Source organism: Pseudonocardia sp. (assembly GCF_029263155.1).
Taxonomy (GTDB): domain Bacteria; phylum Actinomycetota; class Actinomycetes; order Mycobacteriales; family Pseudonocardiaceae; genus Pseudonocardia.
Genome location: NZ_JAJCYB010000120.1, coordinates 1 through 56,758, shown reverse-complemented (window position 1 = coordinate 56,758; position 56,758 = coordinate 1). Strand labels below are relative to the sequence as shown.

Annotated in this window: 51 protein-coding genes and 1 pseudogene (1 of these 52 cut by a window edge); 23 read left to right on the top strand and 29 right to left on the bottom strand. The window is 74.2% G+C overall.

Features of this window, described 5'->3' with window-relative positions; translation table 11 throughout:
* The 4 genes in view from Q1K26_RS25250 to Q1K26_RS25235 are tightly spaced (at most 33 nt apart) and all read left to right on the top strand, a layout consistent with a single transcriptional unit that may run on beyond the window.
* Window positions 1-988 carry the 3' portion of a dipeptidase gene (locus tag Q1K26_RS25250; RefSeq protein WP_300018093.1) on the top strand. Its footprint begins 368 nt before the window's first position, so the window shows 988 of its 1,356 coding nt (coding positions 369-1,356); its start codon lies beyond the left edge, outside the window; the stop codon is at window positions 986-988.
* A gap of 4 nt (window positions 989-992) precedes the next feature.
* Complete coding sequence (locus tag Q1K26_RS25245) at window positions 993-1,571, top strand: PadR family transcriptional regulator (RefSeq protein WP_300018090.1); 579 nt, start codon at window positions 993-995, stop codon at window positions 1,569-1,571.
* A 33-nt stretch (window positions 1,572-1,604) separates the two neighbouring features.
* On the top strand, window positions 1,605-2,588 hold the full coding sequence (locus tag Q1K26_RS25240; RefSeq protein ID WP_300018087.1) for an ATP-binding cassette domain-containing protein: 984 nt from the start codon (window positions 1,605-1,607) through the stop codon (window positions 2,586-2,588).
* Window positions 2,585-3,349: an ABC transporter permease gene (locus Q1K26_RS25235; RefSeq protein ID WP_300018084.1), complete on the top strand. Its 765-nt coding sequence runs from the start codon at window positions 2,585-2,587 to the stop codon at window positions 3,347-3,349. The genes Q1K26_RS25240 and Q1K26_RS25235 overlap by 4 nt, the downstream gene beginning before the upstream one ends.
* 25 nt (window positions 3,350-3,374) lie before the next feature.
* Here Q1K26_RS25235 and Q1K26_RS25230 read toward each other — a convergent pair whose 3' ends face one another.
* From Q1K26_RS25230 to metG, 7 genes are all read right to left on the bottom strand, one after another.
* Window positions 3,375-5,171, bottom strand: coding sequence for an ABC-F family ATP-binding cassette domain-containing protein (locus Q1K26_RS25230; protein ID WP_300018081.1), 1,797 nt, complete (start codon window positions 5,169-5,171; stop codon window positions 3,375-3,377).
* The gene (locus Q1K26_RS25225; protein ID WP_300018078.1) at window positions 5,171-6,133 is read right to left on the bottom strand and encodes a 4-(cytidine 5'-diphospho)-2-C-methyl-D-erythritol kinase; all 963 of its coding nucleotides are present in this window, start codon (window positions 6,131-6,133) and stop codon (window positions 5,171-5,173) included. The genes Q1K26_RS25230 and Q1K26_RS25225 overlap by 1 nt, the downstream gene beginning before the upstream one ends.
* 36 nt (window positions 6,134-6,169) lie before the next feature.
* Window positions 6,170-6,709, bottom strand: a complete 540-nt coding sequence (locus tag Q1K26_RS25220) for a hypothetical protein (protein ID WP_300018075.1) — start codon at window positions 6,707-6,709, stop codon at window positions 6,170-6,172.
* A gap of 62 nt (window positions 6,710-6,771) precedes the next feature.
* Window positions 6,772-7,620, bottom strand: coding sequence for a 16S rRNA (adenine(1518)-N(6)/adenine(1519)-N(6))-dimethyltransferase RsmA (gene rsmA / locus Q1K26_RS25215; protein WP_300018072.1), 849 nt, complete (start codon window positions 7,618-7,620; stop codon window positions 6,772-6,774).
* Window positions 7,621-7,672: 52 nt separating this feature from the next.
* Window positions 7,673-9,229, bottom strand: a complete 1,557-nt coding sequence (locus Q1K26_RS25210) for a resuscitation-promoting factor (protein ID WP_300018069.1) — start codon at window positions 9,227-9,229, stop codon at window positions 7,673-7,675.
* A gap of 211 nt (window positions 9,230-9,440) precedes the next feature.
* Window positions 9,441-10,322, bottom strand: a complete 882-nt coding sequence (locus tag Q1K26_RS25205) for a TatD family hydrolase (protein ID WP_300018066.1) — start codon at window positions 10,320-10,322, stop codon at window positions 9,441-9,443.
* A 70-nt stretch (window positions 10,323-10,392) separates the two neighbouring features.
* Window positions 10,393-12,183 carry a methionine--tRNA ligase gene (metG, locus tag Q1K26_RS25200; RefSeq protein ID WP_300018063.1) on the bottom strand — a complete coding sequence of 597 codons (1,791 nt, stop codon included), beginning with the start codon at window positions 12,181-12,183 and terminating at the stop codon, window positions 10,393-10,395.
* A 91-nt stretch (window positions 12,184-12,274) separates the two neighbouring features.
* Here metG and Q1K26_RS25195 point away from each other — a divergent pair, with 91 nt between their 5' ends.
* The 3 genes from Q1K26_RS25195 (at window position 12,275) to Q1K26_RS25185 (ending at window position 16,176) form a co-directional block, all read left to right on the top strand.
* The gene (locus Q1K26_RS25195; RefSeq protein ID WP_300018060.1) at window positions 12,275-13,093 is read left to right on the top strand and encodes an ABC transporter ATP-binding protein; all 819 of its coding nucleotides are present in this window, start codon (window positions 12,275-12,277) and stop codon (window positions 13,091-13,093) included.
* 229 nt (window positions 13,094-13,322) lie between these two features.
* Window positions 13,323-14,078 carry an ABC transporter substrate-binding protein gene (locus tag Q1K26_RS25190; RefSeq protein ID WP_300018058.1) on the top strand — a complete coding sequence of 252 codons (756 nt, stop codon included), beginning with the start codon at window positions 13,323-13,325 and terminating at the stop codon, window positions 14,076-14,078.
* Between the two features lies 1 nt (window position 14,079).
* The gene (locus tag Q1K26_RS25185; RefSeq protein ID WP_300018055.1) at window positions 14,080-16,176 is read left to right on the top strand and encodes an iron ABC transporter permease; all 2,097 of its coding nucleotides are present in this window, start codon (window positions 14,080-14,082) and stop codon (window positions 16,174-16,176) included.
* 42 nt (window positions 16,177-16,218) lie between these two features.
* Here Q1K26_RS25185 and Q1K26_RS25180 read toward each other — a convergent pair whose 3' ends face one another.
* Complete coding sequence (locus Q1K26_RS25180; protein WP_300018052.1) at window positions 16,219-18,396, bottom strand: glutamine synthetase III; 2,178 nt, start codon at window positions 18,394-18,396, stop codon at window positions 16,219-16,221.
* Window positions 18,397-18,663: 267 nt separating this feature from the next.
* Between Q1K26_RS25180 and Q1K26_RS25175 the strand changes: the two genes are divergently transcribed.
* Both Q1K26_RS25175 and Q1K26_RS25170 read left to right on the top strand, forming a co-directional pair.
* Window positions 18,664-19,299, top strand: coding sequence for a maleylpyruvate isomerase family mycothiol-dependent enzyme (locus Q1K26_RS25175; RefSeq protein ID WP_300018049.1), 636 nt, complete (start codon window positions 18,664-18,666; stop codon window positions 19,297-19,299).
* Window positions 19,227-20,423, top strand: coding sequence for a cation:proton antiporter (locus tag Q1K26_RS25170; RefSeq protein WP_300018046.1), 1,197 nt, complete (start codon window positions 19,227-19,229; stop codon window positions 20,421-20,423). The genes Q1K26_RS25175 and Q1K26_RS25170 overlap by 73 nt, the downstream gene beginning before the upstream one ends.
* A gap of 96 nt (window positions 20,424-20,519) precedes the next feature.
* Here Q1K26_RS25170 and rsmI read toward each other — a convergent pair whose 3' ends face one another.
* Window positions 20,520-21,380 (bottom strand): 16S rRNA (cytidine(1402)-2'-O)-methyltransferase, encoded by an 861-nt coding sequence (gene rsmI, locus Q1K26_RS25165; protein ID WP_300018043.1) that lies wholly within the window; start codon window positions 21,378-21,380, stop codon window positions 20,520-20,522.
* A gap of 128 nt (window positions 21,381-21,508) precedes the next feature.
* Here rsmI and Q1K26_RS25160 point away from each other — a divergent pair, with 128 nt between their 5' ends.
* Window positions 21,509-23,011 carry a phospholipid carrier-dependent glycosyltransferase gene (locus Q1K26_RS25160; protein WP_300018435.1) on the top strand — a complete coding sequence of 501 codons (1,503 nt, stop codon included), beginning with the start codon at window positions 21,509-21,511 and terminating at the stop codon, window positions 23,009-23,011.
* Here the strand turns inward: Q1K26_RS25160 and Q1K26_RS25155 are convergent.
* On the bottom strand, window positions 23,008-23,835 hold the full coding sequence (locus tag Q1K26_RS25155; RefSeq protein ID WP_300018040.1) for a DMT family transporter: 828 nt from the start codon (window positions 23,833-23,835) through the stop codon (window positions 23,008-23,010). The two genes, Q1K26_RS25160 and Q1K26_RS25155, sit on opposite strands and share 4 nt — an antisense overlap.
* 95 nt (window positions 23,836-23,930) lie before the next feature.
* Here Q1K26_RS25155 and Q1K26_RS25150 point away from each other — a divergent pair, with 95 nt between their 5' ends.
* Window positions 23,931-24,551, top strand: a complete 621-nt coding sequence (locus Q1K26_RS25150; RefSeq protein WP_300018037.1) for an XRE family transcriptional regulator — start codon at window positions 23,931-23,933, stop codon at window positions 24,549-24,551.
* Between the two features lie 127 nt (window positions 24,552-24,678).
* Here the strand turns inward: Q1K26_RS25150 and Q1K26_RS25145 are convergent, their stop codons facing one another.
* From Q1K26_RS25145 to Q1K26_RS25095, 11 genes and pseudogenes are all read right to left on the bottom strand, one after another.
* Window positions 24,679-24,882 carry a DUF2283 domain-containing protein gene (locus tag Q1K26_RS25145; RefSeq protein WP_300018034.1) on the bottom strand — a complete coding sequence of 68 codons (204 nt, stop codon included), beginning with the start codon at window positions 24,880-24,882 and terminating at the stop codon, window positions 24,679-24,681.
* Window positions 24,883-25,041: 159 nt separating this feature from the next.
* Window positions 25,042-25,290, bottom strand: a pseudogene (locus Q1K26_RS25140) (dihydrofolate reductase family protein); the annotation flags it as partial.
* 56 nt (window positions 25,291-25,346) lie between these two features.
* A complete protein-coding gene (locus Q1K26_RS25135; protein WP_300018031.1) occupies window positions 25,347-25,967 on the bottom strand; it encodes a dihydrofolate reductase family protein in 621 nt (206 codons plus the stop codon).
* Window positions 25,964-26,458, bottom strand: a complete 495-nt coding sequence (locus Q1K26_RS25130) for an SRPBCC family protein (protein WP_300018028.1) — start codon at window positions 26,456-26,458, stop codon at window positions 25,964-25,966. Before Q1K26_RS25130 ends, Q1K26_RS25135 begins: the two co-directional genes overlap by 4 nt.
* A 24-nt stretch (window positions 26,459-26,482) precedes the next feature.
* Entirely contained in the window at window positions 26,483-26,824 is a 342-nt protein-coding gene (locus Q1K26_RS25125; protein ID WP_300018025.1) for a metalloregulator ArsR/SmtB family transcription factor, read from the bottom strand.
* 136 nt (window positions 26,825-26,960) lie between these two features.
* Entirely contained in the window at window positions 26,961-28,535 is a 1,575-nt protein-coding gene (locus Q1K26_RS25120; RefSeq protein WP_300018022.1) for an AMP-binding protein, read from the bottom strand.
* 337 nt (window positions 28,536-28,872) lie between these two features.
* Window positions 28,873-29,820 carry a DUF4349 domain-containing protein gene (locus Q1K26_RS25115; RefSeq protein ID WP_300018019.1) on the bottom strand — a complete coding sequence of 316 codons (948 nt, stop codon included), beginning with the start codon at window positions 29,818-29,820 and terminating at the stop codon, window positions 28,873-28,875.
* A 104-nt stretch (window positions 29,821-29,924) separates the two neighbouring features.
* Window positions 29,925-30,401 carry a YbjN domain-containing protein gene (locus tag Q1K26_RS25110; RefSeq protein WP_300018016.1) on the bottom strand — a complete coding sequence of 159 codons (477 nt, stop codon included), beginning with the start codon at window positions 30,399-30,401 and terminating at the stop codon, window positions 29,925-29,927.
* Complete coding sequence (gene mshA, locus Q1K26_RS25105) at window positions 30,398-31,702, bottom strand: D-inositol-3-phosphate glycosyltransferase (RefSeq protein WP_300018013.1); 1,305 nt, start codon at window positions 31,700-31,702, stop codon at window positions 30,398-30,400. The genes Q1K26_RS25110 and mshA overlap by 4 nt, the downstream gene beginning before the upstream one ends.
* A 43-nt stretch (window positions 31,703-31,745) precedes the next feature.
* Window positions 31,746-34,616, bottom strand: coding sequence for a hypothetical protein (locus Q1K26_RS25100; RefSeq protein WP_300018010.1), 2,871 nt, complete (start codon window positions 34,614-34,616; stop codon window positions 31,746-31,748).
* Window positions 34,617-34,739: 123 nt separating this feature from the next.
* A complete protein-coding gene (locus tag Q1K26_RS25095; protein ID WP_300018007.1) occupies window positions 34,740-35,522 on the bottom strand; it encodes a DUF3027 domain-containing protein in 783 nt (260 codons plus the stop codon).
* Window positions 35,523-35,540: 18 nt separating this feature from the next.
* Here Q1K26_RS25095 and Q1K26_RS25090 point away from each other — a divergent pair, with 18 nt between their 5' ends.
* Genes Q1K26_RS25090 through Q1K26_RS25080 form a run of 3 tightly spaced genes read left to right on the top strand, consistent with a single transcriptional unit; the run spans window position 35,541 to window position 38,532 of the window.
* The gene (locus Q1K26_RS25090; RefSeq protein WP_300018004.1) at window positions 35,541-36,308 is read left to right on the top strand and encodes a glutaminyl-peptide cyclotransferase; all 768 of its coding nucleotides are present in this window, start codon (window positions 35,541-35,543) and stop codon (window positions 36,306-36,308) included.
* Between the two features lie 48 nt (window positions 36,309-36,356).
* The gene (locus Q1K26_RS25085) at window positions 36,357-38,054 is read left to right on the top strand and encodes an MFS transporter (RefSeq protein ID WP_300018001.1); all 1,698 of its coding nucleotides are present in this window, start codon (window positions 36,357-36,359) and stop codon (window positions 38,052-38,054) included.
* A 10-nt stretch (window positions 38,055-38,064) separates the two neighbouring features.
* Window positions 38,065-38,532 (top strand): DUF2771 family protein, encoded by a 468-nt coding sequence (locus Q1K26_RS25080; protein ID WP_300017998.1) that lies wholly within the window; start codon window positions 38,065-38,067, stop codon window positions 38,530-38,532.
* A gap of 174 nt (window positions 38,533-38,706) precedes the next feature.
* Here Q1K26_RS25080 and Q1K26_RS25075 read toward each other — a convergent pair whose 3' ends face one another.
* Window positions 38,707-39,093 (bottom strand): cold-shock protein, encoded by a 387-nt coding sequence (locus Q1K26_RS25075; RefSeq protein WP_300018432.1) that lies wholly within the window; start codon window positions 39,091-39,093, stop codon window positions 38,707-38,709.
* 196 nt (window positions 39,094-39,289) lie between these two features.
* On the opposite strand from Q1K26_RS25075, the gene Q1K26_RS25070 reads away from it, so the two are divergent.
* The gene (locus Q1K26_RS25070; RefSeq protein ID WP_300017995.1) at window positions 39,290-40,501 is read left to right on the top strand and encodes a cytochrome P450; all 1,212 of its coding nucleotides are present in this window, start codon (window positions 39,290-39,292) and stop codon (window positions 40,499-40,501) included.
* A 101-nt stretch (window positions 40,502-40,602) separates the two neighbouring features.
* On the opposite strand, the gene Q1K26_RS25065 is transcribed toward Q1K26_RS25070, so the two are convergent.
* A complete protein-coding gene (locus Q1K26_RS25065) occupies window positions 40,603-42,261 on the bottom strand; it encodes an AMP-binding protein (RefSeq protein ID WP_300017991.1) in 1,659 nt (552 codons plus the stop codon).
* Between the two features lie 126 nt (window positions 42,262-42,387).
* Here Q1K26_RS25065 and serS point away from each other — a divergent pair, with 126 nt between their 5' ends.
* Complete coding sequence (gene serS / locus Q1K26_RS25060; RefSeq protein WP_300017988.1) at window positions 42,388-43,653, top strand: serine--tRNA ligase; 1,266 nt, start codon at window positions 42,388-42,390, stop codon at window positions 43,651-43,653.
* Window positions 43,654-43,734: 81 nt separating this feature from the next.
* On the opposite strand, the gene Q1K26_RS25055 is transcribed toward serS, so the two are convergent.
* The 5 genes from Q1K26_RS25055 to modA all read right to left on the bottom strand — a co-directional run bounded on the left by Q1K26_RS25055 (window position 43,735) and on the right by modA (window position 48,759).
* On the bottom strand, window positions 43,735-44,709 hold the full coding sequence (locus Q1K26_RS25055; protein ID WP_300017986.1) for an NAD(P)-dependent oxidoreductase: 975 nt from the start codon (window positions 44,707-44,709) through the stop codon (window positions 43,735-43,737).
* A 41-nt stretch (window positions 44,710-44,750) separates the two neighbouring features.
* Entirely contained in the window at window positions 44,751-45,929 is a 1,179-nt protein-coding gene (locus Q1K26_RS25050) for a S8 family peptidase (protein ID WP_300017983.1), read from the bottom strand.
* Window positions 45,930-46,055: 126 nt separating this feature from the next.
* Entirely contained in the window at window positions 46,056-47,174 is a 1,119-nt protein-coding gene (locus Q1K26_RS25045) for an ATP-binding cassette domain-containing protein (RefSeq protein ID WP_300017980.1), read from the bottom strand.
* A complete protein-coding gene (locus Q1K26_RS25040; RefSeq protein ID WP_300018430.1) occupies window positions 47,171-47,950 on the bottom strand; it encodes an ABC transporter permease in 780 nt (259 codons plus the stop codon). The genes Q1K26_RS25045 and Q1K26_RS25040 overlap by 4 nt, the downstream gene beginning before the upstream one ends.
* A gap of 56 nt (window positions 47,951-48,006) precedes the next feature.
* Window positions 48,007-48,759: a molybdate ABC transporter substrate-binding protein gene (gene modA / locus Q1K26_RS25035; protein WP_300017977.1), complete on the bottom strand. Its 753-nt coding sequence runs from the start codon at window positions 48,757-48,759 to the stop codon at window positions 48,007-48,009.
* Window positions 48,760-49,129: 370 nt separating this feature from the next.
* Here modA and Q1K26_RS25030 point away from each other — a divergent pair, with 370 nt between their 5' ends.
* The 3 genes from Q1K26_RS25030 to Q1K26_RS25020 all read left to right on the top strand — a co-directional run bounded on the left by Q1K26_RS25030 (window position 49,130) and on the right by Q1K26_RS25020 (window position 51,935).
* Window positions 49,130-50,335: an acyl-CoA dehydrogenase family protein gene (locus Q1K26_RS25030; protein WP_300017974.1), complete on the top strand. Its 1,206-nt coding sequence runs from the start codon at window positions 49,130-49,132 to the stop codon at window positions 50,333-50,335.
* A 281-nt stretch (window positions 50,336-50,616) separates the two neighbouring features.
* Window positions 50,617-51,648, top strand: a complete 1,032-nt coding sequence (moaA, locus tag Q1K26_RS25025; RefSeq protein WP_300018427.1) for a GTP 3',8-cyclase MoaA — start codon at window positions 50,617-50,619, stop codon at window positions 51,646-51,648.
* A 5-nt stretch (window positions 51,649-51,653) separates the two neighbouring features.
* Window positions 51,654-51,935 (top strand): MoaD/ThiS family protein, encoded by a 282-nt coding sequence (locus Q1K26_RS25020; RefSeq protein WP_300017971.1) that lies wholly within the window; start codon window positions 51,654-51,656, stop codon window positions 51,933-51,935.
* A 280-nt stretch (window positions 51,936-52,215) separates the two neighbouring features.
* On the opposite strand, the gene Q1K26_RS25015 is transcribed toward Q1K26_RS25020, so the two are convergent.
* Window positions 52,216-53,214 carry a P1 family peptidase gene (locus Q1K26_RS25015; RefSeq protein WP_300017968.1) on the bottom strand — a complete coding sequence of 333 codons (999 nt, stop codon included), beginning with the start codon at window positions 53,212-53,214 and terminating at the stop codon, window positions 52,216-52,218.
* Between the two features lie 62 nt (window positions 53,215-53,276).
* Between Q1K26_RS25015 and Q1K26_RS25010 the strand changes: the two genes are divergently transcribed.
* From Q1K26_RS25010 to Q1K26_RS24995, 4 genes are all read left to right on the top strand, one after another.
* Window positions 53,277-53,990 (top strand): 2OG-Fe(II) oxygenase, encoded by a 714-nt coding sequence (locus tag Q1K26_RS25010; protein WP_300017965.1) that lies wholly within the window; start codon window positions 53,277-53,279, stop codon window positions 53,988-53,990.
* A gap of 128 nt (window positions 53,991-54,118) precedes the next feature.
* A complete protein-coding gene (locus Q1K26_RS25005) occupies window positions 54,119-54,532 on the top strand; it encodes a DUF3151 domain-containing protein (protein WP_300017962.1) in 414 nt (137 codons plus the stop codon).
* A gap of 3 nt (window positions 54,533-54,535) precedes the next feature.
* Window positions 54,536-55,630, top strand: coding sequence for an FUSC family protein (locus Q1K26_RS25000; RefSeq protein ID WP_300017959.1), 1,095 nt, complete (start codon window positions 54,536-54,538; stop codon window positions 55,628-55,630).
* Window positions 55,631-55,686: 56 nt separating this feature from the next.
* On the top strand, window positions 55,687-56,697 hold the full coding sequence (locus tag Q1K26_RS24995; protein ID WP_300017956.1) for a 5'-3' exonuclease H3TH domain-containing protein: 1,011 nt from the start codon (window positions 55,687-55,689) through the stop codon (window positions 56,695-56,697).
* Window positions 56,698-56,758 lie beyond the last annotated feature (61 nt).

Below are 56,758 nucleotides of genomic sequence, written 5' to 3'. Positions count from 1 at the left end.
CGGCGCCGCCGACGACAAGGCCGGCGTGATGACCCACCTCGCGGTGCTCCGCGCCTACGACGGCCGGCCGCCGGTGGGGGTCACGCTGTTCGTGGAGGGCGAGGAGGAGTCCGGCTCGCCGACGCTGCCCGCCCTGCTGCGCGAGCACCACGCCGCGCTGGCCTGCGACGTCATCGTCATCGCCGACGCCGCCAACCCCGCCGTCGACGTCCCCGCGCTCACCACGAGCCTGCGCGGCCTGGTCGATGTGATCATCGAGGTGTCGATGCTGGAGCGGCCGGTGCACTCGGGGGTGTACGGCGGCCCGGTCGGCGACGCGCTCACCGCGCTGTGCCGCACGCTGGGGAGCCTGCACGACGAGCACGGCGAGGTCGCCGTGCCGGGGCTGGTGCACGGCACGTCCGGGGCCCCCGAGTTCGACGAGGCCACGTTCCGCTCCGACGTCGGCCTGCTCGACGGCGTCGAGCTGATCGGCTGCGGCACGATCCCCGAGCGCTCCTGGAACAAGCCCGCCGCCGCGGTGTTGGGCATCGACGCGCCGCGCGTGGACGAGTCGTCCAACGTGCTGCTGCCCCGCGCCCGCGCCGCGGTCAGCCTGCGCCTGGCCCCGGGAGACGACGCCGGCAAGGCCCGCGACGCGCTCACCGAGCACCTGCGCGCCCACGTGCCGTGGGGGGCGCACGTCGACATCCACCCCCACCACGGCGCAGCCGAGCCGTTCAGCATCGAGGCCACCGGCGCCGCCTACGACGCCGCCCGCCGCAGCTTCGCCCACGCGTACGGCAACGACGCCGTCGAGACCGGGATCGGCGGGTCGATCCCGTTCATCGCGGAGTTCGCGCGCACCTTCCCGGGCGCCGCGGTTCTGGTCACCGGCGTCGGCGACCCGGCCAGCCGGTGGCACGGCATCGACGAGAGCCTCGACCTGGGCATGTTCGGGCGTGGCGTGCTCGCCGAGGCGCTGCTGCTCGCCGACCTCGCGCCCTAGCGCGGTGTCGGCGATCCGCATGCTGGTGCTCGGGGTGGTGCACCAGGCCGGTCAGGCCCACGGGTACCAGGTTCGCCGCGAGCTGCTGAGCTGGCGGGCCGACGACTGGGCCAAGGTCGCGCCGGGCTCGATCTACCAGGCCCTGCGGACGCTGACCAAGCACGGCCTCCTGGAGCCGGTGGCGACGGAGGCGGGCGACGGCGGGCCGGAGCGCACCGTCTACACCCTGACCCCGGACGGCGAGACCGAGCTGCTGCACCTGGTCCGCTCGACGATCACGGACGCGGTGCGCGATCCCGAGTCGCTCAACGCCGCCTTCGCGTTCCTGCATCTGCTACGGCGCCCCGAGGTCGTGGACCTGTTCCACCACCGCGTCCGTGCCCTGTGGGCCCGGCTGGTGCAGGTGGAGCCCCCGCAGGAGGCCCCGCCGCAGCCCGACGACGGGACCCCACCACAGGTGACGGCCCTGATGCGCCTCTACGCCGCGCAGATCCGCGCCGAGATCGACTGGGCGCTCGACGTCGCCGGGCGGGTCCGCGACGGTGAGTACGCGTTCGCCGACGACGTAACTAATCAAGCTTGACTAGCTGGGACGGCCGGGTCCAGGGTGGGGCGCGTGATACACGCACGCGGGCTCGCCCGCACCTTCCGCACGCGCAAGGGCACGGTGGAGGCCGTGTCCGGCGTCGACATCGACGTGTCGGCGGGCGAGCTGGTCGGCTTCCTCGGCCCCAACGGCGCCGGCAAGACCACCACCCTCCGGATGCTCACCACGCTGCTCGTCCCCACCGCCGGCACCGCCTCGGTGGCGGGCCACGACCTGCTCGCCGACCCCGTCGGCGTCCGCCGCAAGATCGGCTACGTCGGCCAGAGCGGCGGCGCGGGCCCGGACTGCCTCGTCGCCGACGAGCTGATCCTGCAGGGCCGGTTCTACGGCATGGGCTCCGCCGACGCCCGCGCCCGGGCGGGCTCGCTGATGGCGGACCTCGACCTCACCGGCCTGGAGACCCGCGTCGTCTCGACGCTGTCCGGCGGCCAGCGCCGCCGCCTCGACATCGCCATGGGCCTGATGCACCTGCCCGGCCTGCTGTTCCTCGACGAGCCCTCCACCGGGTTGGACCCGCAGAGCCGCGCCAACCTGTGGGGCCACATCCGCGGCCTGCACGCCGAGCGCGGCACCACCCTGTTCCTCACCACGCACTACCTCGACGAGGCCGACGCCCTCTGCGACCGCATCCTCGTGATCGACCGGGGCCGGATCGTCGCCGAGGGCTCGCCGGATGCGCTGAAGCGGCGGGTCTCGGGCGATCTCGTCCTGGTCGGCAGCACCGACCCCGCCCGCACCGCCGAGCTCGCCGCGGCGCTCGAGGGCGGCACCGAGCTCGTCGTCGACGGCCCGACCGTGCGTGTCCGCGTGCCCGACGGCGCGGCGGTGCTGCCCTCGCTGCTGCGCGGGCTCGACGCTGCGGGGGTCACGATGACCTCGGTGGAGGTCCGACGGCCCAGCCTCGACGACGTGTTCCTGACGCTGACCGGCCGCTCGTTGCGGGACGCCGAGCAGGGCGAGCAGGTCCCGGAACCGGCCGAGGTGACGTCGTGACCGTCCTCACCGAGACCTGGCTGATCTTCCAGCGGTCGATGAAGCAGTCGCTGCGCAACCCGTTCTGGGTGGTCATCGGGATCGTGCAGCCGTTCCTGTACCTGGCGCTGTTCGGGCCGCTGCTGATCCCGATCGTGCAGAACACCCCGGGCTTCCCGCCCGGTGACGCCTGGCAGGTCCTGGTTCCGGCGCTGCTCATCCAGCTCGGCCTGTTCGGCGGGCTGTTCGTCGGCTTCGCCATCCTCACCGAGTTCAAGGCCGGCGTGGTCGAGCGGATGCAGGTCACGCCGGTGAGCCGCACCGCGCTGCTGCTGGGCCGCGCGCTCAAGGAAACCGCGGTGCTGCTCACGCAGGGCGTCCTGCTGACGGTGCTGGCGATCCCGTTCGGCCTGCGGGCCCCGATCTCCGGCGTGCTGGTGGGGCTGGCCCTGGTCGCCGTGCTCGGGTTCGCGGCGGCGTGCGGGTCCTACGCGCTGGCGATGCAGGTCAAGAGCGAGGAGGCCTTCCTGCCGATCGTGCAGGCGGTCTTCCTACCGATCCTGCTGCTCTCGGGCATCCTGCTGCCGATGACCGTCGCCCCGCCGTGGCTGTTCGCGCTCTCGCGGGCCAACCCGTTCGTCTACGTCGTGGACGCGGCGCGGGCGGTCTTCCAGGGCGACCTGTTCACCACCACCGCGGTCGTCGGCATCGCGGTGGCCGTGGTCCTGGCGGCCGGCGCCCTGTTCTGGGGTGTGCGCGTCTTCCAACGCGAGAACGCCTGACCCACCCCCGCCCGTCGGTCGGGCTTCAGCCCTCGGCGAGCTCGGCGGCGGCCAGCCAGTCCAGCTCCACCTGCTCCATCTCGGCGTCCACGTCGTGCAGTTCCTTACCGAGGACGGCCAGCCGATCCGGGTCGGTGGCCGCCTCGGCCAGCGCCGCGTGCAGCTTCTCCTGGGCTTTCGTGAGCGCCGTCATCCGCCGCTCGATGCGCTGCAGGTCCTTGCGGGCTGCGCGCTGGTCGGCGGCGCTGGAGGCCGGTCGTGGTGTCGCGGCCGACGGTGTCGCGGCCGTGAGGCCGTTGACCTGTTCGCCCGCACGGGCCCGCCGTCGCAGGTACTCCTCGATACCGCCGGGCAGGTGCGTGATCTTCCCGTCGCCGAACAGCGCGACGACCGTGTCGGTGGCCCGTTCCAGCAGGTAGCGGTCGTGGCTGACGACGACGAGCGTGCCCGCCCAGCCGTCGAGCAGGTCCTCCAGCCGGGCCAGGGTGTCCACGTCGAGGTCGTTGGTGGGCTCGTCGAGCAGCAGCACGTTGGGCTCGGCCATCAGCAGCCGGGTGAGCTGCAGGCGCCTGCGCTCCCCGCCGGAGAGGTCGCCGACCGGGGTCCACTGCCGCGACGCCGGGAACCCGAGCCGCTCCAGCACCGAGCTGGCCGTGAGCTCCAGCTTCCCGAGCTTGACGTACTTGGCCACCTGCTCGGTGGCCTCCAGCACCCGCATGCCGGTGGGCAGGTCCACGAGCTCCTGGCTCAGCTCGGCGAGCTGCACGGTGGTGCCGGTGATCAGGCGCCCGCTCTCCAGCGGACGTTCCCCGGTCAGCGTGCGCAGCAACGTGGTCTTGCCCGAGCCGTTGACGCCGACGATCCCGATCCGGTCGCCGGGGCCCAGCCGCCACGTGACGTCGTCGAGCAGCGTGCGCCCGGCGACCCGCGCCGTCGCGTCCTCCAGCTCCAGCACGGTCTTCCCGAGCCGGTTGGTGGCGAACCCGAGCAGCTCCACGGTGTTGCGCGGCGGCGGCACGTCGGCGATCAGTGCCTCGGCGGCCTCGATCCGGTACCGCGGCTTGGACGTGCGCGCGGGCGGGCCGCGACGCAGCCACGCCAGCTCCTTGCGGGCCAGGTTCTGCCGCTTGGCCTCGGCGGAGTCGGCCTGCCGGGTGCGCTCGGCGCGGGCGTAGATCCAGTCGGCATAGCCGCCGAGGTAGCTCTCGACCCTGCCGCCCGCCACCTCCCACGTGCGGGTGCAGACCGCGTCGAGGAACCACCGGTCGTGCGTGACGACCACGACACCGCAGCGCCGGGACAGCAGGTGCTCGGCGAGCCAGGTGATGCCCTCGACGTCGAGGTGGTTGGTCGGTTCGTCGAGGACGACGAGGTCCGGGTCGCCGACGAGCGCCGCGGCCAGCGCCACGCGGCGCTTCTCCCCGCCGGACAGGCCGTCGGTCGTCCGGTCGAGATCGCCGATGCCCAGCCCGTCGAGGACGTCGCGCACCTTGGCGTCGGCGGCCCACTCGTGGTCCGCGGCGCCCTCCCAGTGGGCCAGCACGACGTCGCGGACGCGGGCGCCCGGCGCGAGCCGGTCGCCCTGGGCGAGGTGCGCCAGGTTGAGCCCGCCCACGCGGCTCACGCGGCCGCCGTCGGGGGCGCGCTCGCCGGTGATGATGTCGAGCAGCGTGGTCTTGCCGCCGCCGTTGAGCCCGACGACGCCCACGCGCTCACCGCGCTCCACGCCGAGTGACACGGCGTCGAGCAGCACGCGCGAGGCGTCACCGGGGACGTGGGCGGTGACGGCCTCGAGGTTGACGAGGTTCTGTGGGCGGGCCATCAGGCACGCACCGGGGGCCAGCTCGTGGGCGGTGCGCCGGGCGGTTCCTGGTGCTCGACGACCCGGGCTCCCGGCACCGGGCCGTGTGCCACCCGCACCGTGCGGCACACGCCCAGCCCGGCCAGCTCGGTGGCCACCTCGATCGCCGCGTCCCCGCTGGTGCACAGGAACGCGCAGGTGGGCCCGGACCCGGAGACGATGCCGGCCAGCGCGCCTGCGTCCACCCCGGCCCGCAGGGTGCGCCGCAGGTCGGGGGCCATGCTGACAGCCGCGGCCTGCAGGTCGTTGCCCAGCGACAGCGCGAGCTGGCGGGGGTCGCCGCCGGAGACGGCCTCCAGGACCGGTTCGACCGGGCGCGCCGCGGGCTCGGCGTCGCCCCGCAGGCGGTCCAGCTCGGCGAACACCTTCGGGGTGGACAGCCCGCCGCGATGCAGCGCGATCACCCAGTGCTGGGGGTGCCGCGACAGTATCGGGATGATCTGCTCACCCCGGCCGGTGCCGAGCGCCGTGCCGCCGTAGAGCGCGAACGTGACGTCGCTGCCCAGGTCGGCGGCCAGCGGGGCCAGCTCGTCGCGGGTGAGGTCCAGCTTCCACAGTGCGGAGAGCCCCACCAACGCGGCCGCGGCGTCGGCGCTGCCGCCCGCCATGCCGCCCGCGACGGGGATCCCCTTGCGCAGCATCAGCCGGACGTCGGGGTCGCGCGCGGCGTGCTCGGCGAGGCGCTGCACCGCGCGCCAGGCGAGGTTCGTCTCGTCCGCGGGGACCTCGGTGACGCCCTCCCCGAACACCTCGATCCCCGGTTCCTCGCCGGCCGCGACCGTCACCTCGTCGAACAGGCTCACCGCGTGGAAGACCGTGACGAGGTCGTGGAAGCCGTCGACACGCTGCGGCCCCACGGCCAGATGCAGGTTGATCTTGGCGGGTACCCGGACGGTGACCGGGGGCGGGGCGGCGGACAGCACCGCTCAACCCTACGTGCGTGTGCCCCCGGTGCCCCGTCAGCCCGGGGGTTCGGCGTCGTTGGGGCGGTTGAGCAGCGACAGGATCTCGGCCTGGCCGACGGCGAGCATGGAGAACCCGCGCCGCATCTCCGACTCCATCGAATCCATCCGATGCCCCTGCTCCACCTGGGTCTCGCGCAGCGACTCCAGCAACGACTTGTGCACGTCGAGCTTGGCGGTGTGCGTGTCGAGCGTGGCGGTGTGGTCGCGGAGCATTGCGGTGTGCTCACGGAGCGTGGCGGTGTGGCTGTCGAGCGTGGTGGTGTGGTCGCGGAGCATTGCGGTGTGCTCACGGAGCATGGCGGTGTGGCTGTCGAGCGTCGCCGTGTGGCTGTCGAGCGTCGCGGTGTGGCTGTCGAGCGTCGCGGTGTGGCTGTCGAGCTTGGCGGTGTGTTCCCGCAGGGTGGCCTCCATGGCCGAGACATCGCGGTCGGCGCCACCGGCCAGCACGCGGGCGGCCGCAGCGTCCTGCCGGATGGCGCGGACCTCGCCCTCCAGTGCCGTGACCCGGGCGTCCAGCTCGTCCATCGACGTCATGGACGAAGAATACTGTCCACCGCGTGTGCCGTGGGCCCGAACCGACGATCTCGGGGGCATGCTCAGGTGCGGGGGCGGGCGGAGGCGACGCGGGCAAAATCCTCGATGCCCAACCGCTCCGCGCGGGTCATCGGATCGACGCCCGCGGCGCGCAGTGCGGCCTCGGCCGCCGCCGGGGAGCCGGCCCAGCCGGCGAGGGCGCTGCGCAGGGACTTGCGACGCTGTGCGAAAGCCGCGTCGACCAGCTCGAAGACCGCGACCCGGTCGCCGGGCGGCGGGTCGCGGCGGTCGAACGCCAGCAACCCGGAGTCGACGCCGGGCACCGGCCAGAACACCGCCCGCGGCACCGGCCCGACGCGCCGGGCCGCGGCGAACCAGGCCAGCTTGGCACTCGGCACACCATAGGCCCTGCTGCCGGGCGGGGCGGCGAGCCGCTCCGCCACCTCGGCCTGCACCATCACCAGCCCACGGCGCAACCCCGGCAGCTCGGCGAGCAGGTTCAGCACCACGGGCACTCCGACGTTGTAGGGCAGGTTCGCGACCAGCGCGGTCGCCCCGGGCAGCGCAGCGGCCCGCACGCGCAGGGCGTCGCCGGTCACCACCGTGAGCCGGCCGACCAGGGACGGGGCCCGGTCGGCGACGGTGTGGGGCAGTCGTGCGGCGAGGACCGGGTCGATCTCCACGGCGTGTACGGCGGCGACGGCGGGCAGTAGCGCGAGGGTGAGCGAGCCGAGTCCGGGACCCACCTCGACGACCACGTCGTCGGCGGCGAGTTCGGCCGCGCGGACGATGCGGCGCACGGTGTTCGGGTCGTGCACGAAGTTCTGCCCGAGCTTCTTCGTGGGCCGGATCCCCAGCTCCTCGGCGAGCGCGCGGACCTCCGCGGGGCCGAGCAGGCGTGCGTCCGTCACCCGGGAAGCCTGCCCGCCCCGGCAGGACCGGTTCCCACCGGGTCGCGGTTGCCTACCGGGGCAGGCCGAGCTTGCGCGAGCAGGCCGGCCAGGCGCCGTAGCCGCCACGGTCGTCGCGGACGCGGGTGGCCACCGCGATCTGCTCCTCGCGGCTGGCCTGGTGCGGCAGGTCGGCGTACTGGTCGCCGCCGTAGGCGTTCCACGTGGAGCGGTCGAACTGCAGGCCGCCGTAGTAGCCGTTGCCGGTGTTGATCGACCAGTTGCCGGTGGCCTCACACGTGGCGAGCCGGTCCCAGACGCCCCCGTCGCCCACGGCGGGTGCCCGCACCTCGGGCTCCACGTCGTCGTTCGTGCCGACCCTGACGATCCGCGGTGTCGGTGGTGTCGTCGAGCCGGCGCGCACCTGCTCGCGACGCACCTCCTGGCCGTTCTGGACGTAGACGCGCACCACCGTCGTCTGCTCGCCGGGGCGGCCCGGGTCGACGACCTCGCGCTCGCCGCGCGGCAGCTCCGGATCTTCGATGATCTCCTCCGGTGGCTCGATGGCCCGGGTCTCGATCACCTCGCCCTCGCCGTTGCGCACGATCTGCACGGCGGTGCCGTCGGTGAGCACGGTGTCCGGGCTGGGGACGGTGATGTCCTCCGGGCCCAGCGCGAGTCCCTGCTCGGCGAGCAACCCGGCGACGGTGCCGGCCGTGGTGGTCAGCGGCACCTGCGCCGCGGGCCCGTCGGTGAGGGTGACGGCGCGGGGCACGCTGAGCTCCAGTGCGAAGCCGGCCAGCGGGATGACCGCGTCGGGGGACGCCGACATCTGGATCGGCTCGGCGGTCATGCCGAGGCCGGCGAGCGCCTCCTGCACGGATGCGGCGGTGGTCCACACCTGCCGCTCGGAGCCGCCCTCGACCAGGGTGAGCGGGCGGGCCCGGTTGAGGATGACGTGGTCGCCGTCGGCGAGGTCGGTGGGCAGCGCCGGTTCGACGCGGTCCTGGGGGCCCGGGGTCAACCCGGCCGCGGCGAGCGCTCCCGCGACGTCGTTCGCGAACGTGTGGACCGTGCGGTCCTCGCCGTCGACGGTGACCAGCACCGACTTGTCCATCGCCAGCGCGCTCGCCCCGCCGCCGACGAGGGCGAGCAGCACGGCGAGGACGGTGGCACGCACGGCCAGCCGGTGACGCCCGCCCGAGCGCTGCTCGGGGACCGCGGCGGGGGACGGGGCCGCGGCGGGTGCCGGGGCCGGCGGGGCCCCCGCGGGCACGGCGGCGAACGGCGCGGTCAGCGGCTCGTCGCCCGGCTCCGCCGCCGCGGGAACCACCGGGACCGGCCCGGTACGGAGGCCATCGGGCTCGACGCGCGGGATCGGGCGGGTGAGGTCGTCGATGTCGGGCAGGTCGGGGAACTCGGACAGGTCCTGGATCCGGGGCGGTTCGACCAGCCGCATCCGCGCGGCCCGTCCGACCGCCCACCCCTGATCGGCCTCGGGCGGGCTCGACGGTCCGGGGAACGTGTCGGCGGATCCGAACCAGAGGTCGGCTCCGGACCCGGCGGGGGTGATATCCCCGACCCGGGCGAGCGCGGCCCTACGGCGCGCGCGCGCGGAAACGTCGACCACACCGATCCTGACTGACGACGGACCCGGGCAGGGGAGGAATCACCGGTCGCGGTGGCCCGAGGGCGGGGGAGCAGGGGGAGCGCCCCGTGCCACCGCGACCGCTGTGCTGGGGAGCGTTCCCCACCCCGGCTTCAGCGATCACGGAACCGTAACGGGACGTGAGTGAAGTTGCCGAGCTGCGACACACCGTGAGCGCCGAGCGGCGGGTTCGCTACGCCGAACGTGCCCCGCCCTCGGCGGGCGTGTCGCCCGGCGCGATCGACGGCAGCTCGTCGAGCCTGAAGACGCGCTCGGCGTTACGCCGAGCGGCGTCTGCGACGCGTTCGGCGGACACGCCACGCAACATCGCGATGCCCCGCACGGTCCAGGGCAGGCAGTAGGGCTCGTTGGCCCGCCCGCGGTGCGGGTGCGGGGTGAGGAAGGGTGCGTCGGTCTCCACGAGGAACGCGTCCTCGGGCACGAGCCGGGCGGCCTCGTGCAGGTCGCGGGCGTTGGTGAAGGTGACCGGCCCGGCGAACGAGAGCACGTAGCCGGCGTCGAGACACTCGCGCGCCATCGCCGCGTCGCCGGAGAAGCAGTGGAAGACCACCGTCCCCGGCGCACCCTCCTCGCGCAGGATGCGCAGCACGTCGGCATGGGCGTCCCGGTCGTGGATCATCAGTGGCTTGCCCAGCCGCTTCGCGAGGTCGACGTGCCAGCGGAACTCGCGTTGCTGGGCGTCGTGCGGGGAGTACTCCCAGTGGTAGTCCAGCCCGGTCTCGCCGACGGCGACCACCCGCGGATCCGTGGCGAGGCGTTCGATCTCCGCGCGCTCGTCGTCGGTGACGGAGGCGGTCCGCGTGGGGTGCAGCGCCACCGCGGCGGCGACGCGGGGGTCCCAGTGCGCGGCCCGCACGGCGAACCGGGCGCCGTCGAGGTCGTCGGCGATCGTGACGGCCCGCGCGACGTTGACCGCCTCGGCCCGGTCCATCGCCGCGCGCACCGACTCCGCGTCGTCGAAACCGCACGCGTCCAGATGGGTGTGGGAGTCGACGGTCGGCACCCCGAGCGCCGGAGGCGGCTCGGGTGCCGCCCGCCGCCCGTGCGCCGTCATCCCGCACCGCCGTCGGACGAGTGGGACTCTCGTACGAACCGATGGGACGAGCGTCCCGCTCGTCGGGTCGTCACGGCGCGATCGGGGCCCAGTCCGGGCCCGTCTCGCCCAGTTCCGGGGCCAGCTTCCGGAAGATCGGACTGGGCTTCTGCAGGGGGCGGCCGATCTCGACCGGGGTGCTCGCCCACCTCGCCTGCTCGCCGGCGTAGTCGCCAGTCAGGACCGGGTACGCGGGGCCCTCGCCGAGCTCGGCGACCTCCCGGACCTCCGGCTGCGCCGCCCACACCCCGGTGCCGCCCAGCGCCTCGTGCACCTGCTGCGCGGAGTGCGGCAGGAACGGCGTGAGCAGCGTGTTGGCGTCCTGCACGACCTGCAGCGCGGTGTGCAGGATCGTGTCGCGGCGGTCGGGATCGTCCTTGCGCTTCCACGGCTCCTGGTCGCTCAGGTACCGGTTGGCCAGCGTGACGATCCGCATCGCCTCGCTCGACGCCTGCTTGAACCGGTTGCGCGCCAGCAGCTCTCCCACCGAGTCGAAACCCGCCTTCGACGCGGCGAGCAGCTCGGCGTCGGCGTCGGTGGGCGCGGTCGGCTTCGGGATGGCGCCCACGTTCTTGTGGGCCATCGAGATCGAGCGGTTGACGAGGTTGCCCCACTCGTTGGCCAGCTCGAAGTTCGTGCGCCGGACGAACTCGTCCCAGGTGAAGTCGGTGTCCTGGTTCTCCGGGCCCGCCACCGAGATGAAGTAGCGCAGCGCGTCCGGGCCGAACTCCTCGAGGAAGTCCGTCACGTAGATGACGGTGCCGCGGCTGGTGGAGAACTTGGAGCCGCTCATCGTCAGGAACTCGCTGGAGACGATCTCGTCGGGCAGGTTCAGCGTGCCGAACGCGCCCGGCGACCCGCCCCGGTCGCCCGCGCCGTTCTGGCCCAGCAGCAGCGCGGGCCAGATCACCGAGTGGAAGACGATGTTGTCCTTGCCCATGAAGTAGTAGGCCTGGGCCGACGGGTCGGTCCACCACTGCTTCCAGGCCTCCGGGTCCGGGCCCCGCCGCGCCCACTCCACCGACGCGGACAGGTAGCCGATCACGGCGTCGAACCACACGTAGAGCCGCTTCATCGGCTGGTCGCTCCAGCCGTCGAGCGGGATCGGCACGCCCCAGTCGAGGTCGCGGGTGATCGCGCGCGGCTTGAGGTCGGCGGCCAGGTTGGCCGAGAACTTCAGCACGTTGGGGCGCCAGTCGGTACGGGTGGACAGCCACGAGCCCAGCGACTCGGCGAAGGCGGGCAGGTCGAGGAAGAAGTGCTCGGTCTCGACGAACTCCGGCGTCTCACCGTTGATCTTCGAACGCGGGTTCTTGAGGTCGGCCGGGTCGAGCTGGTTGCCGCAGTTGTCGCACTGGTCGCCGCGGGCGTGCTCGTAGCCGCAGATCGGGCAGGTGCCCTCGACGTAGCGGTCGGGCAGCGTCCGGCCGGTCGACGGGCTGATCGCGCCCATCGCCTTCTTCGTGAACACGTACCCGTTGCGGTGCAGCGCGAGGAACAGCTGCTGGACGACCTCGTAGTGGTTGCTCGTGGTCGTGCGCGTGAACAGGTCGTAGGACAGCCCCAGCCCCTGCAGGTCCTCCACGATCACGCGGTTGTACTTGTCGGCGAGCTGGCGCGGGGTGAGCCCCTCGGCGTCGGCCTGCACCTGGATCGGGGTGCCGTGCTCGTCGGTGCCCGAGACCATGAGCACCCGGTCGCCGACCATCCGCCGGTAGCGGGAGAAGACGTCGGAGGGCACACCGAAGCCGGAGACGTGGCCGATGTGCCGGGGACCGTTGGCGTAGGGCCACGCCACGGCGGTCAGCACGGGGGTACTCATGGTGACCAGCGTATGCCCGTGGGGTGACCGACTTTCGGCCGCGCTCCCGTCAGGGTTTCCTTCACTCATATAGGTGTGGCTATCCTGAGCCGTGCACACCGACAGGTCCACCCTGCAGGGCCTCGACCTCCATCTGGGCTACCACGGCGTCCCGGTCGTGCACGGCGCCAGCGTGCGGCTGGCCCCCGGCCGGATCAGCGCGCTCGTCGGGCCGAACGGCAGTGGCAAGTCCACGCTCCTTCGTGCGCTCGCCCGGCTGCACCGCCCCTCCGGCGGGACGATCCGGCTCGACGACGACACCGACGCCCTCGCGCTCACCCGCCGCGACTTCGCCCGCCGGGTCACGCTGCTCGCCCAGAGCCGCCCCGTGCCCACCGGCCTGTCGGTGCGCGACGTCGTCGGCTTCGGTCGTCACCCCTACCGAGGCCGCTGGCGTGGGGCCGACCCGACCGGCACCGCCGCGGTCGATCGCGCGATGACGGTCACCCGGATCCTCGACCTCGCCGAGCGGCCCGTCGACGAGCTGTCGGGTGGGCAGCTCCAGCGCGTCTGGCTGGCCGGCTGCCTGGCCCAGGACACCGGCGTCCTGCTCCTGGACGAGCCCACCAACCACCTCGATCTGCGCTACCAGGTGGAGATCCTCGACCTGCTGCGCGACCTCGCCGACGACGACGGCGTGGCGGTCGGGGTGGTCCTGCACGACCTCGACCACGCCGCGGCCGTCGCCGACGAGATCGCGCTGCTCGCCGAGGGCCGCGTGCGCGCCGCCGGCTCGCCAGCGGACGTCCTCACCACCGAGCTGCTGTCGGAGGCCTACGGCATCCGCGTGGAGATCGACCACGACCCCGCCACCGGGGCCCTGCGCACCCGGCCGATCGGCCGGCACACGGAACGAAAGGCGATGCGATGAGACGCACCACCCGGAACTGGTCCTGGCCGCTGCTCGCGGCGGCGGCGGCGCTGGCGCTGGCCGCCTGCGGCACGACCGAGCAAGCCGCGGCCCCCGATGCCGCGACCCGGCGGGCGAGCAGGTCACGGTCACCGACGCCCGCGGGCAGGAGGTCGTACTGGAGGGTCCGGCCGAGCGCACCGTCGGGCTGGAGTGGAACGTCGTCGAGCACCTGGTCTCGCTCGGCGTGATGCCGGTCGGTGTCGCCGACGTCGAGGGCTACGGGAACTGGGTGCAGTCCGCGCCGCTGACCGGCGACGTCACCGACGTGGGGGTGCGCGGGGAGCCCAGCGTGGAGTCGATCGCCGCGCTGGATCCCGATCTCGTGGTCGGCACCACCGACCTGCCCGACTCCGCGATCGCGCAGTTGGAGACTATCGCGCCGGTGCTCATCGTGCGCTCGGCGGACGCCTCGGACCCGATCGGGCAGATGCGCACCAACGTCGACCTGGTCGCGCAGGCCACCGGCACGCAGGACGCCGCGACGGCCGTGCTGGCCGACTTCGACGCCGCTCTCACCGCGGGCGCCGACGCGATCGCGGCCGCCGGGCTGGCCGGGCGGCCGATGGCGTTCTCCGACGCCTACATCGTCGACGGCCGGCTGACGATCCGGCCGTTCACCGGTGACTCGCTGGCCGGGGCGGTGGCCGCGGAGATCGGGCTGCCCAGCGCGTGGACGATCGAGGGCGACCCCGACTACGGCCTGGCCTCCACCGACGTCGAGGGGCTGACCGCGCTGGGCGACGTGGAGTACCTCTATTACGACAACGCCGCGGTCACTCCCGATCCGATCAGCGAGGCGCTCACCGGCAACGCGGTATGGGAGTCGCTGCCCTTCGTCCAGGCGGGCAACGTCACGCGGCTGCCCGACGGCATCTGGATGTTCGGCGGGCCGGTGTCGATGCAGGCCTACGTCGACGCCGTCGTCGCCGCGGTGACCGGCTGACGTGACGCTCTCCCCGCCGGCCCCCGCGACGGCGGTCCCCGCCGCCGCACCGGCCCGCCCGTTGCGGGTCACCGGTGCCGCCGTCGGGGGCACGGCCCTGGTCGTCGCGCTCGCGGCGGCGCACCTCACCCAGGGCACGGCCGCGGTGGCGGCGGGAGACCTGTGGGCGCTGCTCACCGGCGGCGGCACCGACCAGGCCGCGGCCGTGGTCGTCGCCTCGCGGATGCCGCGGCTGCTGGCCGGGCTCGTCGTCGGGGCGGCGCTGGGGGCGGCCGGGGCGGCACTGCAGTCGATCGCGCGCAACTCCCTGGCCGCGCCGGACACGCTGGGGGTCAACGCCGGCGCGCACCTGGCGGTGGTCGTGGTGGCGGCGGCGGGGGTGAGCCTGCCGTTCTACGCCTCCGGGCTGCTGGCGTTCGCCGGTGGGCTGGCCGCGGCCGGCCTGGTACTGGCCCTGTCCGCGGGCGGCGGCTCGGCGCCGACCCGGCTGGTGCTGGCCGGGTCGGCGGTCTCGCTGGCCCTCTACTCGCTGACCACCGTGCTGCTGCTGCTGTTCGCGCAGGAGACCACCGGGCTCTACGCCTGGGGCAGCGGGTCGCTGGCCCAGACCGGGCTGTCCGCGGTCGGGCAGGCCGCGCCGGTGGTGGCGCTCGGGATCGGGGCGCTGGTCCTGCTCGGGCGGCGCCTGGACGTGCTCGGCCTGGGCGACGACACCGCCGCCGTGCTCGGCGTGCCGGTGCGCCGCACCCGGGCGGTCGTCGTGGTGCTGGCGGTGCTGCTGGCCGCCGCCGCGGTCACCGTGACCGGCCCGATCGGTTTCGTCGGGCTGTGCGCGCCCGCGGTCGTGCGGATCGTCGCGCCGCTGGTGCCGGGGATGCACCGGCACCGGGTGCTCGTGCCGTTCTCGGCGCTGGCCGGCGTCGCGGTCGTGCTCGGCGCCGACGTCGTCGTGCGCGCCGCCCTCGGCGGACAGGCCGGGGTGGAGGTGCCCACGGGGGTCGTCACCACGGTGTTCGGCGCGGTCGTGCTGGTGCTGCTGGCCCAGCGGTTCCGCGACTCCGGACCGACCCGCCAGGCCCCGTCGGTGCGGTCGGCGCGGCTGCGCGACCGGCGCGCGTTCGCCGTCGTCGTGGCGGTGCTGGTGGTGGTCACCGCGGGTGTCACGGCGGGGGCGCTGCTGCTCGGCGACGCCACCCTGCTCGGCGGCGACGTCGTCAACTGGCTCGCCGGGCGCGGCGGCCGGGTCACCACGTTCGTGCTCGACACCCGGGTGCCGCGGGTGCTGGCGGCGCTGCTCGCCGGAGCCGCGCTGGCCCTGGCCGGGACCGCGGTGCAGGCGGTGTGCCGCAACCCGCTCGCCGAGCCGGGCCTGCTCGGCGTCAGCGGTGGGGCCGGGCTGGCGGCCGTCGCGGCGATCACGCTGGTGCCCACCGTCGGCACCTGGGCGCTGGCCGGGGTCACCGCGGCCGGGGCGCTGGTCGCGTGCGCCCTGGTGTTCGGCCTGGCCGCCCGCGGCGGCCTGGCGACCGACCGGCTGGTGCTGATCGGCGTCGGCGTCTCCTACGGGACGCTGTCGCTGATCACCGTCCTCATCGTCCAGACCGACCCGTTCAACGCGACCAAGGCGCTGACCTGGCTGTCGGGATCCACCTACGGCCGCACGTTCGGTCAGCTCGTGCCGGTGCTGGTCGCGCTCGTGCTCGCCACCGTGCTGCTCGCCCGCGCCCGCGAGGAGCTCGACCTCATGGCGCTCGACGACGACACGCCGCGGGTGCTGGGCATCGCGCTGGGCCGCACCCGGCTGGCCCTGCTGACCGTGGCCGCGCTGCTCACCGCCGCCGCCGTGGCCGCGGTCGGGGTGATCGCGTTCGTCGGCCTGGTCGCCCCGCACGCCGCCCGCGCGCTGGTCGGCTCGCGGCACGCCCGCGTCGTCCCGGTGGCGATGCTGCTCGGGGCGGTGCTGGTGTGCCTCGCCGACGTGCTGGGCCGGACGGTCATCGCCCCGGCCCAGCTGCCGGCGGGCCTGCTCACCTCGCTGATCGGCACGCCGTACTTCGTGTGGCTGCTCTGGCGCTCCCGCGCCCGGCTCACCGGATGACCCGGCTCACCGGTCGACCCCGGCTCACGGGTCGACCCCGGCTCACAGGATGAACAGCATCTCCTGGTAGGTCGGCAGCGGCCAGAGGTCGTCGGCGACGACCCCTTCGAGCACGTCGGCCGCCGCGCGGACGGCGGCCATCGCGGGCAGCAGTTCGTCGCGGGCGTGCTCGGCCTCGGCGAGCGCGGTGTCGCCCGGCTCGGCCGCGAGGGCGCCCCGGAGCGTGGCCAGGGCGGCCCGGAGCTCGGTGAGCGGGACCGTCACCTCCGCCAGCGACGACGCGTCGGCGTCCACGCCCGCCGACCGGAGCGCGCCCAGGTTCGTCGCCAGCTCCGTCTGGTGCCGGACCGCGGCGGGCAGGACCTGGGTGGCGCCCAGCTCGAGGGTGATCCGGGCCTCGACCCCGATGGTCAGCGCGTACTGCTCCAGGCCGACCTCGTAGCGGCTGTGCATCTCGCGACGGCTGAACACGTCGTAGCGCTCGAACAGCTCCACGGCGGGTTCCGAGACCAGCTCGGGCAGCGCGTCGAGCGTGGTGCGCAGGTTCGGCAGCCCGCGCTCGGCCGCCTCCACCTGCCACTTGTCGGAGTAGCCGTCGCCGTTGAAGACGACGGCCCCGTGCGTGGCGATGATCTCGGTGAGCAGGTCCTGCACCGCGGTGTCGAAGTCGGCGCCGGCCCGGACCGCGGTCTCCAGCTCCGTGGCGCAGTGGTCCAGCGCCTCGGCCATGATCGTGTTGATGGTGACCATCGGGACGGCGACGGTCTGCATCGAGCCCGGGGCGCGGAACTCGAACCGGTTGCCGGTGAAGGCGAACGGGCTGGTCCGGTTGCGGTCGCCGGGATCGGTCGGCAGCACCGGCAGCGTGTCGACTCCGATCACCATCTGGCCCTTGCTCTTCGACGACGTGGCGCGGCCCTCGGCGATCTGCTCGAACACGTCGGCGAGCTGGTCACCCAGGAAGATCGAGATGATCGCGGGTGGCGCCTCGTTGGCCCCGAGCCGGTGGTCGTTGGTCGCCGAGGCCACCGACGCCCGCAGCAGGCCCGCGTACTGGTGCACCGCGCGGATCACGGCCGCGCAGAACACCAGGAACTGGGCGTTCTCGTGCGGGGTGTCACCGGGGACGAGCAGGCTGCCCAGATCGGCGTTGCCGAGAGAGAAGTTGACGTGCTTGCCCGACCCGTTGACGCCCTCGAAGGGCTTCTCGTGGAACAGGCACTCCATGCCGTGCTTCTTCGCGACGGTCTTCAGGATGGTCATCAGCAGCTGCTGGTGGTCGGCGGCGACGTTGGCCCGCTCGAACATCGGCGCGATCTCGAACTGCCCGGGCGCGACCTCGTTGTGCCGTGTCTTCGCCGGGATGCCGAGCCGGAACAGCTCCCGCTCGGCGTCCATCATGAAGCCCAGGACCCGCTCGGGGATGGCGCCGAAGTAGTGGTCGTCGAACTCCTGGCCCTTGGGCGGCTTCGCGCCGAACAGCGTGCGCCCGGTGTTGAGCAGATCGGGGCGGGCCAGGAAGAAGTGCCGGTCGACGAGGAAGTACTCCTGCTCGGGGCCGCAGAAGGACACGACGTGGCCGGGGTCGGTGTGGCCGAACAGCCGCAGCAACCGTCCGGCGTGCACACCCATCGCCTGCTGGGACCGCAGCAGCGGGGTCTTGTGGTCCAGCGCCTCTCCGGTCATCGACACGAACACCGTCGGGATGCACAGGGTGTTGCCACATCGGCCCTCCAGGACGTACGCCGGGCTGGTCACGTCCCATCCGGTGTAGCCGCGGGCCTCGAACGTGTTGCGCAGCCCGCCGCTGGGGAAGCTGGAGGCGTCCGGCTCGCCCTGCACGAGGGTCTTGCCGGCGAACTCGGCGAGCGCCGACCCGTCGGACACCGGTTCGAGGAAGCTGTCGTGCTTCTCCGCGGTGCGGCCGGTGAGCGGGTAGAACACGTGCGCGTAGTGCGTGGCGCCCTTCTCCAGCGCCCAGTCCTTCATCGCGGACGCCACGGCGTCGGCGACGAGCGGGTCCAGCCGCGCCCCGTTCTCGACCGTCGCCATGACCGACCGGAAGATCGACTTCGGCAGCCGCTTCTGCATCACCGCCCGGTTGAAGACGTTCTCGCCGAACACCTGGCCCGGCGCCTCGCCGACGGCGAAGCCGTGGGACGGGGGGAGATGCGCCTCGACGTCCTTGATCGCCTGCAGGCGAACGGCGTGTCCACTCATGTTCCGACCTCTCGACCAGTACGGCGCTCCACCGGTTGGAGCTCGGCCGGTCGACGCTACGAACGCGCGGTGCCGGGCGTGTTGCGTGCACGTCACGCTGTGTCGCGCCCGGTCAATTCCCCGTGTTGTTCCCGATCACGCCGCGATGCCGCCCGCCCCCGGCGGCCCCGGATTCGCGGTGCACCGATGAGTCGGCCGCCGCGTCGACGTCATGAACCGTGACGGTCGCGGTACCGGGCCGCGACACCGATCCTCGTGGGGGAAGTCATGGTCGTTGAGCCGGAGATCCGTGCGGCGGTGGCCGCCGAACGGGAGGCGCAGGTCGCGCTGTACGCGTCGCTGACCGAGGCCCAGTGGGGTGCGCCCAGCCTGTGCGCCGGGTGGAGCGTGCACACGGTGCTCGCCCACACGACAATGCCGTTCCGCTACTCGGTGCCGCGGGTGGTGCTCGAGCTGGTCAGGGCGCGTGGGAACTTCGATCGCATGGCCGACCGCCGGGCGCGCAGGGACGCCGCGGACCTGACCCCGGAGCAGCTGCTGTCGTCGTTGCGCGACAACATCGAGCACCCGTGGGCGCCGCCGGGCGGTGGCCCGGTCGGAGCGCTGTCCCACGACGTGATCCACGGACTGGACGTCGCCGCGGCGTTGGGCATGGACGACCGCGCGTCGCCGCAGCGGGTCGCCATGGTGCTGGCCGGGATGCGGCGCGAGCAGGTGGCCTTCTTCGGCGTCGACCTGACCGGGATCGAGCTGCGGGCGACCGACGTGGAGTGGTCCCACGGCGTGGGCGACGTCGTCCGGGGCCGCGCCCAGGACCTGCTGCTGGTGCTGTGCGGGCGTCGGGTGCGGGCCGAGCGGCTCGACGGCGAGGCGGTGACCCGCCTGGCCGCGGTGCGGGAGTAGCACCCCAAGGGCTGTCCCCGATCCCGCTCTACCTGCTCGGCGGCCTGGCCTTCGGCAACGGCGGGCTCATCCCGCTCGGCGGCATCGAGGAGTTCACGACGCTGGCCGGCGAGGTCGGCGTCGTGCTGCTGCTCCTGCTGCTCGGGCTGGAGTACTCCGCGGCCGAGCTCGTCACGGGGCTGCGCCGCTCCTGGACGGCCGGGCTGCTCGACATCGTGCTCAACGCCGCTCCCGGGGTCGCCGTCGCGCTGGTGCTGGGCTGGGGCCCCGTGGGGGCGCTCGTGCTCGGCGGCGTCACCTACATCTCCTCGTCCGGGATCGTGGCCAAGGTGCTCTCCGACCTGGGCCGGCTCGGCAACCGGGAGACCCCGGTGGTGCTGTCGATCCTCGTGTTCGAGGACCTCGTCATGGCCGTCTACCTGCCGATCCTGGTCGCGGTGCTGGTCGGGGTGTCCCTGATCGGCGGGCTCACCGCCGTCGGGGTGTCGGTGGCGGTGCTCGCCGTCGTGCTGCTGGTGGCGCTGCGCTACGGGCGCTACGTCTCGGCGCTGGTCGACTCCCCGGACCGCGAGGTGTTCCTGCTCAAGGTGCTCGGGCTCGCGCTGCTCGTCGCCGGGTTCGCGCAGGCCATGCAGGTCTCCGCGGCGGTCGGGGCGTTCCTGCTCGGCATCGCCATCTCCGGCTCCACCGCGGAGAACGCCACCAAGCTCCTGGAACCGCTGCGCGACCTGTTCGCCGCGGTGTTCTTCGTGGTCTTCGGGCTCAACACCGACCCGGCGACGATCCCGCCGATGCTGGGCTGGGCCGTCGTGCTCGCCGTCTCCACCACCCTGACCAAGATCGCGACGGGCTGGTGGGCAGCCCGCCAGGTGGGCATCGGACCGCTCGGCCGTGCCCGGGCCGGGGCCGCGCTGGTGGCCCGCGGCGAGTTCTCCATCGTCATCGCCGGGCTGGCGGTCGGCTACGCCGCGGTGGACGGGCGGCTGGCCGCCCTGGCCACCACGTACGTGCTGCTCATGGCCATCATCGGCCCGGTGGCCGCGCGTGTCGTGGAACCCGTGGCGCGGCGGCTGCGCGGCACAGCCGGCCCGCGCACGGCGGCCGTCCCCACAGCCGGCACCTGACCCGCCCCACTTCCCCGCCGGAGGAGTCGCAGTGGTGTGGCTCCACTGCAGCCAGGCCGGAGTGAAGCCACCCCACTGCAACCCGGGGGCAGCGGGTCAGGGGCGGGCGGTCAGGGTCGCCTCGTACAGGTCGCGTTTCGCGACACCGGTCGCCTGGGCGACCGCGGCCACGGCGTCCTTCAGGCGCTCGCCGTCGGCCACCCGCTCCTCGACCGCGCCGACCAGGGACTCCACGGCCGGGGCCTCCGTGGGTGCCGCGCCGGCGAGCACCACGGTGATCTCGCCGCGCACCGGACCCTCGGCCGCCCAGTCCGCGAGTTCCGAGAGCGGGCCGCGCAGCACCTCCTCGTGCTTCTTGGTCAGCTCCCGGCAGACCGCGGCCCGGCGCCCGGCGCCCAGTACGGCGACGGCGTCGGCGAGGGTGTCGGCCAGCCGGTGCGGCGACTCGAAGAACACCGTGGCCCGCGGCTCGGCCAGCAGCGCCGCCAGCCAGCGGCGTCGCTCCGCGGAGCGCCGGGGCGCGAACCCCTCGAAGCAGAACCGCTCGACGGGCAGCCCGGAGAGCACCAGCGCGGTGGTCACGGCCGACGGCCCGGGCAGGCACGTCACCGGCAGTCCCTCCGCCGCCGCGGCCGCGACGAGGCGGTAGCCCGGATCGGACACCGCGGGCATCCCCGCGTCGGACACGAGCAGGACGGTGCGCCCGTCGCGCACGTCGGAGAGCAGGCCGGGCAGCTTCGCGACCTCCACGGCGTCGTAGTGGCTCAGCACCTTCCCGGTGACGGTGACGCCGAGCGCCGCGGCGAGCGAGCGCAGCCGCCGGGTGTCCTCCGCGGCGATGACGTCGGCCGTTGCCAGCGCGTCGAGCAGGCGGGCGGAGGCGTCGCGGGAGTCGCCGAGGGGGGTGGCGGCGACCACCAGCCGTCCGGGCGCGGGCAGATCGAGGGCGCTCGGCATGGGACCACACTACGATCTCCACGGTGACCGACCGCTCCGTCGTCGACCGCCCCCGGGTGGCGACCGTGCGCGTCGACCCGGACTCCGCACCCGTGGGCGGCCACCGGCCGGTGGGCCCCGAACCGCCGCTGGCGCCGGCCGCGCCCGTCACCGTCGCGCACCTCGGCCCGCCCCCGCCCACCGACCGGGTCCGCGGCTGGGTCGTCGCGGTCGTGCTCGCGGTGGTCGCGGGCGTCGTGCGGTTCACCGACCTCGGCCGGATCACCGACGGCGGCACCCCGGTCTTCGACGAGAAGCACTACGTGCCGCAGGCCTGGCAGATGCTGCGCAACGGCGGCGTCGAGGACAACCCGGGCTTCGAGCTGATCGTGCACCCGCCGCTGGGCAAGCAGCTCATCGCCCTGGGCGAGCTGATGTTCGGCTACGACGGCTTCGGCTGGCGGGCCGCGGCCGCGCTGGCCGGCACGCTGTCGGTCCTGCTCATCGTGCGGGTCGGGCGGCGGCTCACCCGTTCCACGCTGCTCGGCGCCATCGCGGGGGTGCTGCTGATCTGCGACGGCCTGTCGCACGTGCAGTCCCGGATGGGCATGCTCGACGCGTTCGCCGCGCTGTTCGTGCTCGCCGCGTTCGCCACGCTCGTGCGCGACCGCGACGACGTGCGCGCGCGGATGGCCGTCGTCGTCGCGCAGGGCCGGGTGGGTGACACGCCGTTCGGGCCCCGATGGGGCTGGCGGTGGTGGCGCCTGGCCACCGGGGTGCTGCTCGGGCTCGGGTGTGCCGTCAAGTGGTCGGGCGTGTACTGGCTGGCCGCATTCGCCGTGCTGGCGCTCGTGTGGGACCTGGGCGCGCGCCGCGCGGCCGGGGTGCAGCGGCCGTGGCTGGGCACGATCCGGCGCGATCTCGCGCCGGCGGTGTGGGCGCTGGCGCTGGTCCCGGTCCTCGCCTACCTGGCCGGCTGGTGGGCCTGGTTCGGCAGCGAGACCGCGATCGACCGCTACGAGGGGGCGGGTCCGGCGTTCCTGCCCGGCGCGCTGCGGGCGCTGGCCTTCTACAGCGGTGAGGTGCTCGACTTCCACTCGGGCCTGGTCTCGACCCCGGACAACGAGCACCCGTGGGAGTCCAAGCCGTGGACGTGGCCGATGGGGTTGCGCCCGATGCTCTACTACTTCTCCTCCGGCGATCAGGTCACCGGCTGCGGGACGGGTGACTGCGTCAGCGCCGTGATGCTGGTCGGCACCCCGGCCCTGTGGTGGCCCGCGTTCGGGGTCCTGGGGTTCGCGCTCTGGCGGGTCGCCACCCGCGCCGACTGGCGCCACGGCGCGGTCCTCGTCGGATACGGCGCCGGGGTCCTGCCGTGGCTGGTCAACATCGACCGCCAGATGTACTTCTTCTACATGACCCCGGTGGTGCCGTTCCTGGTGCTGGGCACGGTCCTGCTGATGGGGGAGATCCTCGGCCGGGCCGACGCCCCGCGCGAGCGCCGCCAGACCGGGGTGCTGCTGGTCGGGCTGTGGGTGGGGCTGGTCGTCGCCAACTTCGTGTGGCTCTGGCCGATCCTGAACGGCATGCCGATCACGCAGGAGATGTGGGACGCGCAGCTGTGGCTGCCGTCCTGGCGCGCCAGGAGCTAGCTCGACGCCAGTAGCACGCTCGCGGTCAGGGCCAGCCCGGCACCGGCGAACTGCGCCACGGTGAGTCGCTCGCCCAGCACGATCCGCGCCAGCACCACCACAACCACCGGGTAGAGCGAGACGAGCACGGCGCTGACCGCGAGGTCGCCCAGGCGCGTGGCCAGCAGGAACAGCACGTTGGCCAGGGAGTCGAACACCCCGCTGACGACGACGAGCCCACTCGCCCCGGCGACCGAACCGAGGATCGGCACGCGCGTCACGAGCAGCAGCACCACCAGCAGCGTGACCGACACGACGCGCCCGGCCAGCAGCGGCCACAGGCCGGATCCCGGCGGGGTGGCGTCGAGTCCCACGAAGAACATCCCGAACCCGACGCCCGCACCGAGGCCCAGCAGGATTCCGCGCACGGCCACCGCGTCGCGGGTGCCTGCGGTGGCGAGGACGATCGCGGCCAGGGCCACCGCGAGCCCCAGCCCGGTCACCGGCCCGAGCCGCTCGCCACCCACCAGGCCGACGACCAGCGGGAGCCCGGCCCCGACCACGGCCGACAGCGGTGCCACCACGCCCATCGGCCCGACCGCGAGGCCCTTCAGGTACAGCAGCAACCCGCTCGCTCCCGCGACCCCGGCGAGCGCCCCGTAGCCCACAGCGGGCAGTGACGCCCCGCCGGGCAGCAGCCACATCGCGGGGAGCAGCACCAGCAGCCCGACGGCCTGGGCCCCGGCCGTCACCGACACCACGGGCACGCGGCGGGTGGCGAGCCCGCCTGCGAAGTCGGCCACGCCGTAGGCGAGGGCGGAGGGCAGGGCGACGGGCACGGACATCGACGCCTCCGGCGTAGTGCAGCAGAACGTACTCACGCGACCAATAATCTGAACAGTACAGCGAACTGAACACATCTGTACGCAATAATGACCGCATGCAGTCCTCCGACGACGTGGCCGCCGCGGTCGGGCGCAACGTCCGCGCCCTGCGCCAGCAGCGCCGCATGACCATCGACGCCCTCGCGGCGGCCTCCGGGGTCAGCCGCGGCACCGTCATCCAGATCGAGACGGCGCGCGGGAACCCGAGCATCGGCACCCTCGTCGGCCTGGCTGCCGCGCTGCGCGTCGGCGTCACGTCCCTGGTCGACGGCGACGCCGCGCCGCGGGTGGTCGTGCGGCGCGGCGCCGAGGCGGCCCGGCTGTGGAGCAGCGCGGCCGGCAGCAGCGCGGTCTTCCTGATCGGCACCGACCCCCCCGACGTCGTCGAGCTGTGGGACTGGACCCTGCAGCCCGGTGACGGCTTCGACGGCGAGGCGCACCCGATGGGGACCCAGGAGGTGCTGTCGGTGCTGTCGGGGCGCCTGGGCCTGCGGGTCGGGGCGAGCGAGCAGCAGCTGGACGCGGGCGACACGGTGATGTTCCAGGCGCACGCGCCACACCGCTACGCGCACGCGGGCGACGGACCGGTCCGCTTCGTGATGGTGGTGCTCCAGCCCGGGGACGCGGGCCTGGTGGCCCCGACGAACATCGCCGAAGCCGAGACTCCGGAGGGGTGACCCACCGCACGCCCGGCCCATCGCCTCGGCGTGGTTGGGGCAGCGCCGGTGATGAAGTGGACCAGCGACGTCGTCTGATCCCGACGACCTGTCCCGGCCGAGGTGCCGATCGAGGCTGCCGCCCGGTTCAGGCCGGGGTCTCGGCCTCGGCGAGCAGGTCGGGAGGCAGCAGCGCCGAGGCGTTCAGCACCTCGATGCCGACGAGCCTGCCGTCCTTGCGGTCGAGCAGCACCGAACCGTCGACGTCAACGGTGTCGCGACCCGGGGTCAGCTCGGCCGCTGTGAGGTGGAGGTAGGCGGCGTCGGCACTCCGGTCCCACGTGATGCGCATCCGCCTATCATCGCGGAACCGGCCACGCCACGCAGTACCGCTCCGCAACTGAGCGCCCCGGTGACGGTCTCCACCTCCCGGGCCACCCGGCCCGAGAGTGGCGGCCGACATCCCCGCCCGGGCCGGCACAGGCGTCACCACCTCCGGAACGCGGGTGACCTATCTCCGCACGCGGAGGCGGAGCATCGTCACCGGACCCGACTGCGTGTTGCCGAACGGTTCCAGGTCGATCCTGCCGAGGCCCGGGGTCGAGAAGCGGACGCCGTCCCCGAGCAGCATCGGCAGGACGTACACCAGGATCTCGTCCACGAGCCCTCGCCTCAGGCACTGGCCGGCCACGTCGGCCCCGAGGATCTCCAGCTTCTTCCCGCCCGCGGCAGGCCGCGCCCCGGTGACGGCCTCCATGAGGTCGGAGGCGAGGGAGGTGGCCGCCTGCTCCGGCGGGAGTCGCGAACTCATCGGCGTCACCGCTCCCGGACGGCGTAGGTCAGGTGGGTCACCCGCTGCGTCGGCTCCGCGTGGACCGGCTCCAGGGTCACGCGGCCCGCGTCCACGCCGTCGAACAGGCGGATCCCGGAGCCGAAGAGCACAGGTGAGAGCGCGATCGAGAACTCGTCGACCAGGCCGGCGTTCACGTACTCCAGGATCGTCGCACCGCCGCCCGCGATGCGGACGTCCCGGTCGCCTGCGGCCTCGCGGGCCCGGTCGAGCGCGGCCTCGATGCCGTCGTCGACGAAGTGGAAGGTGGTCCCGCCCGGCCGCTCCCACGGGTCGCGCCTCCCGTGTGTCACGACGAAGACCGGCGTGTGGAACGGTGCCTCCTCCGGCCACATCCGCTCGCCTGCGTCGAACATGCGCCTGCCCATCACGCTCGCGCCGGTGCGTTCGAACGTCTCCCGCAGGATGTCGTCGTCGCGCCCGTCCTCACCGCCCTCGCCGAGCCCCAGGTTCTCCCGGAAGAACCGCGTCGGGAACACCCACTGCTGCAGCTCCATCCACTGCTGCCCCATCAGCTCGGAGAGGGACCCGGGGGCGATGAAGCCGTCCAGCGACATCGACACGCTGAAGAACACCTTCCCGGTCATCGGTCCACGGCCCCCGACCGGGCGGTCCCGGTGACGTAGGCAGCGAGGTTGCCCAGGGTCTGCCGGCCCCCCTCGATCGCGTGGTAGCGCTCGACCGCCTCGTCGCGCAGCTCCCGGGTGGGGAACACCGTGCGCATCTCGATCCGGGTCCCCCCGCCGTCCGGTGCGAACGTCAGGACCGACTCGAAGGCGTTCGGGTCGTCGCGGGACTCACCGTGCACCAGCGCGATCCGTTCCGGTGGGGCGATCTCGGTCCAGGAGATCCACTCCTGATAGTCCGTCCCGTCCGGTCCGTGCATCACGAAGTCCCACTCCCCGCCGACGCGGAACTCGAACGCCCGCGTGGTGGTGGTGAACCCGTCCGGGCCCCACCACCGCGACAGGTGCCGGACCTCGGTGAACGCCTCGAACACCAGCTCCCGCGGGGCGCCGATGACCCGGGTGATCACGATCTCGCGGTCGGCCGTCACCGGCCCGTCCCGTCCTGTCACGACCCGTCCTGCCCCTGCCATCGGTCACCCCTCCTGCTTCGCCTGTGTGAGGTCCTGCACGTACGCGTCCAGCCGGTCGAAGCTCTCGTTCCAGAACCGCTCGAACCCGCCGGTCCACTCGTGGACCGGCCGCAGCCCGTGGGCGTCCAGGCCGTACAGACGCTGCTTGCCCGCCCTGCGGTCCCGCACGAGCCCGACCTCCCGGAGCACCCGCAGGTGCTTCGACGCCCCCGGCTGGGTCATCCCCAGCTCCTGGGCCAGCTCGGTCACCGGTCGCTCACCCGCCCGGAGCAGGACCAGGATCTGCCGGCGCTGCGGCTCGGCGATCGCGTTGAAGACGTCCGACGTCGTGGCGGCTCGTGCCATGGGCGCTACCATATGCCGATATGGGAATGCGTCAAGCAGCTGCCGGCGCGGCGGGGCGGGCGTGTGGACGACGGAGGCCCGGCGTCCACGGTGGGAGTTCACCGTGGACGCCGGGCCTCGTCGCGGGCCGGCCGGCTCAGGCCTTGGCGGCCTCGCGGGCGCGGAGGTCCTTGCGCAGGATCTTGCCGCTGGCGCTCTTCGGGATCACGTCGATGAACTCCACCACCCGCACCTTCTTGTGCGGGGCGATGCGCTCGGCCACGAACGCCATGACCTCGTCGGCCGTGAGCTCGGAGCCCGGCTGGGTGACGACGAACGCCTTGGGCACCTCCTCGCCCTCGTCGTCCTTGACCCCGATGACGGCCGCGTCGGCGATCTTCGCGTTGGTGAGCAGCAGGGCCTCCAGCTCGGCCGGCGGCACCTGGTAGCCCTTGTACTTGATCAGCTCCTTGACCCGGTCGACGATCGAGAACACGCCGTCCTCGGTCACCTCGGCGACGTCACCGGTGTGCAGGTAGCCCTCGTCGTCCAGGGTGATCGCGGTGGCCTCGGCGTTGTTGAGGTAGCCGGCCATCACGTTGGGGCCCTTGACCCACAGCTCGCCGCGCCCGCCGGGGCCGACCTCCTCGCCGGTCTCCGGGTCGACCAGCTTGCAGACGATGTTGGGCATTGCGAAACCCGAGGAGTTGAGGTCGAGGTCGGGGCGGTCGTCGGGCATGGCGTGGCTCACCGGCGACAGCTCGGTCATCCCGTAGCCCTGCAGCACCGTTACGCCCAGGCGCTTGCCCATCGCGTGCCCGAGCTCCGCGTCGAGCGGGGCTGCGCCGGAGAAGATGACGTCGATGCAGGACAGGTCGTAGTCGTCGACCATCGGGTGCTTGGCCAGCGCGACGGCCACCGGCGGCGCGATGTAGACCCGCTGGACCCGGTACTCGGAGACGATCCGCAGGAACTCCGGCAGGTCGAACTTCGGCATCGTGACGACCGTGCAGTTCGCGTAGAGGCCGTGGTTCATCATCACGGTCATGCCGTAGATGTGGAAGAACGGCAGCACCGCGAGGATCTTGGTGTCCGGCGTGATCCGGGTCATCGGGACGGCGATCTGCACCAGGTTCGCCACCAGGTTGCGGTGGGTGAGGATGACGCCCTTGGCCAGGCCCGTGGTGCCCGAGGAGTAGGGCAGCACGCAGGTGTCGCCGGGGGCGATGTCCTGGGCGGGCACCGCGGCGGTGGTGCCCAGCAGATCACGCAGCGACGGGTAGCCGTCGGCGGCGTCCAGCACGATGATCGAGTCGGCGGGGAGGCCGGCCTCGGCCACGGCGGCCGCCGCCCGGTCCAGGAACGGCGAGACCGTGAACAGCAGCTTCGCGCCGGAGTCCCGGAGCTGGTGGGCCAGCTCGCCGGGGCTGTAGAGCGAGTTCGCGCTGGTGACGATGGCGTTGGCGCGCAGGATGCCGTGGAACACCGCGGCGTAGTACGGGGTGTTCGGGGCGAAGATGCCGACGACATCGCCCTTCGCGACGCCCCGCTCGGCCAGCGCGGCCGCGATCTTCTCGGCCATCCCGCGCAGCTCGGCGAACGAGATCGACGCGCCGGAGCCGCCGTCGATCAGGGCGGGCTCGCCGTCGCGGCCGCCGAAGTCGGAGAACAGGAAGTCGAACAGCGAGACCTCGGGGATCTCGACGTCCGGATACGGGCTGCGGATGGGCATGGCGGCGCTCCCTTGCGTACATACCGCACGTTCCGGACCGGCTCCGGACGGCGGCCATACTCTAGTTCGACCGCCGGAGGTCATACCGACCGGTGCGAAACACCCGAACGGGGCAACTCGAAGGGGTTGTCCGGGTTGTCACGCATTGTCATGGTGGGCCGCGCCGGCGCCGGGCGGGCACCCACCCGCCCCCGACCGGACCGGGACGGCGTCCCTGCGTCGCTCGGTGCCCTGCGGCTGCGCGGAGCCCCCGACCGCGCGGGCGTGCGGCGGCAGCACGCGGGGTGGCCCGAGTTCATGAACCCCCTCAGATCCCGGGCCGCTCCGCGCACCGCCGTCAACCGGTCGGGCCGCCCGCGGGGGACGGGGTCGCCCGGCGGGCGCGCACGGCTCGCCGCACCAGCCAGCCGATCCCGCCCAGCACGGCGAGCACCGGCAGGAACGGCAGCAGGAAGCCCAGCACCGCGCCGGTTCCGGAGCCCAGCGCCACCAGCCCGTTCCACCCGGCCCCCAGGCCGTCCAGGAAGCCCGCGGGGCTCGGCTCGTCGTCCACCGGCCCCCCGTCGGGGGTGCGCAGGTCCACGGTCAGGGTGGAGAACTGGACCTGGTCGCGCAGCGCGGTGAGCCGCCCTGTGAGCGAGTCCAGCTCGGCCTCGCGGCGTGCGAGCTCCGACTCGACGGCCACGATGTCGCCGATCGAGGTGGCCTCCGCGAGCAGCGCCCGCACTCGCGCCACGCTGGCCTGCTGGGACGCCACCCGCGCGTCGAGGTCGACGACCTCCTCCGTGGCGTCGACGACGTGCGCGCTGCGCTCGGTGACGGTGCCGAGCGCACCGACCTGCTCGACCAGCCGGTCCAGTGCCTCCGCCGGAACCCGCAGCACCACCCAGCCGCCGTTGCGGCCGGACTGCTCCTCGGCGACGAACCCTCCGGCCGCGGCGGCCGAGGCCCGCAGGTCGCGGACCCCGATCTCGGGATCGGTCACCTCGACGGTGATCTGCGCGGTGCGCACCAGCGACCGCGTGACGGTGCCCACCGGCACGCCGGGTTGCGCCGCGGAGGCCGGTTCGTCCGGCGCTGCCGCGGACTCCCCGACCGCCGCGTCGGCCGAGACCTCCGTACCCGGCCGCGCCGGTGTCGCGATCTCGCCGACCGACGACGACGCGCTCCCGTCCGGACCCCCGCCGCCGACGCCGGCCAGCGCGACGGCTAACCCGGCCACCACGACCAGCACCACACCGGCCCCGACCACCCACCTGCGGGACGTCCACCGTGCCACCGTCATCGCCTCCTCGGCCCACCGGAACGGCTCCGGCGGTTCGGGAGGTGGACGGGCCCGGCAGGGATGGCGGTTGGCCCGCCGACATCACGATCGGGTGACGCCCGTGTTCAGCTGAACAGATGCTCGAAGGCCGTCAGGTTGGCCGTGGACTCGCCGCGCTCGGTGCGCCAGGCGTGCTCGCGCCGGATCGAGGACGCGAAACCCAGCTCCAGGAGCGTGTTGAAATCACCGTCGGCGGCCTCCAGTACCTGGCCGAGGACACGGTCGATCTCCTCGGCGGTGACAGCGTGCAGGGGGAGCCGGCCGGTGAGGTGGATGTCGCCGACGCGGTCGATCGTGTAGTGCACCCCGTAGAGGCGGGCGTTGCGCTGCAGCAGGAACCGGTAGACGGCCTCGAACTCCTCGTCCGGCCGCCGGCAGACGAACGCCGAGACGAGCAGCGCGTGGTCGCGCACGACGAGCCAGCAGTGCGTCTGCAGCCGGTTGGTGCCGGGCAGGGTGACGATGAACTGCCCGGTGTCGCGTCGCTGGTGCTCCACGTCGAGGTCGACGAGTGCCGTGGCGACGACGTCCTCGGTGCTCATGAGGCGATCATGCCCGCGGGCATGCCCTCCCGCTCGGCGAACTCCGCCGCCGCGCCCGCGTAGGTGTCGAGCAGCGCGTCGGTGGTGCGGTCCCAGGAGAACCGCCGGGCGTGGACGACGGCGCCGTGGGACAGGCCGGCGCGGCGGGCGAGTGCGGTGTCGAGCGCGTCGGCCCACGGACCGGACCCGTGACCGGGGACCAGCAGCCCCGAACGGCCGTCGGCCACGGCTACCGGCAGCCCACCCACACGCGCCGCGACGACGGGCGTTCCGCAGGCCTGCGCCTCCAGCGCCACCAGCCCGAACGACTCGTTGTGGCTGGGCACGGCGACCACGTCGGCCGCGCGGTAGACGTCGACCAGACCGGCCCCGCCCTGCGGGGGCAGGAACCGCAGCACGTCGGCCGTCCCCGGATTCCTGTAGAGCCCCAGGCGGGTGCCCAGCTCCTGCAGCGCGGTGGGTTCGGCGAGCCCGCTGCCCGACGGTCCGCCCGCGACGAGCACGACCAGCCGCGACCGCAGGCCGGGGTCGCGCTGCAGCAGCTCGGCGGCCGCCCGCAGCAGCACGTCGGGTGCCTTGAGGGGCTGGATCCGCCCGACGAACGCGAGCACCACGGCGTCGGCGGCGATCCCGAGCGCGCGCCGCGCGGGCGCCTGCGGGCCGGGCACGAACCGGTCGAGGTCGACCCCCGGCGGGATGGTGACGACCCGGCTCGGGTCGGCGCCGTAGAGCTCGACCAGCTCGCGGGCCTCGGAGTCGGTGTTGCCGATCATGCGGTCCGCCTCCGCGACGACCTGGTCCTCGCCGATCACCCGCACCACCGGCTCGGGTGGGTCACCGTCGGCCAGCGCCGCGTTCTTGACGCGCGCGAGGGTGTGTGCGCTGTGCACCAGCGGCACCCCCCAGCGGTCGCGGGCCAGCCAGCCGACCTGCCCGGACAGCCAGTAGTGCGAGTGCACGACGTCGTAGAAGCCCGGGTCCTGCCGGGCCTCGGTGCGCAGGACGCCCGCGGTGAACGCGCACAGCTGGCTGGGGAGGTCGTTCTTGCCCAGCCCCTCGAACGGCCCGGCCGCGACGTGGCGCACCAGCACCCCGGGCGCCAGCTCGGCCACCGGGGGCAGGTCGGAGGACGTGGCGCGGGTGAAGATCTCCACCTCCACGCCGCGCTGCGCCATCCTCCGCGCCGACTCCGCGATGTAGACGTTCATGCCGCCCGCGTCACCGGTGCCGGGCTGCTCCAGAGGGGAGGTGTGCACCGAGAGCACGCACACGCGCCGGGGCCGCCGGCTCTGGAGGGTCACGCTTCTGTCTAGCACGACGGCCGGGTGCTTCACTGCGCAACCGTCATGGGGCACCCGGGGTCCGCATGGCGAGCAGGGCGCGCAGCGGGTCCTCGGCGTGCCAGCCGCCCGCCCCGTCGGGCCATGTCGGGACGCGGAAGCGACCGGTCACCGGCCGGGTCACGGTGACCCACAGCTCGTTGTGGCGCACCAGCTCGCCGTCGGGCACCGGGATGCCGAGCGTGTGGCAGGCCACCACCACCTCCGCGACGTCCGCCCACGCCTGCGGTGTCCCGTCGGGATCGGGCTCGCCCGCCACCACCTCCGTGGCCCGCGGCAGGTCGAGCAGGTCGGCCAGCACCGCCGGGTCGCCGCCCGCCACCAGCTCGCCCGGCGGTAGCACCGACGCGGGCCACGGCTCGTCGAGGACCACCGCCACCTCGACGCCGACCACCGAGCAGTCCAGCGCGCGCACGCGTTCGGGTGGGTCCACCTCGGCCGGGTCCACGCGGCCCGCGGAGACGGCCTCGGTCAGCGCGCGGTGCGCGGCGGTCACGAGCGCGACGTCGGGTCGGCGCAGCGGGTCGGCGAGTCGCTCCAGGAGGTCCTCGGCGTCGTCGGCGTCGGCGACGGTCAGGTCGGCACGCACCCCGATCGCCGCCAGCAGGGCATCGTCACCGGTGACCGGGTCGTACAGCGGCGCGAGTGCGGTGGCCGCTGCCAGCCGCCTGCGGCCGGGCCGGTCACCGTCGAGCCGGGCGTGGCGGGCGAGCCACCACCCGGTGTACGAGCCGGGCTCGGTCACCGCGGCCCGGGTCTCGCGCCCCGAGCCCAGCAGGGCCAGCGCGGCGGGCCAGGCGTCGTCGGCGACCAGGTCGAGATCGCGGACGGCCACCAGACGCCGTGGCGGTGCGGCCGGCGCGTCCCACCACCGGTCCTCGTCGTCGAGGTCGTGATCGGGGCCGGTCGGCTCCTCGTCGACGACCAGCGCGAACCCGTCCAGCACCCCGACCGCGGCGGCGGCGGCGCGCGGGACCCCGTCGGGGTCGAGGACGCCGAGCGGGGCGTCGGGATGGAGCAGCGGGCGCAGCGCCGCGTCGGGGAACATCAGCTCGTCGGCGCGGGCGGGCAGCCCGTCCTCGGCGGGCAGGGCCAGGGCGCCGTAGCCGTCGGGGGCGTCACCCACCTCCGTGACGAGCGCGAGCACCGCGTCGGCGAGCGGGCGGGTGTCCAGTCCGGCGTCGGCGTCGTCGAGCGACCGCTCGACGGCGGCCCGCAGTGCCGGGTGCTCCAGCAGGGCGCGCGGATCCGCCTCGGTGGCGCCCAGGCGGGCGAGCAGCGGGTGCACGGCGTCCGGGTGGGCGATGTGCAGCCCGGGCAGTGTCAGCGCGGCGACCGCGGCGACGGCCGGTCCCGGGGCCGGGAGGAGCACGGTGGGTGGCCCGGCGGCGGCGCGGCCGTCGGCGAGCGGCACGGGCAGCGCGCGCAGGTCGTCGAGGAGGCCGGGGACGGTGTCGCCGAGCAGCGCCAGCGACGCGTAGAGCCGCTGCCACCATGTGGGGGGCCGTTCCAGCCCGTAGAGTCGCTCCACCAGCGCGGCCGGGGCGAGCCGCGGCACGCCCAGCGCGGCGGGCACGGCCCCGGTGACCACCGCGCCGAACCCGGCCTCGGCCAGCAGCGCGGGCAGCGGTGTGTCCTGCGCGCCCGGGAGGTCGAGCCACTCGGCGCGGGCGGGGACGAGCGCGGTGCCGTCGACGCCGGGCAGCCATGCCGTGCGGCGCAGGGCGTCGACGAGCAGCTCGCGCAGCCGGCCGTCGAGGGCGGAGCGGGGGAAGCCCGCGTCCGGGACGAGCGCGGCCCGCTCGGCGGGCGGTGTGGCGGCGACGAGGTCGAGGTAGGCGTCGACGGCACCGGCCAGCACCGTGTCGGTGACGGTCCCGGGCCGCGCGCGGCGACGGTCGGGTTCCAGCGGCACGGTCGCGACGAGCCGCGCGGGCAGGCCGAGGCGCTCGCCGGTCGCGGTGGGTGCGTGCAGCACCTCGTCGTCGGGGAGTGTGCCGTCCAGGGGCAGCGCCCAGCAGGCCGACCACGCCCGCCGCCCGCGCTGCTCGACCGCCGCCTCCACGGCGTCGCCGAGGTCACCGCCGCGGCGGGCCAGCCGCCAGCGCCTGCGGTCGACGACCACCTCGCCGCCGCGTTCCTCCCGGGTGACGCGTTCCCCGTCGACGGTGATCTCGTGCAGGTCCGGCAGCGCGAGCAGCAGGTCGGGGGCGTCCGCGCGGGCGCGGGCCAGCAGGGCCGCGCCGTCGAGGCCTGGGCGCAGAGGCAGCCGCACCTCCGTGTCGCATCCCGTGGGCTCCTCGTCGACGGCCCACACCAGGCGCAGCACCGGTGGCCCGTCGCGGCGGGCCAGCTCGGCGGCCACCGTCGGCAGGTCGGCGACCGCCTCCGCGGTGCGGGTGGCGGAGAACGCGACCGACCCGGTCCGGCTGATCACCCGGGGGGCGTCGGAGACGGGGAGTACCGCGGCGAACCCGACCCCGAACCGCCCCGCCGACCCCGGGTCGTCCCGTTTCGCCGAGGCCCGCAGGGAGGCCAGCGCGGCGACCCCGGCCGCGTCGAGGGGGGCTCCGGTGTTGCCGACCCGCAGCTCGCCGCGGGTAGCGCAGGCGGACCGCGCTTCGGCGCCGCGGGTAGCGCAGGCGGGCCGGGGATCCGCGGCCTGGTGGAGGGAGACGGTCATCCGACCGGGGACGCCTGCTCGCCGGGCCGCGTCGGCCGCGTTCTGGGCCAGCTCCACGAACCAGGCGTCGGCGTAGCCGCCCAGGCGCAGGTCCTCCTCGGCGTTGGCGTCCTCCCGGAACCGGGTCGGGGACGCGGCCCACGAGTCGAGGACGGCGGTCCGCAGCGCTGCCGTACCGAACGGGTCGCCCATCGGCGGGAGTCTTCCACCGGTCGGCCGAGGCGGCGGCCCGACACCGGTCCGCCGTGCGGGCGTGGCCCTCTCACCGCACCCGGCGACCGCCGGCCACGGATCTCACCGGGGCCGGACCCGCGGTCACCCGCCGACGGGCTCCAGGTCGACGCCGTCGTCGTAGACCAGCTCGGCGACGGCGACCGGCGACACCGCGTCGACGACCACGTCGGAGTGTGCGCCGCACCCGAACCCGACGGCGACGACCGCGCCGTCGGCCGGGGCGTACTCGTTGCCGCACACGCCGAACGCGCCCCGCATCGAACCGGCGAGGGACAGGAAGAAACCGCAGGTCCCGCACGTGCCGGGGGCGGCGCGGGCCATGTCGGTGCCGGGGCCGTGAGGGCCGTCGAACCAGCGGTCGGCGGCGGCCTCGCGGCCCGCGCGCGAGAGCACCTTCGTGCGCCCGAGCCCGACCTCGACCGCGATCTGCTCGGGTAGCTCCTCGTCGTCGGCGGCGACGTAGGCCGGGACGAGCCGCGCGTCGCCGTCGGCGGTGGGCAGCAGGTCGCCGACGCCGAGGTCGCCCGGGCGCACCCGCTCGTGCCACGGCACCCACTGCGGCCCCACGACCGCGTCCGGGCCGGGAAGCAGCACGACCTCGCAGACCGTGACGGGACCGGCCTCGTCCACCCCGGCGAGCGTGACCGACCAGCGCCAGCCCCGGTACCCGCCCTGGGTGGCGGCGAAGAAGTGGGTGAGCGTGCCCGGGTCCTCGACCACGGCGTCCAGGTGATCGCCCACGGCCGCCCCGGCGGCTTCGGGGCCCAGGTCGGCGGCGGCCTCCTCGACGGCGGCCGCCCTGGCCTGCTCGACAGCGTGAACGAGCCGGGTGGGGGCGTGGTGTTCGGCGGTCACCGTGGTCATTGTGCCACCGTGGTGCGCATGAGTTTCGCCCGCGCACTGGCGGCGGCCACCGTGGTCGTGATGGCGGGCTGCGGCGCCGCGGCACCGCCTGCGGGCGTCGAGGTGCTGCGGCCCGAGGTGCTCGAGGAGATTCCGCACGACGTCACCGCGTTCACGCAGGGCTTCGAGATCGCGGGCGGGTCGCTGTACGAGGGCACCGGGCGCGTCGGTACCTCCCAGCTGCGGGAGCTGGACCCGGCGACCGGCGCCGTCCGCCGTGCCGTCCCGTTGCCCGGGCCGGTGTTCGGCGAGGGGATCACCGTGGTCGGTGACCGGATCTGGCAGCTGACCTGGCGCGACGGTATCGCCATCGAGTGGGACCGGGCGTCGTTCACGGTGCGGCGCGAGGTCCCGATCGAGGGCGAGGGATGGGGCCTGTGCCTCGACGGGGAGCGGCTCGTGCGCTCGGACGGCACCGACCGGCTCCGCTTCCACGACCCCGACACCTTCGCCGAGACCGGCTCGGTGACCGTGACGCTCGCCGGGGCACCGGTGCCCATGCTCAACGAGCTGGAGTGCGTCGACGGGCAGGTGTACGCGAACGTCTTCCAGACCGACCGGATCGTGCGTATCGACCCGGGGACCGGCGTCGTCACCGCGACCGTCGACGCCGCGGGCCTGCTCGACGACCGGCGCCGCGCGCAGGCCGACGTGCTCAACGGGATCGCGGCAGCGGGCCCCGGGGAACTGTTGCTCACCGGGAAGTACTGGCCGTCGACGTTCCGCGTGCGACTGGTGCCCGCGTAGCCGGGGCGGGGTCCACCGAAAGGGCACCGGATGCGTCAGAATGGTGCCGTGGCGCGCCCCGGTTCCCCGTTCTCCCGCCGCCGCCGACCGGCCACCCCGGTACCGGGGCCCGGCGCGACGAAGCAGCTGCCCGTGCCCGCCCCCGCCCCCGCCCCCGCCCCCGCCCCCGCCCCCGCCCCCGCCCCTGGCCCGTTCGCCTACGAGCCGCGTCGCCGCTACCCCTGGCACGACGATCCCGACTACGACCCCGCCCTGCACCGCCGCGATCCGCTCCCACCGCCGTCCTGGACGCCGGGGCCACCGGATGCGCGCGACGAGGTCCCGTGGACCGCGGCAGGTCCGCCGCCGGTGGAGGAGGCGCCGGTGGAGCAGGCGCCGGTCGAGGAGGCGGCGGTGGAGCCGCCTGCGGACGCGCCGCCCACCCCGCGGATGCCGCGCAAGCTGACCGTCACCCGGGTCGCCGCCCTGCGCAGCCGCCAGATCACCGGCAACGGCATCCGCGCGTTCCACCGCGCCGCGAGCGCCGACGGCGCCGACCGTTCCGGGCTCACGGCGCTGACCTACGCCACGATGATGACCTACGCGGTCGACGCCGCGGTGGCCGTCGCGCTGGCCAACACGCTGTTCTTCGCCGCGGCCACCGCGGAGAGCGTCACGAACGTGGCGCTGTACCTGGCGATCACCGTCGCCCCGTTCGCGGTGGTCGCCCCGGTCATCGGGCCGTTGCTCGACCGGCTGCAACGGGGCCGCCGCGCCGCGCTCGCGGTCGCGTTCGGCGGGCGCGCGGTGCTCGCCGTGGTCATGGCGCTGAACTACGACAACTGGCTGCTCTACCCGGCGGCGCTGGGCGTGATGGTGCTCAGCAAGTCCTTCCACGTGCTCAAGGCGGCCGTCACGCCGCGCGTGCTGCCGTCGCGGATCACCCTGGCCACCACGAACTCCCGGCTCACCACGTTCGGGCTGATCGCGGGTGGGGTGTTCGGCGGCATCGCAGGCGGGTTCACCCTGCTGTGGGGCTCGCCCGGCGCGCTGTTCTACACCGCGGCGCTCGCCGTGGTGGGTGCGGCGCTCTGCCTGCGGATCCCGCGCTGGGTCGAGTCGACGGCGGGCGAGGTGCCCGCCGCGCTGCGCAGCACGGCGCGCGGGCGGCGGCAGCCGGTCGGGCGCGGCGTGGCCGTCGCGCTGTGGGGCAACGGGTCGATGCGTTTCCTGACCGGGTTCCTCACGCTGTTCGTCGCGTTCACGGTGCGCGAGCAGGCCGGGGGCGACCCGGCGCAGCAGCTGTACCTGATCGGCATCGTCGGCGCGGCCGCCGGGCTCGGCTCGTTCAGCGGCAACGCGGCCGGTTCGCGGCAGCGGTTCGCCAAGGTCGACACCGTCGTCGTCGGCTGTATCGCGGTGGCCGTCGCCGCCGCCGTCGTGGCGGCCGTGCTGCCCGGGATCGCCACGGCGGCGTTCGTCGCGCTGGTGGCCTCCACCTGCAGCGCGCTCGCGAAGGTGTGTCTCGACGCGGTCATCCAGCGCGACCTGCCCGAGCAGTCGCGCGCGTCGGCGTTCGGCCGCTCGGAGACCGTGCTGCAGCTCTCCTGGGTGTTCGGCGGCGCCCTGGGGGTGCTGCTCCCGCACGACACCTACGGCGTCGGGTTCGCCATCGCCGCCGCGATCGTCGCGCTCGGCGGCGTGCAGACCGCGCTGCTCGGGCACGGGCGCAGCATCCTGCCGTTCCTGGCGGTCCGCGGTCAGTAGGGTGGCACCGGTGTTGCGCCGCCTCGCCCTGACCGCGCTGGCCCTCGTGCTGGTGGCCGGGTGCGGGGCCGGCGACCCGCCCGAGGTGACGTTCGCGGCGGGCGGCGCCGAGGTCGTCGCCACCCCCACGCAGTACTGCGAGGACGACTTCGTGACCTGCCGCAACGACCCGGCCGCGCCGGTGGACCTGGCCGTTCCGGCGGGCACGCCGCTGGTGGTCACGGTGCCCGACCGCATCGCCGACACGCCGTGGCAGGTCGTGTTCACCTATCGCACGGCCGCGGGCGAGCCGGTGGACGAGCGCACCGGTGTCTTCTCCCCCCAGGAGCGGCAGAGCTACACGCTGGAGCTGCCCGACCCGCAGGCGGAGCTGGTGACCGCGCAGGTGCAGCAGTTCGGGCCGCCCCCGCAGCTCGACGACGCCGGGGAGATCGTGTTCCCGATCCGGGCGAGCTGGGTGCTCACGGCCGCGGCGTAGCCCGCGCAGTCCGGGCTCCCGCGCGCAGTCGGTGGTTCCGCGCGCCGGATGGCGTTCCGCGCGCCGCCGGCAGCGCGCGAGCCCCGGTCCGGCGCGCGAGCTGCAGCCGGGTGCGCGTGCCGCGGCCGGGTGCGCGAGCCGCGGTCGGGCGCGCGTGCCGCGGTCCGGCGCGGCTCAGCCGTCGAGGTCGCGGGCGACGACCCGGACCACCTCGGCCGCCAGCTTGGCGGTCTTGCGGTCGGGATAGCGGCCGCGCCGCAGGTCCGGCTGAATCTTCGTGTCCAGCAGCCGGATCATGTCCTCGATGAGGCTGTGCAGGTCCTCCGCCGGACGCCGGGTGGCCTCGACCACCGAGGGCAGGGCGTCGAGCAGCTTGACCTGCAGGGCCTGCGGTCCCCGGCGGCCCTCGGCCAGGCCGAACTCGACGCGCTGGCCCTGCTTGAGCCCGTCCACACCGCGCGGCAACGCGGCCTTGTGCACGTAGACGTCCGCCCCGCCGTCCTGGGAGAGGAAGCCGAAGCCCTTCTCGGCGTCGTACCACTTGACCTTGCCGCTCGGCACCTGGTTCACCCGTTCCTCGATCGGTTCCCGCCCTGCGCACCGGCACGACGAACGCGCCCTGGTGCCTGGGCCGCCTTCTGGGCCCGCCTGACGACACCGGGACGCGTCGCACCAGCTTAGACCCGCGACGCCCATCCGTGCAGTCGAAAGCAGAACTACGGATGCCGCGGTCGCCGTGGTCGGCGATCCTGCGCACGTGCTCCTCGACTCCGCGACCCGTCACGAACGGGTCCTGCTCCGCGCCGCCCGGCCCGCGCTCGCCGCGCTGCTGCTCGGCGGACGGCTGGCCGTGCCGATCCGGCGGGTGCCCCGGCTGGGCTGGGTGAGCGCCGATCCGCTGGTCGCCCGCCAGGTCCTCGGCGACCACCGCAGCTTCACGCTGGTGGCCGAGGGCGGTGTCGGGCACCTGTGGGCCCAGGTGCTCGGCGACTGGGTCTACGACCTGTTCGACGGCCCCGGCCACCACGACCTGCGCACCCGCGCCCGGGACCTGTTCACCGAGGCCACGGCGGCGGAGCTGGTCCGGGGGGCGTGGGACGCGCGGCTGGCGACGGCCCGTGCCGCGCTGGCCGCGGGTGATCCCGTCGACGTCGCCGGCCTGGCCCGGGTGCTCGTCGGCCGGATGCTCGGCTCGCTGCTCGGTCTGGGGACCGGCACCGACGAGGACGCCCGCAGCCTGTTCGCGACCGGCGAGCGACTGGCCGCCATCGCGCTGGGCAGCGCGGCCGACACCACGCTCGGCCCGGCGTCGGTGGCGGAGGCGAAACGCATCGTCGACGAGCTGACCGCCGGAGTCCCGGCCGCGTGGCGCACCGCCGGGCCGGAGTCGCTGCTGGGTCGCTGCCGGGAGCTGGGCCTCGGCCTGCGGGAGACGACCGGGCTGTCGGCGTTGCTGATGGTCGCGGGCACCGAGACCGCGGCGTCGGCGATGGCCCGCACCGTGGCCCTGCTGCACGACACCGGGGAGCAGCACCGCCTGCTCGCGGAGCCCGCGCTGCTCCCCGTCGCCGTCCGGGAGGGCCTTCGCGTGACCACCCCCGCACCGGTCATCGGGCGCTCGGTACGGCGCGACGTCACCGTGGCCGGGCGTCGGCTGCGGGCCGGCGAGCGGATCATGCTCCTGACCTGGACCGCGAACACCGCCCCCGGTGGATTCGACCTGGCGCGGCCCTACCTGCCCGCCAACCGCCAGCTCTGGTTCGGCGCAGGCCGCCACCTCTGCCTCGGCGCCGCCCTCGCCCGGGCGGAGCTGGGTGCACTGCTGCGGACGATGACGGCCGCCGGGCGTCCGTGGCGGGTGGAACGCCGCATCCCGCAGCGCCGGGCCCTGATCCCGACCTACCGCGAGCTGGTCGTCCGGCAGGCGGACGACCAGCACCGACCGGCGCCGGTCGGCCCACGGCCGTGATCAGCGGTTCGGAACCGGCAGCCGCGCCCCGGCACGCTGCGTGTTCCCGGACGCCGATCACCCGACCGGCACCGGTCGGCACCCGGCGGCGGCCGCGGCGCTCAGGCGTTGCGCACCGCCGCCGCGTCGCCCAGGTCCAGCATCTCCACGCTCTTCTCGCGCATCTCCACCTTGCGGACCTTGCCGGTCACCGTCATCGGGAACTCCGAGACCACCAGGACGTAGCGGGGGATCTTGTAGTGCGCCAGCTTGCCGGTCGCGAACTCGCGCACCGCCTCCGCGGTCAGCTCGGGGGCGCCCTCGCGCAGGGTGACCCACGCGCACAGCTCCTCCCCGTACCGGACGTCGGGGACGCCGATGACCTGGGCGTCGAGGATGTCGGGGTGGGTGTAGAGGAACTCCTCGATCTCGCGCGGGTACACGTTCTCGCCGCCGCGGATGACCATGTCCTTGATCCGGCCGGTGATGTTGAGGTAGCCCTCGTCGTCCATGATCCCGATGTCGCCGGTGTGCATCCAGCGGGCGGCGTCGATGGCCTCCGCGGTCTTCTCCGGCTCGTCCCAGTAACCGAGCATCACCGAGTAGCCGCGCGTGCACAGCTCCCCGGGCGTGCCGCGGGGCACGGTCAGGCCCGTGTCGGGGTCGACGACCTTGACCTCCAGGTGTGGCCCGACCCGGCCCACCGTGGACACGCGGCGCTCCAGCGAGTCGTCGGCGCGGGTCTGGGTGGACACCGGGGAGGTCTCGGTCATGCCGTAGGCGATCGCCACCTCGGACATGCCCATCCGGTCGACGACCTGCTTCATCACCTCCACCGGACAGGGCGAGCCCGCCATGATCCCGGTGCGCAGCGAGGACAGGTCGTGGTCGCCGAACGTGGGGTCGTTGAGCTCGGCGATGAACATGGTCGGCACGCCGTAGAGCGACGTGCAGCGCTCCGCGGCGACGGCGTGCAGCGTGGCCTTCGGGTCGAAGCCCGGTCCGGGGATCACCATCGTGGAGCCGTTGGAGGTGCAGGCGAGGTTGCCCATCACCATGCCGAAGCAGTGGTAGAAGGGCACCGGGATGCAGACGCGGTCCTCGGGTCCGTAGTCGCAGAGCCTGCCGACGTTGTAGCCGTTGTTGAGGATGTTGTGGTGGCTCAGCGTGGCGCCCTTGGGGAAGCCCGTGGTGCCCGAGGTGTACTGGATGTTGATGGGGTCGTCCGGGCTCAGCCCGGCCTGGTACCGCGCCAGCTTCGCCCGGTCGCCGCCGCGGCCCGGCTCCACCAGCGCGTCCCAGTCCGGGGTGCCGATGAGCACCACCTGCCGCAGGTCGGGGCAGTTCGGCCGGACCTCGGTGATCATCGCGGCGTAGTCGGAGGTCTTGAACGCCGTGGCCGCGACGAGCACCGAGATCCCGGCCTGCTTGAGCACGAACTCCAGCTCGTGCGTGCGGTACGCCGGGTTGATGTTGACCAGCACGACACCGATCTTCGCGGTGGCGTACTGGATCAGCGTCCACTCGGCCACGTTCGGCGCCCAGATCCCCAGCCGGTCACCCTTGGTCAGGCCGGCGGCGAGCAGCCCGAGCGCGACGGCGTCGACCTCCTCGCGCAGCTGCCCGTAGGTCCAGCGCCGCCCGGTGGGCACCTCGACGAGTGCCTCGACGTCGGGCTGGGCGAGTGCGGTCCGGTCGAAGTTGTCGCCGATGGTGTCGCCGAGCAGCGGGGTGTCGGACACCCCGGAGGCGTACGAGGGCACGGCAGGTGCAGCGGTCACGGGGGAATGGCCCTTCTTGCGGCGTGTGGTTCACCCCACATCCTGCGACGGGTCACGCTCCGTCGCCACCTCCGGATGGGGAGGCGCGCCGGGAACCCGCTGGATCCGCGGCGATACCCTCGGCGGATGCACGACCCCCGCGTCCTGCTCGATCCCGCCACCGACGCCGCGCGCAAGCTCGCCCGGCGCGGTTTCACCCTGGACACCGCCTCCCTGGAGGCGCTGCTCGTGGCCCGCAACGCCGCCATCGGCCGCGGTGACGACGCGCGCGGCGAGTCCAAGCGCGTCGCCACCTCGGTGAAGGGTGCGTCGCCGCAGGAGCGTCCGGCCCTGGTCGAGCGCGCGCGCGAGCTCAAGGGCGTGATCAGTGCGGCGGAGGAGGAGCACCGCACGCTGGAGGCGCGGCTGCAGGAGTTGCTGCTCGGCATCCCGAACCTGCCCAGCGACGACCTCCCCGACGGCACGTCCGACGCCGACGCGGAGCTCATCCGCACCTGGGGCGATCCCGGCGCGTGCGCAGGCACCACCGATCACGTCGACCTCGGCGAGAAGCTGGGCATCCTCGACCTCCCGCGCGCGACCAAGCTGGCCGGCCCGCGCTTCGCGGTGCTGCGGGGCAGGGGGGCGAAGCTGGAGCGCGCGCTGGCGCGGTACTTCCTCGACCTCGCCGAGCAGCACGGCTACACCGAGTTCTCCGTGCCCACGCTGGTCAACGCCACCACGATGACCGGCACCGGCCAGCTGCCGAAGTTCGAGCAGGACCTGTTCCGGACCGGGGTGGGCGAGCGGGACCTCTACCTCATCCCCACCGCCGAGGTGCCGCTCACGAACCTGCATGCCCGGGAGACCCTCTCGCTCGAGGACCTCCCGCTCGCCTACACCGCGCACACCCCGTGCTTCCGCTCGGAGGCCGGCTCCTACGGCCGCGACACCCGCGGGCTGGTGCGGCTGCACGAGTTCTCGAAGGTCGAGCTGGTGCGCATCGTCGACCCCGCGCGCTCGCGCGAGGAGCTGGAGCTCCTGCTCGGGCACGCCGAGGCGTGCCTGCAGGGTCTCGACCTCGCCTACCGCGTGGTCAAGCTGGCCGCGGGCGACATCGGGTTCTCGGCGGAGTTCACCTACGACATCGAGGTGTGGCTGCCCGGCCAGCAGGCGTTCCGCGAGATCGCCTCGGCGTCGGACTTCGGCGTGTTCCAGGCCCGCCGGGCCGGGATCCGCACCAGGGCCAAGGACGGCACCCGCGGTCTCGCCGCCACGCTCAACAGCTCGGGGCTCCCGATCGGCCGCACGCTGGTGGCCGTCCTGGAGCAGGGCCAGCAGCCCGACGGCTCGGTCCGCGTCCCCCCGGCGCTGGTGCCCTACACCGGCTTCGACGTGCTGGAACCCGGCTGAGCCCCGGCTCCGGCTGAGCGAACGGCACTCTCGCCCAACCAGGTTCGGGTGAAGGTGCCGTTCGCTCGACGGGCCGGGGGCCTAGCGCACCGTGTAGGGCCCCGTCGAGGTCGCGTGGTAGCCCTTGGCCCCGACCGCGACGGCCAGTGGGCTGCGCGGGTCCTCGCCCGCGGCCAGCGCGTCGAGCGCGCGGCGGAAGTCGTGGCGCGGTGCCCAGCCCAGGTCGCTCCGCGCCCGCGCGTTGACGTACACCCGCTCGATCCCCGGGAACATCCGCCAGCCCAGCCGGGCGTAGAGCGGCGCCGCGTCCGGGAACAGGCGCTCCACCACGGCGGGGGCCTCGGTGGGCAGGTCGGCGAGGTCGTCGCGGGTGAAGGGGGTGGTGGCACTGACGACGTAGCGCCCGAACCCGATCGCGGGTGCCCGGTCGAGCGCGGCCCGGTGCGCGTCCACGACGTCGGCGAGGTCCACGCGGCGGTACAGCAGCTCGTTGACCTTCAGGTTGGCGTCCGGGTAGGCGGCCCGGGCGTCGTCGCGGTCGTCGCCCTCGGGGAAGAACCGGGAGGTGCGCAGCACGACCACCGGCAGCCCGTGGTCGCGGTGCACCAGCTCGCACAGGTCCTCGGCCGCGGTCTTGGTCACGCCGTAGACGTTGCGCGGCACCGGCACCACGTCCTCGGTGATCCACGCGGCCGGCTCGCCCGGTGCCGGGGCCAGGGCCCGGCCGAACGTGCTGGTCGTGCTGGTGAACACGAACCGGCCGACGCCGGCGGTCACCGACTCCTCCAGGAGCGTCAGCGTGCCGGTGACGTTGGTGTCGACGAACGCCTGCCGCCCGTGCGACCCCACGTGCGGTTTGTGCAGCGTGGCCGCGTGCAGCACGGCGTCGACGCCCTGCACCGCCTGCCGGACCACGGCGCGATCGGCCACCGACCCGACGACCGAGGTGTGCGGGGACGCGAGCACGTCGAGCCCCACGACGTCGTGCTCGGCCCCGAGGACCCGCACCAGCGCCTCGCCGAGATGACCCGAGCTGCCCGTCACGAGAATCCGCACGCGCCATGCCTAGCAGCGGCGACCACCTCCTGGCGAGGCGGTTAGAGCCCGCCGGTGTTGAGCAGCAGGTCGGGGGTGCCGCCGGTGCCGCCGCCGTCGACCACGCCCTCGGTGGCGTTGTCCACGATCCACTCCTCGACGGTGCTGCTGGCCGCGTCGCCGAAGGCCTGCTTGTAGAGCGCGGCGACACCCGCCGCGTGCGGAGCGGCCATCGAGGTGCCGCTGTAGGACGCCGTCCCCCCGCCGGGGATGCTGGAGACGATGCCGGTGCCGGGGGCGTAGAGGTCCACGCACTCTCCGGTGCTGGAGGACTCCGCCCGCCGGTCGTCGATGGTGGAGTTGGCGACCACCAGCACCCCGTCGGAGGCGCGGGGGGCGACGCCGCAGTCGTCGCCGCCGGTGTTGCCGGCCGAGGACGCCACGAAGATCCCGCGCCCGACGAGCTCGCCCACCGCGGCGATCAGCACGTCGGACGGGCCGTAGCTCCACGACATGACGGCCACCGACGGCCTGGTCTGGTTGCGCGCCACCCAGTCGATGCCGGCGAGCAGCGAGGACAGGGTGCCCGCGCCGGTGCAGTCGAGCACCTTGACCGACCGCACCTGCGCCTCCTTCGCCACCCCGAAGTCGCGGGCCGCGGCGATCCCCGCGACGACCGTGCCGTGCCCGTCGCAGTCCCCGGCGATGTCGTCGATGGTGTTCACTCCGCTCTCCGCGCGCCCACCGAACTGGGGGTGTGTCACGTCGATGCCGGTGTCGAGCACGTAGACGGTGACGCCGGCGCCGGTGGCCTCGGTCGTGTAGCTGCGCGACAGCGGCAGCTCGCGCTGGTCGATGCGGTCGAGTCCCCAGTTCGGGGGGTCGGCCTGCACCCCCTCGGTCAGGGACTCGTCCAGCGGTTGCGCGCGGGGTTCGAGGGGGCTGATGCGCCGGTCCTGCTCCACCCCGATGACGCCGGGTCGCTTCTCCAGCTCCAGCACCTGGGCCCGGGACAGGCGGGCGGCGAACCCGGCGAACGCGCGCTCGAACAGCAGCCGGGGTGACACCCCCAGCTCCCGTGCCGCGGCCCGGGCCTCGGCCGCCGTGCTGGCGTGCACCACGTAGTCGGCTGCGAACTCGTCGGGATCGGGCTGGGTGGCCGAGGCGGCGGGACCGACCACGGCGGTGAGGCAGAACAGGGCGATCACCAGCGGGGCGATGCGCAGCGACAGGCGACTCACGGACAGCGACGCTACGTGCACCGCCTGATCGCCGACAGTGACACGATCGGGGCTCGGGTGACAGCAGTGACCCATGGGGTGACGGTGGGTTGACAATCCACCCGAAGCCGAGGGCGCCCGGAAGGGTCACCCGGTGAGCGGCCCGCCTCCTGCACCGTGCACGGTCACCTCCACCGACTTGATGACGAAGAACAGCCGTGACCCGGGCACCAGCGCGAGGTCGGCGACGGCGGCCGGGGTAACGTCCGCGGCCAGCCCCGCCACCCACTCGGGACCGCCCCGGGGCGACGCTGCGCGCAGCCGCACGACGTCGCCGCGCGGCTCCATCGCTTCCAGCACCACCTCGACCGTCGTGCGCGGGCTGCCCTTGGGCGGCTCCGGGAACACCGCGACCGCGGACGGGGAGAACACCGCCACCGCGGAGGTGCCCTCCGCCAGTGCCTCCTCGCTGTGACCGGAGACGATCCGACCGTCGGCAGTACGTACTCCACCCTCGGTGGCCGTGCCGGGCACCAGGTTGAGGCCGGCCACCCGCGCGGCGAACGCGCTGCGCGGGCGGGTGAGGACGTCGCGGGTGGCGCCCTCCTCCACGACGGAGCCGCCGGTCACGACCAGCACCCGGTCGGCGAGCACCAGCGCGTCCAGCACGTGGTGGGTGACGAGCACGGTCGTCCGGCCCGCGTCGCGCACCACGCGGCGCAGCAGCGCCCGCATCGCCGGGGCGGAGTCGACGTCCAGCGCGGAGAGCGGTTCGTCGAGCAGCAGCAGGTCGGGCTCGCAGGCCAGCGCCCTGGCCAACGCCACCCGCTGGGCCTGACCGCCGGAGAGCTGTGACGGCCTGCGGTCGGCGAGCTCGGCCACCTCGACCTCGCCGAGCCAGTGGTGCGCGACCCGGTCGGCCTCGCGGCGGTCGACGCCCGCACAGCGCGGCCCGAACGCGACGTTGGCCGCCGCGCTCAGGTGCGGGAACAGCAGCGCCTGCTGGGCCAGCAGCCCCACGCGACGCCGGTAGGTCGGCACCGCGACCCCCGCGGAGGTGTCGGTGAGCACGCGGTCGCCGAGCTGGACCCGGCCCCGTTCGGGCCGTAGCAGGCCGGACAGGATGCCGAGGATCGTGGACTTCCCGGCGCCGTTCGGCCCGAGGATCGCGAGCACCTCACCCGGTTCCACGCGCAGCGTCGCGTCGAGGGTGAACCCGGCGCGCTCCAGCCGGAGCTCGGCCGACAGTCCCGTCCCGGCACTCACCGGGCCCCCAGCCCCTCCGCCGCCCGTGGCCGTGCCACCGCGATGACGACCACCGCCACGACCACCAGCACCAGCGACAGCGCGATCGCCCCGTCGACGTCGGCCTCGCGCTCCTGGTAGACCAGCAACGGCAGCGTCCGGGTGGTGCCCTGCAGGCTGCCCGCGAACGCGATGGTGGCGCCGAACTCACCCAGCGCCCTCGCGAACGCGAGCACCAGGCCCGAGCCCAGCCCCGGCAGCACCAGCGGCAGCGTGATCCGCCGGAACACCGTGCTCGGCGAGGCCCCGAGCGTGGCCGCCACCGACTCGTAGCGCTCGCCCGCCGTGCGCAGGGCCCCCTCCAGGGACACGACGAGGAAGGGCATCGACACGAACGTCTGCGCGAGGACCACCGCGACCGTCGTGAACGGCACGGTGAACCCGGTCCACAGCTCCAGCACCTGCCCGGCGAATCCGGTGCGGCCCAGCGTGTAGAGCAGGGCCAGGCCGCCGACCACGGGCGGCAGCACCAGCGGCAGCAGCACGATCGGCCGGACCAGCGTCAACCCCGGAAACGCCGAGCGCGCCAGCACCGCGGCCAGGGGCCCCCCGAACAGCAGGCACAGCAGCGTCGAGGTCGCCGCCGTGCGCAGCGACAGCTCCAGCGCGGACAGCGCGGCCTCACTGGTGACCAGCTCGGGCAGCCGGACCAGGTCCGCGCGCACGATCAGGCCGACGACGGGCAGCGCGATCAGCGCGAACCCCACCCCCGCCGGGATCCACAGCCAGCGGGGCAGGCCGACGGCGACGCCGTGGCGGTCGGCGCGGGCCCGCCGCCGCGGGGCCGTGGCCGTCACGGGGTGCCGAAGCCGGCGGTCTCGAAGACCGCGGCTCCCTCGGGGCTGAGCACCAGCTCGACGAACGCCGCGGCCAGCTCGGGCTGCGGGGCGTTCGCCAGTGCCGCGATCGGGTACTCGTTGAGCGCCGCGTCGGACTCGGGGAAGTCGACGCCGTCCACCTGGTCGCCGGCGGAGATCACGTCGGTCACGTAGACCAGGCCGGCGTCGGCCTCACCGGAGGTGACCTTGCTCAGCACGGAGCGCACGTCGGGCTCCTCGCTCACCGGGGCCGGCGTCACCCCGGAGGCCGCCTCGACGGACTCGGTGGCCGCCCCGCAGGGCACCTGCGGGGCGCACACGACGAGCGTGATCTCCGGGTCGGTGAGGTCGGCGAACGTGTCGATGCCCTCGGGGTTGCCCGGAGCCACCGCGATCTGCAGCCGGTTGGTGACGAACACCTGGGGCTCGCCCTCGGCCAGCCCGGCGTCGGTCACCACCGTCATCCGGGAGTCGTCGGCCGAGGCGAACACGTCGACGGGTGCGCCGTTGACGATCTGGCTCGACAGGTCCGACGACCCGGCGAAGTTCAGCACCACGTCGACGCCCGGGTCGGCCGCCTCGAACCGCGCCTCCAGCTCCGTGAACACGTCGGTGAGCGACGCCGCGGCGGACACGGTGAGCGTGCGATCCTCCGGGGACGCCGTGCCGCCCCCGCAGCCGGCCAGCAGCAGCGTGGTGGCCACAGCGCCGGCCGCCAGTACGCGCATCCACATGGTTCCTCCGGGGCTCCACGATCACGTGGGTCGACTTGATCACAGCGTTGGTGAGGTGCGCTGCTTCGGGCCGGTTCCTGGCATCGAGCGGGGACAGCATAGAGGATCCGGAACTGCGGCACAGGTAGGATAATATATCCGAACGTGCGGTGAGTGCCAGCCGGTCGATCGTGCATTGCGGTTGTCGGGCTTCGGGCGGGTGCCGGGCGCGCTCCGCCGTTCCCGCGCGCCGATCATGGGCCGTGCGCGGGCACGCCGGTCGTGTGATGGGCGAGACGGGTGGCGGCCGGGTGCGCGCGGCCGTGACCGGACCTGTCCACCTCGGGGTACTGCCCCTGTCGGGATCCCGTGGTGTGATGCAGGCGTGGACTTCGAACCCAGCGCCGTGGCCGCCGACTACACCAAGCGCATGCGCGCCTTCCTCGACGAGAAGGTCCTCCCCGCGGAGGTCGCCTACGACGCGTTCCGGGCCGAGCGCCGGGGCACGCCGCAGGAGTGGGACCTGCCGCCCGTCGTCGAGGAGCTCAAGGTCGAGGCCCGCGCGCGGGGGCTGTGGAACCTGTTCCTGCCGAGCCTCTCGGGGCTGTCGAACCTGGAGTACGCAGCGGTCGCGGAGGTGTCGGGCTGGTCGCCGGTGATGGCGCCGGAGGCCATCAACTGCCAGGCGCCCGACACCGGCAACATGGAGACGCTGCACCTGTTCGGCACGCCCGAGCAGCAGGCGGAGTGGCTGCAGCCGCTGCTCGACGGGCAGATCCGCTCCGGGTTCGCGATGACCGAGCCCGACGTCGCGTCGTCCGACGCCACCAACGTGCAGACCACCATCCGCCGGGACGGCGACGAGTACGTCATCTCGGGGAGGAAGTGGTGGATCTCCGGCGCCGCCGACGAGCGGTGCAGGATCTTCATCGTCATGGGCAAGACCGATCCCGAGGCGGCCACGCACCGCCAGCAGTCGATGGTGCTGGTGCCCCGCGACACCCCCGGCCTGACGATCACCCGGCACCTGCCCACGTTCGGCTACCAGGACCAGCACGGTCACTCCGAGCTGAGCTTCGACGACGTCCGCGTGCCCGTGTCGAACCTGCTCGGTGAGGAGGGTGGCGGATTCGCGATCGCGCAGGCCCGCCTGGGGCCCGGGCGCATCCACCACTGCATGCGCCTGATCGGCATGGCCGAGCGCGCGATCGACCTCATGGTCCGGCGCGCGCAGAGCCGGGTGGCGTTCGGCAGGCCGCTGGCCGAGCAGGGCGTCGTGCGTGAGCAGATCGCGCAGTCCCGGATCGAGGTGGAGCAGGCTCGGCTGCTGGTCTACAAGACGGCGTGGCTGATCGACCGCTACGGCGCGAAGGGCGCGGCCACCGAGATCGCCGCGATCAAGGTGATCACCCCGCGGATCGCCTGCGACGTCATCGACCGGGCCATCCAGATCCACGGCGGCGCCGGCATGAGCGACGACACGCCGCTGGCCTACTTCTACGTCTGGGCCCGTGCCCTGCGTCTGGCGGACGGGCCCGACGAGGTGCACCTGCGCACCGTCGCCCGGCAGGAGCTGGGCCGCCACGGCTGAGCCGTCTGCGCGGACTGTCCCGGCCGGGGCGCGTGGGCGATCGCCGAGTGGGCGAGTGTCCGCGCCGGGCGGCAGGCGACGCGCCAGGCGGCAGCCGTGAGGCGACTCGGCTCACCTTTCGGGCAGCCGGATGGCCTAACAGCACTTGCAGGTGCGGGTGCATGTGCCCATCGCCTCCGCGTCTGCGGATAGCGGTATTCGTGCTGGTGACAGCGCGATTGAAGGCCGATCCGGGCGGTTACGCTCATGGTGTGACGGCATCCGAGCTCGGCCTCCCCGCAGTGCGGCGGGCCACCACCCGAGACCCGGCCCGCCCCGACGACGCCCGCCTGATCGACACCTTCGGGCGCGTGGCGACGGACCTGCGGATCTCGCTGACCGACCGCTGCAACCTGCGCTGTTCCTACTGCATGCCCGCCGAGGGCCTGGACTGGATGCCGCGCGACGAGCAGCTCACCGACGACGAGCTCAACCGCCTCATCGCCGTCGCCGTGCGCGATCTCGGGGTGCACGAGCTGCGCTTCACCGGCGGCGAGCCGATGCTGCGCAAGGGCCTGGAGGGCGTCGTCGCCGCCTCGGCCGCGCTCGAACCGCGCCCCGACATCTCCCTGACGACCAACGGCATCGGCCTCGCCCGCCGGGCCGAGTCGCTCGCCGCCGCCGGGGTCAACCGGCTCAACGTCTCGATGGACACACTGCGGCCCGACCGGTTCGCCACGATCACCCGCCGCGACCGGCTCTCCGACGTGCTGGACGGCCTCGCCGCGGCCCGCGCCGCGGGCCTCGGCCCCGTCAAGATCAACACGGTGCTGCTGCGCGGCGTCAACGACGACGAGGCCTGCGAGCTGCTGCGCTTCGCGGTCGAGAACGGCTACGAGCTGCGCTTCATCGAGCAGATGCCGCTCGACGCCCAGCACGGCTGGGAGCGCACCGAGATGATCACCGCTGGTGAGATCCTGGAGAAGCTGCAGGCCGAGTTCACGCTCACTCCGGACTCGGTCGACCGCGGCGGCGCCCCGGCCGAGCGCTGGATCGTCGACGGCGGCCCGGCCGCGGTCGGCGTCATCGCCTCGGTCACCCGCCCGTTCTGCGGGGCGTGCGACCGCACCCGCCTCACCGCCGACGGGCAGGTGCGCTCGTGCCTGTTCGCGCGCACCGAGACCGACCTGCGCGCGATGATCCGCGGCGGTTGCACCGACGCCGAGATCGCCGACACCTGGCGCAACGCCATGTGGGGCAAGCTGGCCGGCCACGGCATCGACGACCCGGGCTTCCTGCAGCCGGACCGCCCGATGAGCGCCATCGGGGGCTAGGGAGGATGGACACCGTGACCTCTCCTGCCACGACCATCACCGTCGCCGTCCGCTACTTCGCCGCCGCCCGCGCGGCTGCGGGCGTGGAGTCCGAGAAGGTGCAGCTTCGCGCGGACGCCACGGTCGAGGCAGCCCTCGCCGCGCTGCGCGAGCAGCACGACCCGGAGTTCGCGCGCGTGCTGGACCGCTGCAGCTTCCTGCTCGACGAGGTGGCCGTCCGCGACCGCTCCACCCCGCTCGGCCCGGACGCCACCCTCGACGTGCTGCCCCCCTTCGCCGGCGGCTGAGTCCATCGCACGCGGTGCGGGGAACTCCGCGCAGCGCCAGGCGTCTCGCGCATTGCGGCGCCCCGCGTGCAGGCCGGGGCGTCGCGGGCTCGCCGGGTTCGCATGCCGACCGGGGTTCCGCGCGCTGGTCGGGGTTTGGCGCGCCGGGCACGGTTTCGCGCGCGGGCAGGGGATTCGCGCGCGGGCAGAGGTTTGCGCGCTGGTCGGGGTCCCGCGCGCTGTCGGCGCCGCGCGGGACGCCGTTCGGCGCGCACAGTTGCGGTTGCGGTACGGGGTCCGGTCAGCCCGGACCGGCGAGGATCTCCTGGTAGCTGCGGATCCCGCCGACCGACCCCGCCGCGAGGACGGCGTGCGCCACGGCCCGGGAGACGGCATCGGCCGCCGCGGCCTGCAGCGCGAACAGCTCCGGCGGCTCCGGGGGCGGGCGCGTGGCCGTCGACAGTCCGAACACGACGTCGCCGTCCATGATCGTGTGCACCGGCGAGACGGCACGGGCGAGCCCGTCGTGGCCCATCGTGGCGAGCCGCCCGCAGCCGGCCTTGTCCAGCGTGATGTCGGTGGCGACCACGACGAGTGTCGTCGCCGTGCCCGGCGACGGCGCCTGCGGGGCGGCCCGCAGCACGGCCCGCGCCGTCTCACCGACGGTGATCGGCGCGAACTCCCCCGGCAGCCCCATCCGCATCCCGAGCGGGACGCCGGTGTCCGGGTCGATCGCCGACCCCACCGCGTTCGCGACGACGAGCGCCGCCACCACCGCTCCACCGTCGAGCACCGACGACGCCGTGCCGACCCCACCCTTGAGCCCACCGACGACGGCACCGGTCCCGGCGCCGACCGCGCCCTGCGCGAGCGGCCCGCCGGTGGCGGCGTCGTGGGCGGCGGCCCCGAGGTCGGCGTCCGGGCGGGCCGAGAAGTCACCGCCGCGGCCCAGGTCGAACAGCACCGCACCCGGCACGATCGGCACCACCCCACCGGGCACCGGGAACCCGATGCCCGCCGCCTCCAGCCGTGCGACCACCCCGCCGGCGGCGGCCAACCCGTACGCGCTGCCACCGGTCAGCACGACCGCGTGCACGCGCTGGACGGTGGCACCGGGATCGAGCAGGTCGGTCTCGCGGGTGCCGGGCGCCGAGCCCCGCACGTCGACGCCGGCGACCGCGCCGCCGGGCGGGGCCAGCACCACGGTGGTGCCGCTCAGCGCACCGGGCCGGTCCAGCGCGGCGTGCCCGACCCGCAGGCCGGGCACGTCGGTGAGGGCGTTGTGCGTGCCGGGTTCCATCGACCCATCCTGGTGGCCGATATCCGCCGGACCCAGCCCCCGCGCGGCGAGAGGGTGGTCACATGAACGAGCCTGCGCGCTCCCCGTCCACGGCGGCCCTCGACTGGTCCGCGCTCGAGTGCCGCCTCGACACCGACGGCGTGGCGACGACCCCGCCGCTGCTCAGTGCACAGCAGTGCGCCGAGGTGTCCGCGATGTTCGGTGACGACGCCCGCTTCCGCAGCACGGTCCACATGGCCCGCCACGGGTTCGGGGAAGGCAGCTACCGCTACTTCGCCGACCCCCTGCCGCCGCTGGTGCAGCAGCTGCGTGCCGAGCTCTACCCACCGATCGCGGCCGTCGCGAACCGCTGGGCGGCGCGCCTGGGCGAGGACCGGTTCCCCACCGATCTCGACGCGCTGCTGGTCGAGTGCGCCGCGCTCGGCCAGCACCGGCCCACCCCGCTCGTGCTGCGCTACGGCCCCGGCGGCTACAACTGCCTGCACCAGGACGTCTACGGCGACCTCACGTTCCCGCTGCAGCTCCTGGTGATGCTCAGCCGGCCGGACGAGGACTTCACCGGCGGCGAGAGCGTGTTCGTGGAACAGCGCCCGCGCCGGCAGTCCCGGCCCATCGTGCGGCGACCCCGCCAGGGGGAGGCGGTGATCTTCCCGGTGCGGCACCGCCCGCGACGGGGCGCCCGTGGCTACGGCCGGGTGCAGTTGCGTCACGGGGTGAGCGCCGTGCACAGCGGCGAGCGGTACGTGCTGGGCGTCATCTTCCACAACGCCCGCTGAGAACCTCCGGCCCGGCCGGCCGGCCGCACCGCCGGTCACCTGCCCGGTCCCACGGGTCGGGCGGGCGCACCGGCGCGGCCGCGTGGACTGCCGGGTCGGGTCGCCACGCGGGCGGGCAGGATGGGGCCATGACCCTGCACGGCAACCTGCTCGGACCCGACCCCACCTACCTGCCCGTCGACCCGGCCGCGGCCGAGCTCGACGGCGGCACCGACCCGGCGAAGGTGGCCGCGGCCCACCCGACGTCGGCGATCGCGTGGGCGCAGCTCGCCGAGAACGCCCTCGCCGCAGGCGAGACGATCACCGCCTACGCCTACGCCCGTACCGGCTACCACCGCAGCCTCGACATGCTGCGCCGCAACGGCTGGAAGGGCTTCGGCCCGGTGCCGTGGGCGCACGAGCCCAACCGCGGCTTCCTGCGCGCGCTCGCCGCACTGCACCGCGCGGCGGTCGCGATCGGGGAGGCCGACGAGGCCGAGCGCACCGCCACCTTCCTCGAGGAGTCCGACCCGGCCGCGCCCGCTGCGCTCGGACTGGCCTGACCGGTGCGTGGCCGTCGCCTGCGCGCCCAGCTGCGGGTACGCGGCAGGCGCGTCGCGGTGTCGGCGCTGCCGATCCTGCAGTGCGCGGTGGCCGCGGGGCTGGCGTGGTTCGTCGCGAGCGACCTCGTGGGGCACACCCGCCCGTTCTTCGCCCCGATCGCGGCGGTCATCTCCCTGGGCCTGTCGCTGACGAGCCGGCTGCGCCGGGTGGCCGAGCTGGTCGTGGGCGTGAGCCTCGGCGTGCTGGTCGGCGACCTGCTCATCTCCCAGATCGGCAGCGGCGCCTGGCAGATCACGCTGGTCGTGGCGCTCGCGATGGCGCTCGCCGTGTTCACCGACGGGGCGACGCTGCTGGTGGCGCAGGCCGGGTCGTCGGCGGTCCTGGTCGCCACGCTGCTCCCACCCGGTGACGTCGGCGGCCTCGACCGCTGCGTCGACGCGCTGATCGGCGGCGTCATCGGCGTCCTGGTGGCCGCGCTGATCCCGACCGACCCGGTGCGCCCGGTGCAGCGTGGGGCCCGGGCGTTGCTCGACGAGCTGGCGGCGGTGCTCGCCTGCACCGCCGACGCGCTGCGCACCCGCGATCCGGCCGCCGCCGCGGTCGCCCTGCAGCAGGCCCGGGCCAGCCAGCCACTGATCGACGAGCTGCGCAGCGCCCTGCGCGGCGGACACGAGGTCACCACCGTCGCCCCGATCTACCGTCGCAGGCGTCGTCAGCTGGGCCGGTTCAGCGAGCTGGCGGAGCGCTCGGACTACGCGATGCGCAACGCCCGCGTGCTGGCCCGCCGCACCTACCAGGCCCTCTGCGACGACGAGCCGGCCGCTCCGGAGCTGGCCGACGCGCTCGGCGAGCTCGCCGCGGCCGTCGGCACCCTCACCGCGGAGCTGGGCAGCGAGGGCGACCGGGAGCGGGCCCGCGAACCGGTGCTCGACGTCGTTCGGCACGCGGTGGTGCTGTCGGAGGCGTGGACCCCCGGCCCGTCGGAGCAGGTGATGGTGGCCCAGCTGCGCTCGATCGCGCTCGACCTGCTGCAGGCCACCGGCATGACCCGCGACGAGGCCCTCCGCGCGATGCGGACCCATCCGTCGGGACGGTGACCAGTGGGCACCGACGGGCGGGTGACCGGCCGCCCCGCATGGGGCACAGTCATGGCGTGTCCCGTGTCGTCCTCGCCGTCGACGGCAACTCGATCGTGCACCGCTGCTTCCACTCCCAGGCGCGCACCGGGTTCCGGTCGGTCGACGGGCGTCCGCGGTGGGCGGTGCGCGGGCTGCTCTCGCAGCTGGTCGCCGCGGCGGATCGCCTCGCGCCGGACGCGATCGTCGTCGGCTTCGACGACCCGGACGCCAGCGTGCGCCGCGAGCGCTGGCCGCAGTACAAGGCCCAGCGCGCCGAGAAGCTCGGCACGCTCGTCGAGCAGCTCGACGCCGCGGCCGAGGTGCTGCGCGCGCTCGGGATCGCCGTCGTCGTGCCACCGGGGTGGGAGGCCGACGACGTGCTGGCCTCGGTGGCCCGCCAGGCGCCCGCGGCCGGTGCGACGACCGTCGTCATGACCTCCGACCGCGATGCGTTCGGCCTGATCGACGACCACACCAGGGTGCTGCGGATCATCAACGGCGGGGTCGACGCCTCGCCGCTGCTCACCCCAGACCGCCTGGTCACGCTGCTGGGCGTGCACCCCGGGCAGTACCCCGACTTCGCGGCGCTGCGTGGCGACCCGTCGGACAACCTTCCCGGCGTGCGCGGGTTCGGGCCCCGCACCGCGGCCCGCCTGCTCGCTGCTCTGGGCGGGGCCGAGGAGGCCTTCGCCGATCTGGACGCGGGCGGCACCCGGGTCGTCGCGGCGGTCGGCCCGGCGTGCGCCGCGCGGCTGGCCGGGTCCCGGGCGTCGTGGGAGCGCAACCGTCAGGTCATGGCCATGCGTGACGACGTGGAGATCGACCTCGACGCGGGGCACCTCCCGCTCCCCGTGGACGCCGTGCGTGCCGCGTTCGTCGCGCTGGACCTGCCCTGGACCGCAGCGACGGCACTGCGCGTGCTGGCCCACGACGAGACCGCGCCGCCCCCGCCGCCGCGGGCGTTGCTTGGCTGTAGCACTCTGAACTGGCCCCACCGTTCTTCTCGGTTCTGGCCCCACCAGGGGTCGGGTGTGGTGCGGGTGTAGCACTCGGAGTTGGCCCCACCGAGGCGATGTCGCCCGGCGACACGCCGGTTCGGTGCTGCGC

What these genes read in the sequence shown, in the direction of transcription:
- Q1K26_RS25230 (WP_300018081.1), bottom strand. Translation starts at nt 5,171, where the DNA reads ATGGCCCGCCCACAGAACCTCGTCAACCTCGAGGCCGTCACCGCCCAC.
- Q1K26_RS25220 (WP_300018075.1), bottom strand. Translation starts at nt 6,709, where the DNA reads ATGACGTCGATGGACGAGCTGGACGCCCGGGTCACGGCACTGGAGGGC.
- Q1K26_RS25205 (WP_300018066.1), bottom strand. Translation starts at nt 10,322, where the DNA reads ATGACGGCGCACGGGCGGCGGGCGGCACCCGAGCCGCCTCCGGCGCTC.
- metG (WP_300018063.1), bottom strand. Translation starts at nt 12,183, where the DNA reads ATGAGTACCCCCGTGCTGACCGCCGTGGCGTGGCCCTACGCCAACGGT.
- Q1K26_RS25190 (WP_300018058.1), top strand. Translation starts at nt 13,323, where the DNA reads ATGCCGGTCGGTGTCGCCGACGTCGAGGGCTACGGGAACTGGGTGCAG.
- Q1K26_RS25180 (WP_300018052.1), bottom strand. Translation starts at nt 18,396, where the DNA reads ATGAGTGGACACGCCGTTCGCCTGCAGGCGATCAAGGACGTCGAGGCG.
- Q1K26_RS25175 (WP_300018049.1), top strand. Translation starts at nt 18,664, where the DNA reads ATGGTCGTTGAGCCGGAGATCCGTGCGGCGGTGGCCGCCGAACGGGAG.
- rsmI (WP_300018043.1), bottom strand. Translation starts at nt 21,380, where the DNA reads ATGCCGAGCGCCCTCGATCTGCCCGCGCCCGGACGGCTGGTGGTCGCC.
- Q1K26_RS25155 (WP_300018040.1), bottom strand. Translation starts at nt 23,835, where the DNA reads ATGTCCGTGCCCGTCGCCCTGCCCTCCGCCCTCGCCTACGGCGTGGCC.
- Q1K26_RS25150 (WP_300018037.1), top strand. Translation starts at nt 23,931, where the DNA reads ATGCAGTCCTCCGACGACGTGGCCGCCGCGGTCGGGCGCAACGTCCGC.
- Q1K26_RS25145 (WP_300018034.1), bottom strand. Translation starts at nt 24,882, where the DNA reads ATGCGCATCACGTGGGACCGGAGTGCCGACGCCGCCTACCTCCACCTC.
- Q1K26_RS25135 (WP_300018031.1), bottom strand. Translation starts at nt 25,967, where the DNA reads ATGACCGGGAAGGTGTTCTTCAGCGTGTCGATGTCGCTGGACGGCTTC.
- Q1K26_RS25125 (WP_300018025.1), bottom strand. Translation starts at nt 26,824, where the DNA reads ATGGCACGAGCCGCCACGACGTCGGACGTCTTCAACGCGATCGCCGAG.
- Q1K26_RS25120 (WP_300018022.1), bottom strand. Translation starts at nt 28,535, where the DNA reads ATGCCCATCCGCAGCCCGTATCCGGACGTCGAGATCCCCGAGGTCTCG.
- Q1K26_RS25115 (WP_300018019.1), bottom strand. Translation starts at nt 29,820, where the DNA reads ATGACGGTGGCACGGTGGACGTCCCGCAGGTGGGTGGTCGGGGCCGGT.
- Q1K26_RS25110 (WP_300018016.1), bottom strand. Translation starts at nt 30,401, where the DNA reads ATGAGCACCGAGGACGTCGTCGCCACGGCACTCGTCGACCTCGACGTG.
- Q1K26_RS25100 (WP_300018010.1), bottom strand. Translation starts at nt 34,616, where the DNA reads ATGGGCGACCCGTTCGGTACGGCAGCGCTGCGGACCGCCGTCCTCGAC.
- Q1K26_RS25095 (WP_300018007.1), bottom strand. Translation starts at nt 35,522, where the DNA reads ATGACCACGGTGACCGCCGAACACCACGCCCCCACCCGGCTCGTTCAC.
- Q1K26_RS25090 (WP_300018004.1), top strand. Translation starts at nt 35,541, where the DNA reads ATGAGTTTCGCCCGCGCACTGGCGGCGGCCACCGTGGTCGTGATGGCG.
- serS (WP_300017988.1), top strand. Translation starts at nt 42,388, where the DNA reads ATGCACGACCCCCGCGTCCTGCTCGATCCCGCCACCGACGCCGCGCGC.
- modA (WP_300017977.1), bottom strand. Translation starts at nt 48,759, where the DNA reads ATGCGCGTACTGGCGGCCGGCGCTGTGGCCACCACGCTGCTGCTGGCC.
- Q1K26_RS25020 (WP_300017971.1), top strand. Translation starts at nt 51,654, where the DNA reads ATGGACACCGTGACCTCTCCTGCCACGACCATCACCGTCGCCGTCCGC.
- Q1K26_RS25015 (WP_300017968.1), bottom strand. Translation starts at nt 53,214, where the DNA reads ATGGAACCCGGCACGCACAACGCCCTCACCGACGTGCCCGGCCTGCGG.
- Q1K26_RS25010 (WP_300017965.1), top strand. Translation starts at nt 53,277, where the DNA reads ATGAACGAGCCTGCGCGCTCCCCGTCCACGGCGGCCCTCGACTGGTCC.
- Q1K26_RS25005 (WP_300017962.1), top strand. Translation starts at nt 54,119, where the DNA reads ATGACCCTGCACGGCAACCTGCTCGGACCCGACCCCACCTACCTGCCC.